Genomic DNA, 53,783 nt, shown 5'->3' with positions numbered 1-53,783 from the left:
AAATAAAATTAGCCTTGTCCTTAACACCTTGGGACACTTGCACTTTGAGACTTCGCAATTAGCTCTTCAAGTGATGTATTATCAAATGCTACCCACTATATTTAAATATACTTTTCTTCATTTAAGTTGCTATCTTCAAACTATTATGTAATAACCATTCCAAATCACACAACTCTCCTGTATAATATATTTCGAGTATCGAAGAAAGGGAGACATATATGGGATCGCAATTAAATACACAAACAATGACAAAACCAGACAAAATATGGACACGTGATTTCGTGCTTGTATGTCTGGCTAATTTTTTTATTTTCCTTGGGTTTCAAATGACATTACCAACCCTTCCTTTGTTCGTAAAGGAGCTCGGTGGAAGTGATCAGATTGTTGGAATCATTGTCGGGATTTTTACCTTTTCAGCTTTAATCATGCGTCCCTATGCCGGACATGCGCTGGAATCAAAGGGAAGACGCTTTGTTTATATGTTTGGGCTGGGAGTTTTTGTATTGTCAGTCGGTGCGTTTTCGGTGGTTACGGGTATTGCGCTGCTGTTAATGATTAGAGTTATACAAGGGGTAGGCTGGGGATTTTCCACGACGGCGACAGGAACGATTGCCACTGATTTAATTCCACCAAAGCGACGTGGTGAGGGGATGGGTTATTTTGGCTTATCAGGTAATATTGCCCTAGCATTTGGCCCATCACTGGGGTTGACATTAGTTGGCGTGATCTCGTTTCCGCAGTTATTTTTAATCTGTGCCTCCTGTGGATTGGTCGCCTTTCTTTTATCAACCAAAATACGCTATAAAAAAGTGGAGGAATCGCTTCATAAAACAGCTACCGTAAAATTTGATATTTTTGAAAAAACTGCGATTCAGCCATCGTTGCTATTATTTTTTATTACGTTTACTTTCGGAGGAATCGCAACGTTTTTGCCATTACATGCAACGAATCAAAATGTTGATGGAATCGAGCTTTACTTCCTTGTCTATGCGATATTTTTGATGATTTCTAGAACATTTGCGGGAAAAATTTATGATAAAAAGGGTCATTTATATGTATTTTTGCCAGGAACTTCCTTTATATTTATTGCGATGATTTTATTATCCTGGCTACCTGATATGACAACAATGTTAATTGCTGCGGGACTATATGGTTTGGGATTTGGCTCTGTTCAACCGGCATTGCAGGCATGGGCGGTTGATCAAGCGCCGGGCAATCGTAAAGGAATGGCAAACGCAACATTCTTTTCCTTTTTTGATCTGGGAGTTGGAATGGGAGCAATTGTTTTTGGGCAGCTTGCCTTTATGTTTGGTTATGGTGTAATTTACGCAACTTCAGCGGGATCCGTAGTACTTTCGATGGTGTTATATGTGTATCTTTTAATTAGAGCTAAGAAAAATACTGCATTATAGGTAGCCTCAAAGCTGTTAAAATGGTAAATAATAAGGGCGGAAGTAAACAGGATTACTCTTTAACTTCCACTTTCCACACCACAACAATACATTAAAACAAAACGAGCTGCTTAATTGATTCCAGATTATTTTTTGTCCACAATGTCATAGGGGTTGCAATAGTCTCGGCAAGCTTAACTGGCACTGCATTTCCTATTTGTTTGTATTGCTTATTTAATCGGTTGTTTTTACTGGATTCGAAGTTTCCACCAGCAGAAAACTGAAACCAATCGGGAAAGGTTTGAATTCGCGCTATTTCTTTTACCGATAATCTGCGATGTAATGACATATCACCAGGTAGCTCCCATTTGTTCTTATCTAATTTAACCATCTCTGGACCACTCGGATGTAAGGGCGCCTGTCTTCCGGAAGCTTGAATGGTAAAGCTTTGATCTAACCATTTTTTCTTTCTATTCCGCGATAAATACATCGGTGAATATCCACCTTCAAACCAATCCCGGGACTTTCCTCAAGGTCACCAATCGCATCTGGGGAAATGGAGGAAAAAAGAAATACATTAAATGTTTTTGTAAATACGCTCGAACTAAAAAGATATAGATAAATGCATTGTTAATAAAGATCCTTCTGCAATCTCTTTCCTATTAATTTTATCTCCGCTTTTATGCTAATTATAAAAAATAGCAAGAGCAAATTCTAGTGAGAATTGCCCTGCTATTTATATTGCTAACCTTTGTGTGATATGCATTGCTTTTTCTTTTTGCAACTCAATAGAGAAGTAGTTAATAAAAATCAATCTAAGCCTTTTTAAGGTAGTGTTTTTGCACTTCAAAAGTAAACCAGCAACATTCCTTTTTTCATTAACCCTCTCTCGGCAAAACAATCCGCTTATACATCTGAACTGTAATCCAATAATAAATTCCATAGATAATAAGGAAAATACTAATCGGCAGCCAAATTTTTGTATATGGCTCAATGATTATGAACGAAAACATTTGCATGCCTACAAGTACATGGACGAGTCCAACTATTGCCGGGAATAGGAATAGTAAATACAGCTCCCGGTAAATTGATTTTACAAGCAGTGATTTTCTTACACCGATTTTCCGTAGCATATTATAGCGGCCTACATCTGCGCCGGCGCTTGATAATAGCTTAAACATTAATACACTAGCCATCATCATTAAAAAGGCAATGCCTAAGAAGAACCCCATAAAAATTGTTCCACTTGCAATTCCTTTAAAACTCAAATAATTGTTGTATTTGCTGCCAATGCTTTCGACAGGCTCACCACGATAGGACGCTGCAAGCTGAAGTTGATCTGTGTTAATTTTATCTAAATGCGGAAGGTATTCTGTGAAATCGTCAACCCTGCCCAAAATCACCTGAAGTTCATCCGAATTTATTTTTTCATATGCAGCATTGTTGTATATAAATATTTCCTTGTAGCCAAACATCTGGAAATTGGCATTTAGTTCTGTTGATAGGGCTGTCCACCAATCATCTGGTAGGCTGTCATTATTGTCACTTTCATATAGTGAATATTTTTCTTTAGGTAAATCTTTAGTGACCCTCGTTTCTTCCGGCAGTTCAAATTCTTCCTTAAACTTCCTAATAAGAGGTGGGTTTTCCAATAAATCCTCTTTTAAAAAGTAAACAGCTTCTTCATCAGCCTTGTAATGATATGTGTTCTTCTCGGTGAAATTCATATCAGCCAATATTTTTTCGTCATCTTCGTCGGGCTGATGTAGTGCAACATCATTTGCGTGGAACATGGATGATTGTATTTCAATATTATGATAAAAGGATATTCCTGCTGTCATAGCACCAAGACCAAGTGCAATCAGCATTGCAACCGTTCCAAGCACCTTCGTTAAATTCAGCATTCTAAATCTCAATTGACCAAGTGTAAACGAATTGATCCCTTTTTCATTTAAGGTCCGGTTTTGCTTCAGTTTTTTTATAAAATAGGGCAAAAAGGAGATAAAGATTAAATACGTTCCCGGAATTATTGTAACTGTAGCCAAAATAACACCAAACTGTTTAAATTCTCCCATGTTCATCATGGCATAATAACCAATTCCGATTAAGATGATGGCAAAAAGCACACCGAAAAATGTTTTGCTTCCACTTGTTTTTACCTGATCTTGTTTCTGCCCTGCATGTAGAAGATTCAAAACTCTTTTTCTGCCAATTTGCCAGGCATTAACAGCCGCAGTGAGAAGAAATAATACAACATAAAATAGTATGGTTGTAATCATGGATGATACATAAAACGCCTCAAAGCCTTCACCGGAAAAATCCAATGTTTTCATGAAAAGTTCAGCAATTCCTGTTGCCAATCCGATTCCGACAATGATCCCAATGACTAATGAGATAATTCCAATAAAAAATGTTTCAAAAAACATGAGCTGGGTAATCTTATGCTTTTTCGCACCGAGCGTCATATACATGCCCATTTCTTTTTGCCGTAATGTGAGCATAAAGGATGTCGCATAAAAAATATAAAAAATGGTGATAAAGCCTAAAATAAATGTTCCTACATGGAAAATAAATACGATTTGACTAATCATCGCATTTGATTCAATAAATGCTTTATTTTGTGCAAGTGTTTGAAACATATAAAAGATAGCAATGGAAATAGTTAGACCAAAGAGCAAAACTAAATAATCCTTGAATCTCTTTTTCATACTGGATAATGATAATTTTAATAACATGGGTAAACCTCCTTTCTAATCAGCGAACTCAGCAAGAACATTGAGGATTTCCTGGTGGAATACGGTTCTTGATTTATCACGATGGATTTCCTTATACAATTTACCATCCTGGATGAACAGGATCCGTTCACAGTAGCTTGCGCTGAACGGATCGTGTGTTACGAGCATGATCGATGTATCGAGATTTTTATTTAAATGGACCAATGTTTCCATTAAGCTTTTCGCATTTTTGGAATCCAGTGCACCTGTTGGCTCATCCGCTAAAATCATCGCAGGCTCATGCACTAAAGCACGGGCTGCTGCAGCACGCTGCTTTTGACCACCTGAAATGGTCACAGGGTATTTTTCTAAAATAGCCTCAATGCCGAGTTTTCCCGCAACATTGTGGACACTTGGTTTAATTTTTCGTGAAGAAACCCCTTGCAGTGATAAAGGGAGTGCGATATTTTCATAGACTGTCAAATTTTCCAGTAAATTAAAATCCTGAAATATAAAGCCAAGCCGCTCGGAACGGAAGTCTGCCAATTGGTCTTGTTTCATTGCAGTAATATCTGTTCCGGCAATTTCGATCATCCCTGATGTGGCATTATCCAATGTTGAAATCACATTTAATAATGTTGTTTTCCCCGCACCGGATGAACCCATTATGCCAATAAACTCCCCTTGCCCCATATCAAATGACACATTATTTAATGCATGGAACTGATTTTCATTTTTATTTCCATATATTTTGTTTAAGTTCTTCACATGTAATACATGCTGCTTCATATTTTTTACCTCCATCTGTTTTAATCAATTGCTAGTTTATATGGATTGACTTGATTGTGGTATGTGTTTTCCTTTCAGCAGCCTTACAGTTTTGTAAGATATGAAACTAAGTATAGATAGCATTCGTAATTAGGGAGAGGGGGGCGTTGATTTATGTTCTACAGGATACTAGGAAATATGAACGCAGTTAAATTTATTCTAATTGCTGTTATTTTAATTGTTTCGATCGGAGCTTTGCTATTTTACTGGGTGATTAATAATGAACTGTCTATAACGGAAGAGAATATTGAGATATCCGGACCGTATGGAGTTGAAATCCCATTTGAAACGCTTGAGGATGCGGAGTTGTTAGATATGTTGCCGGAAATTATTGAAAAAAACGGTGGCTTTGAATTTGGTGGGAGAATGATGGGGGATTTTGATGTGGAAGGATACGGAGAGGGCAAATTGTATATTCATGGCAAGGATGATCCCCCGTACCTGCTGATTCAAACAAAAGAGGACTTTATTATAATAAATGGGTCAGATCCTGACGTTACCCGTGACTGGTATGAGGATATATCAGAAGGTATAAGATAAGATGTAAAGAAGGCTGACACTATAGCGGCAGCCTTTTAACAACCACAGGAGAGCGGTAACATTTTGATAAGAGCAGGAACATAAGGTTAAAAAGGTATAATATATTGCTAGTTTCCCCATCCTAGTAAAAGATTCAATAGTTTTAAAAATGGACTTTCTCGTTTACAATAGAAGTAATGAGATTTTTAGAAGGTAGGTAACTGGTATTTTGAAAAATATTGGTGATGTTAACATTCAAAAACTATTTCCATCCATAATATATAAGCGAGGGTTTGATTATTATCTACGTAATAAAGTTACTGATCTTTTGTATGATATAAACTACCAGCTTTGGACAGCAACAGTTCATGGAACCCAAGATTACTTTGTTGAAATTAATATGAAGGATTTTGATAAAGGATCGATTGACACGTATTGCGATTGTCCAGCATTTGATACATTTGGTTCGTGTAAGCATATTGTTGCAACGCTGGTTACTATTGCTAATAAAGAATCGGACCGAACTATTCCTAAGGCTAAATACGATTATCAATCAACAAATCGTTTTATCAGTGCAATGAGTTCGCTCCCTCTGCAACATAATGCAAGTGAGGTTTTACCTGATAAAGTACTAATGCATGTCGAATATTATTGCAAATGGACCTATGATAAAAATATAGTAATGGAATTAAAAACCGGTGTAAAAAGGTGTTTTGTTGTGAAAGATACTACTGCATTCCTTAGTAATGTGCTGCGGGGAAATGAACATTATTTTACGAAAACATTCACTTATAATCCGGAGATACATTACTTTTCACAGCAGGATCTTGCTATATTTGAAATGCTTTATGCAGTTTTGAAAAATGAGCAAATCTATAATGGTTACATGTACTATCACTACCAAGGGAATGCAAATGATAAGCGTTCCATTATAATCCCTTCCCTCATAATTCAGGAACTTTTTGAGAAAATAACAGAACAAGATTTCACGGTTGAAACAAAGGGGAAAAACTTCAGTCATGTAACGATTGAGAAAGACATACTGCCATTTCATTTTTCCTTAACTAAAAACGAACGCAATGATCTTATGTTAAAAATGGATGAAATTGCTAATGCTACCTATTTTAAAGCCTATGAAATGCTGTTTTATCAGGGAGTATTTTATTTTCCTGCAAAGGAACAAATTCCAGTTCTAGAAGAAATAAGTCAATTTGGGATGAACGACTTGCAGCTTCCCATTACAAAAAATCAAGCAGATACCTTTTTATCCGAAGTACTTCCTTCATTAAAAAAAGTGGGCGATGTGGCGATATCAGAAAAGGTCGAAGCTGAAATAATCCAAGTGCCTTTACGGGCAAAATTATATTTAGAAGTAAAAGCAGACTGGATTGTTGGAACGCTCGAATATCATTATGGAACCCAGAAGATCGATCCATTTAGTGGTCGTGAGGAAAATGATATCATTATCATTCGTGATGTGGAAAAAGAACAGCAGATTATGCGTTTAATTGAGCATGCGAATTTTCATTACAATGGAAAAGAATTATATATTGAAGCGAATGAAGAGCAAATCTATGAATTCCTTTATACCGTATTGCCATTACTTGATGAGCATGTGGAACTGTTTTTAACATCGGATATTCGTGGGATGATTGTGGAAAACGAGCCGATGCCAAGCACGAGCGTAAGATTAGAATCCTCCTCTAATTTACTGGAAATTGGCTTTGATATTGATGGGGTAGAAGATTCGGAAATTAATCAGATTATTAATGCCGTTATTGAAAAAAAACGATACTATCGTCTCCAAAGTGGCGCATTACTTTCATTGGAAGGAGAAGAATTCTCTTCGATGAAACAATTTTTCAATGATTTTGATATTAAGAAAGACGATGTACAGGATGGAAATATTCATATGCCTGTCTATCGTGGTACGCAAATTGATGAACTTATTGATACGAACAAGAATTATGACCCATCCTTTCGCAAGTTATTACATCAATTGAAATCCCCGGAGGAGCAGGTGTATGATTTGCCGAAACTGAATGCATCATTACGAAATTATCAGCATACAGGCTATCAATGGTTTAAATCATTAAGCCATTACCATCTTGGGGGAATTCTTGCAGACGACATGGGACTTGGAAAAACACTGCAGAGCATTGCTTATATTGCCTCAGAGCAAAGTGACAATCCACATTTGATTGTGGCCCCATCGTCTGTCATTTACAATTGGAAAAATGAATGTGAAAAATTTGCACCAGATTTACATGTTGCCATTCTTACAGGCACGCCACTTGAACGACAGCAAAAAATTGCCGAGATGAGAGATAGAGATGTTTGGATTACTTCCTATTCAACGTTACGTCAGGATATCGAGCTTTATCGTGAGTTAAATTTTCAAACACTAATTCTTGATGAAGCACAGTTTATTAAAAATTATGCTACAAAAACGTCACGAGCAATCCGTGAGATAAAAGCAAGTCGCCGTTTCGCATTAAGTGGCACACCAATTGAAAATTCAATTGATGAATTATGGGCAATCTTCCAGGTGGTACTTCCAGGGCTGATGCCAAATCAACGTAATTTTAAGCACCTATCCAATGAAAGAATTGCAATGATAACTAAACCGTTTATATTACGTCGCCTGAAAACAGAAGTACTTAAAGAGCTTCCGGATAAAATTGAATCCGTAAGTGTTTCTGAGCTAACAAAGGATCAAAAGGATTTGTATGTTGGTTACCATCGCCAGCTACAGCAGGAAGCAGCACAATCCATAAAAGAAAGTGGCTTTAATCAAAACCGTATGAAAATACTTGCTGGATTAACAAGATTGCGCCAGATTTGCTGTCATCCATCCTTATTTATTGAAAATTACCAAGGCCATTCCGGCAAGCTTGAACAATTAATGGATACAATTAGAAATGCGATTGATAATGGCAAGCGAATGCTAATTTTTTCCCAATTTACCAGTATGCATGAAATCATCATTGAAAAGTTGAAGCAGGAAGGAATTGATTACTTTTATTTACATGGACAAACCCCATCCCAGGAGCGTGTCAAAATAAGTGAACGGTTTAATAATGGGGAGAACAATGTCTTCTTGATTTCGTTGAAAGCGGGAGGAACCGGATTGAATCTGACCGGAGCTGATACAGTTATTCTATACGATCTATGGTGGAATCCTGCGGTTGAAGATCAGGCAACTGGTCGTGCCCATCGCTTTGGCCAAAAGAATGTTGTTCAGGTAATCAGGCTTATTACGGAAGGAACAATAGAAGAGAAAATTTACGAATTGCAGCAGAAAAAACGTGAACTGATTGATCAGGTCATTCAGCCTGGTGAGACAATGCTTTCTTCCTTGAGTGAAGAAGATGTTAGAGAACTGCTTAGCTTATAAGGAATAATTTGTGGTACAATGTGTTTTTTTGTATTTAAGAAAATATTACTGCTTTTTTAATGTATAAGCGAAACTAAGGAATACGCCTTATCTAAATTGTGTTTCGGATTTTCTAAAAGTTATATCCTGATATAATAGTTAAAAGCAAAATAATTGATTTGGATATGCTACATTGCGGCGTTAAATCGCAATGTAAGCATTTTTTTTAGTAGAATTTTCTCTAAAATTATTTCTAATGATAATAAAGGATAGAATGTACCAGTATTTTTGCCGAAATCAGGCAAAGCTGAGAGATAAGCGTATGAAGTTGAGAGAAGAATACGAGAAGTTGAGAGAGAATCCTATAAAGTTGAGAGATAAATGTAAATTTCCTCGTTTTCTCTCAACTTTTACCCAGTTTATCTCAACTTTGCCGTTTAATTTCTAGACTTTCATCGGCCATTTCTCAAAGCTAATGATATAGTCAGCTAAGCTCATCTGGCATTAGAAATCAATCCTAGTTTCTTTGCGGCTTAAAGGGCGTTTCCGTTACTAAACTGAAGCCATTTCCTCGTATCTATCACCCTTTTTGAGAAAGAGTCCTTTCATCTCTAATTAGGGTGGCTCTTACGCATAAAACGGTGTGAAAAAGTAGTAGAGTCATTATGTCCAATGGGATACTGATAATTAATAAATTTACAGAGGATACCGAAATATCGATAAATGCGTAAGAGCCTTAGGATGGCCATTTGTCCAGCACTTCACCAGTTGTAGCTACCGCTTTCAATCCCGTTGTTAACATATAGAAAATAAAAAACATTGGTTCTGCATAGTATATTCAAATAAAGCGGAGGTTTACATTTTTTAAAAATAGGGAAAATTAGTATAAACTACCCCATAGTGAAGGAGAGGGTTTGATGAAGGTTGTGTTTAGAGGCTTTGCAAAATTTATTGTTGCAAATGTAATGGTGGTTTTTGCTATCATGCTATTACCTGTTTTTCTATTCACTGACGATGTAGTGATATTTAATGAGATTCTAAATTACTTATTCAACAATAAAAGCTAACTGGAGCTGAGCGTAATTTTTATCCGTAAAAAAGAATAAATAGTATAGGAAAGGTGCTGTTTTCAATGACGAAAAACATTCTTGCTTATTTTAAATCAGAAAATGATGCTGAGTCTGCAAAGGCTAACCTGCAGCGACTTCAAGTATCAAATCTATTTGTTGATGAAATACCAGAAACGGATCAAAATGTAACCTTTGTACCACTTATGCAGGTCGGGTCAGCAAATACAGGAACCAGTGCTGCGGGAGTTGTTGGTCTGGATGATGACCTAACGAATAAAGATGATAACCCGGCTACACATCTACTCGAAGGTAAAGTGGATGAAAAAGATTATGAGGAAGCAATGCAAATTTTGGTAGACAGTAAAGGATATGGAAGCAATGATTAGATCGATGAAGCCAGACGGTATACTCGTCTGGCTTCATCAGCCCGAGAAGCGGAACATCAGCCCGAGAAGCGGAACATCAGCCCGAGAAGCGGAACATCAGCCCGAGAAGCGGAACATCAGCCCGAGAAGCGGAACATCAGCCCGAGCGTGAGGTATAACAATCTCGAATTATTGATTCAATGAAAACAGCTTTCTCGGGCGTCCTTTAACATAGGGCTTTTCCTCACCGACTACTTTAATTATTTCGCCAAGTAAAAGTTTATTAACGGTACGTTCTGCACTGCGCTTCGTTACTCTGTAATAGGTCGCTATATCGTTTGATGAAAATGGTTCATTGTTACGAAGTACAATAAAATCAATGAAATTATAGGATAGTTCATTATTAAGGCGTGCTTTATGGATAAGAGCTTGGTATAAACGGGATGTATCAAATTGTTTTCTAATCCCGAGTGGCCCAATAGTATCCTGCCTATCATTTACGATATAACAATTACTATTCTCTGATTGCTCACATGCCTCTAATGCCATTTTTGCATTAACCTCTGCTTGTTTAGCTGTTAGCCCAAGCCCGAAGCCAATATCTACAGGTGTATGTAGTGTTCGTTCCATTTCCTTTAGCAGTGGAAAATCACGATAATGATTTGTAATATGATCAATAACTCCTTTTGTACCAAGTAATACAAATTGATTGTTGTTAACTGGGTATGTGGATGCATATGTTTTATGGCTAAATTTCGCTAGGATTGCTTGGAGCTTTACGAATAGTTCTTGTGCTGCCGACTCACCTTTTTTTACTTTAATAGCCGTTAAATGTTTAATTCGAATATACCCGATAACAATTTGTGCGCTTTTACTTTGATTTAGCCTTGTCATTGTCTTGGCTTCTGTAAAGGCCCGCCTCAGATTAATTTCCGGAACGAGCATGGAACACGAAGGAATGCCTAAAGTCTCCAGGCGTTGCTTTGTTTCCATGGATGATGTGAGAACAAAATCAATTTTTCCTTCATCCCATAACTGTTGGTGAAAGGAGATAATTTTATCTAGATCAACAGTTTCGTTTTCTGGAATGCTATACGTATAAATTTCTTTGTTCAATATATTTAATTCTTTAAGTACTTCATGAATATGATGAGGCTTTAATACGTCAATCGATAAGCGGTTCAATGATTGTTTATGGATAAGTTTAAGCCTATAAAAGGCTGTCATAATCATATATTCATCAACAGCCACTGTTACAGCAGGTAATCGTTTTTTATCCATTTTTTTCTTTACATATAAATAAGGGAGAACTTCAGTGAATAAATAGATATCACACAAAATCGCCTGTTCAATTAAATCAATGGTTTCTATTGCAGTAGAATAGGTAAAGGGGATCATTTCAATCCCATCTTCATCATTCATGTACGATTGTATACGTTCAATCATTTCTTCTCTAACGAATACGGCTATTTTCACTTTCATCCTAGTCCCTCCAAAACTAACTTTTTAAATATGTAAATAAAAGACTTCCAATATCAGCTATATACTTCTTCGCATCCGCATTATTTATCCATCCTTCCGATAAAACAGCGACTTTGATCGTTTTAGCACGATAATTTAAAATTGCTGCATCATGCTCAACACCCGGCAGCTCACCAGATTTATGATAAATATCTATTAAGTCTTCATCTGTTAAATAGGCTGCTATTTTATCCTTGAACTGTTGATTTGACAGGATGGTCAGTATTTGCGAACGGCTTTGATTGGTTAAATAGACATTATTTTCTGATATATCTTCCAGTAAAGCTGCAATATCTTGGGAGCTAGTGTAGTTTTCAAAGCCATCCATCTGTGCCTGTCGATCCATAAATTTACGATTGATGATTGTATGCTCACACCCAAGCTTTTGTGTGAGTTGATTTATATTTTCCCTGCCAACAATCTCCAATAATATATTTGAAGCGGTATTATCAGAGACGATAATCATTAATTCCAATAGATTTTGCAGGCTATGGACATGGGAATTGGTTAAATAATTTAAAACTCCTGAACCACCTACCAATGCTGATTTTTCAATATAGACAGGTTTTTCCAAAGCTAGTTTGTTATTTTCTACTTGTCGAAAAGCTTCCATCAAAATAGGTATCTTTGCGAGACTTGCTGCTTTTCTTTGTTTAGCCGCATTGATGCTGATATTTCCCTCCTGTGTGAGGATGGAAATGGAAAAGTTTTGTTCATATTTTTGAAGCAATTCATGGATGGCATTTTCCAATTGGATAAGGTTCATTAATTTAGCCCCTTTAATCAAGGTAACATCTTCTATGAGCGAATTATTTTATTATTCCTATTATAGTATTGAATTTTCCCAATATTGTCAAGACAGGAAAAGGTGGATTTGGTGGAAGTAATTTTCCCAAAATTTTTATTATATAATATGGTATCCTAATAAACAGATAGTAGATGTGGAGGAGGGGTTGTTTGTGAACTCTTTTTTGGAAAAAGTAAAAGTGAAAATCCCAATTATCCAGGCGGGTATGGCGGGAGGAATTACAACACCTGAGCTGGTTGCAGCAGTTGCAAATACAGGTGCCTTAGGAACAATTGGAGCAGGATATATGAGTGCATCCGCATTAAAAGAGAATATTCAACAGATTAAAGTATTAACAGATAAGGAGTTTGCAGTAAATTTATTTGCAACCAACCTGGAGGTATTTTCAACAGATATTCAAGAAATGCAAGCATTTTTAGATAATTATAGAAATGAATTGGAAATAGATTGTGGTAAGGAATTAGTTAAAGTGAAAGATTATTTACAGGAAAAAATATATGTGATATTGGAGGAAAATATACCAATTGTCAGTACAGCTTTTGGCGTATTATCATCTGTTTTAATTAAACGATTAAAAAAGAAAAATGTAATCTTAATTGGAATGGCAACGAACCTTGATGAAGCTGAGCAACTTGTTGAAGCGGGCTACGATATTATCGTGGCTCAAGGGATTGAAGCTGGAGGTCATCGAGGCACATTTGATGTGAGAAAATATCCAAATGGCAGTGATATTGGACTTATGGTACTTGTTCAGTCTTTTATAGATAGTCTACCAGTACCTGTAATTGCAGCAGGGGGTATACATAACTTCAGGCAAGTTGACGCATTATTAGATATGGGAGCAACTGGAGTCCAACTCGGAACGAGATTTTTACTAGCAAAAGAAGCGGGGACAAATAATGCGTATCGCCGTGCATTAATCAAGGCAGATACTGGGGACACGGTAATTACAAAAGTGTTTTCCGGAAGACCTGCAAGAGCCATAACGAATAGATTTATAAATGAGGTAGAAGCTCATCAGTTGGATGTACTTCCCTTTCCAATACAAAATGAATTGACAAAGGATATTCGTGCAGCAGGCTCAGAGTTTGCTATAGCAGATTTCCAATCCTTATGGGCAGGTCAGGGAGTCGGCTCAATTCACAAGGAAGAAACGGTCGAGGAGATTATGGATTCATTAGTGGGGAACAGTAGAGAAATAAATTAGTTGGTGCAGGCTGGGGTAGAAGACTAGATTTTTAGATTTAGTGCGTTTGCTTATAGAGTGTTCTAACTATTGGACAAGTACGTGCTTGGATTTGAGCAGTTTTGTCCATGAGGGGCACTCTAATGGACAGTTTGTGCTAGGATTTGATTAATTTTGTCCATGAGAGGCGTTCACTTCGCCCGTTCGCCCTAGTTTCAGCTTCGTTTGGTCGTATAGAGGTACTTTCTCGGATTTTTCCCATCCACATTTGATTATTGCACACCGCTCTACCTAAAACCTAAGCTAAAAAAGACTCATTCAAATTTCGAATGAGTCTGTTAAATTCTGAAACAATTAGCTTTGTAGATTATAATGTGCTTTGACATCTTCTCTTAATTGACGCTTCAAAAACTTTCCAACAGATGTTTTTGGAATTTCTTCAAAAAACAACACATCATCTGGCAACCAAAATTTCGCAAATTGCGGGCGCAGAAATTCAAGTAATTTTTCTTTCATGCCGTTATCAGAGTTGCCTTCTTTTAAAACGACACAAGCAACAGGTCTTTCTTGCCACTCAGCATCTGGTATTGCGATAACACTGGCTTCGAAAACAGCTTCATGGGCCATGAGTGCGTTTTCGAGATCAACCGATGAAATCCACTCTCCACCACTTTTGATTAAATCACTTGTTCGATCAACGATTTTAATCGTGCCTTCTTCATCTACTGTGACAACATCCCCTGTATGGAACCATCCGTCAACGAAGGTACTTTCACTGCGCTCATCGTGATAATATTCGTTGGCAATCCAATGGCCGCGCAATAGCAGTTCACCCATTTCTTCATCATTCCATTCAACTTCTCCGTTATTTCCAATAATTTTCATCTCAAGACCTGGTACTAGGATCCCTTGCCTAGAACGTTCCTTCAGTTTTTCATCTTCTGTTAATTCCTGCTGATAGCTCTTTAAACGGGAAACGGTAACTAATGGTGTCGTTTCTGTTGCACCATAAGCATGGTAAAATGGTATGTTCATTTTTTGTTCGAAAGCTTTTATTAAACCGAGTGGTGCTGCAGAACCACCACAAAGTACGGCACGTAAACTGGATGTATCATAATTTCCTTGTTCCAATTCACGTAGTAATCCTAACCAAATGGTAGGTACTCCGGCAGTAATTGTTACTTTAAACTCATCAATAAATTCAGCAAGTCGTTTAGGTGTAAATCTTGGCCCTGGCATTACCTGGGTACTGCCAAACCAAGTACAAGCAAATGGTGTTCCCCAGGCATTGACATGAAATTGTGGCACAACAGGCATTGATACATCTGATTCTGATATTGCAGCAGAATCAGCTAATCCTAATGCATAGCTGTGCAAAACAATACCGCGATGGGAATAAGTTACCCCTTTTGGTTTGCCTGTGGTTGCAGAAGTATAGCACATTCCTGCAGGATCGTTTTCATCTATACCTGTATTAAATTGGTATGTTGGATCTCCAGTGTGTAAGAGTTCTTCATAAGAGTACAGTGGCTGTAATGAAGACTTAGGTTTCTCGTCTTTATCAGTCATAACGACAAATGCTTCAACCGATTTCAAATGACCTTGTATCTTTTCAATGAGAGGTAAAATATCCTCATCAATAAACAAAATTTTATCTTCTGCGTGGTTAATAATATAAATGATGTGCTCAGGTGATAGACGAATGTTAATAGTGTGCAATATTGCTCCAATCCCGGGTGCGGCAAAATAAATTTCGAGATGTCTGTGGTGATTCCAGGCTAATGTACCTATTCGGTCTCCTTTTTTTGCCCCAAGCTCGACCAAAACGCTCATTAATTGACGAGTGCGCTGGCCAATTTCACCATAATTAAGACGATGAAGCTTATCGTGTGTTTGTGAGATGACTTGTTTTTTTGTAAAAAACTTTTCTGCATGCTCAAGCATTGATCCTACTGTTAATGGAACGTGCATCATACGAAAACATCTCCTCTTGTATTAAATTTTATACACTAATATAATATCACATTATTGAAATTATTTTAATAATTAAAATAATATTTAGTTAAAAAGTTATAGTTTGATAAGTAGTTAGGAAAATATGTTTAGAAAAGTGGCTACGAATAGATTGACAACTTTATAATAATAAAGGTAAAATGAATACTACTATAAAAAATATAAGGGGGAGTCTTTGTGAAAAAGAAAAACGTTTTGTTTTCATTTGCAATGCTTCTGGTACTCGTTTTGTTCCTAGCAGCATGTGGTGGAAGTGACGATGAAGGCAATGAAGAAGGTAGTGGTGAAAGTAATGGAGATAGCGGTGCTTCAGATGATGGCGGCGAAGATACACCTAAATTCCTGCAAATGTTAACTGGTGGAACAAGTGGTACATATTATCCACTAGGTGGGGAGATGGCCACAATCATTTCAAACGAAACTGGCATTGAAACAAATGCTGTTTCATCCAATGCTTCAGCAGATAATGTAATCGCTTTACAGGAAGAGGAATCAGAGCTTGCATTTGTTCAAACAGACGTAGTTGCGAATGCAATTGAAGGTGTTAATTCATTTGATGGAAATCCGGTTGATAATGTGCAGGCAATTGGATCCCTATATCCGGAAACAATTCAAATTGTTACAACTGCGGACTCAGGGATTTCCTCCGTTGAAGATTTAGCTGGTAAAACTGTTTCTGTTGGTGCACCTGGGTCAGGTACGTATGTAAATGCGGAACAAATACTTGAGGTGCATGGTCTTACAATGGATGACATTGATGCACAAAACCTTGATTTCGGTGAATCTACGGGTGGAATTCAGGATGGAAATATCGATGCGGCAATCATTACTGCAGGTACACCGACTGGCGCCGTTGAAGGTTTAGGAGCTACGACAGATGTTAGTATTATCCCTGTGTCACAGGATAAAATTGATGAGTTAATTGAACAATATCCTTACTATGCTGCTGATACTATTGAAGCCGGTACTTATAGTGGTATTGAAGAAGATGTAACTACTGTTGCGGTACTAGCGATGTTAGCAGTAACGGATAGTCTTTCAGAAGATGTAGTTTATGACATAACAAAAGCAATTTATGAAAATACAGAGGGTATGGCACACGCAAAAGCTGAATTTATTACAAAAGAGTCAGCTTTAGATGGAATTGGTATTGATTTGCACCCTGGTGCTAAAAAGTACTTTGATGAAATCGGGGTAAGTGCTGAATAAATAGCAAATATAATTCGAGAGGGCCGGCTGTTAATCCTATGATAGGAATTTGCTGCCGGTCATTCTTTTTTAATTAGGGTTATCTCCATTGAAATTTATTAACAAACTAGGTGTGGCATAAAAGGTGACAGTAACATGAACTATCTTGCAAACAAAAAAACACTTTTCATTTTAATCCTTCTGATAATTGTTATCCTGCTATTATTTGTTCCTTTCCGGACAGCTTTACTATTTTATAAAGAAAATACAGATCAAGTCGAAGCCTTCCTGCCAATTCATGAGGAAGAAACCTTTCAGCTTATCTGGAAGCATTCCATTCATTTAACAGATGTTATTGAGAAATATATCGTAATGGATAATCACAAGATAAAACAATACGAAATTGTTTATGAGGAGTTTGGGATAGGAATGCCATCCAATGCTTTGGAAGGGGAGGAGTTTGTTTATGAAGAGGGGAAATATCATGTGAAGGACCTCGACAATGTTTTTTCATCTATTAATCTAAGAAACGGAAAGACAGTTTCTGAAAATCGTCTTGTATGGGGCGAACAAGATGAGCATATAATTTATCTGAATAACTATTTTAAACCAGGAGACTGGTTTACGATTAAAATAGAATATCTATCATTATGGCAATCTTTGAAAGGAGTGAAAATCCATGAGTGATTCAAACGATAAGATGACAACGAAAGAACAAGAGGAGCTGCTGAAGAAGTATGATGCTGAGTCAAACACCCGTAATCTGGGCGGCATAACGGCTAAAATCGTCTTTTTTGGACTAATTGCCTTTTCTTTATTTCAGTTGTATACAGGAGCAGCAGGTGCGTACACAGCATATATTCAACGAACCATTCACTTAGGTTTTGCACTTTCTCTTATCTTTCTATTATTTCCGGCACGGAGAAAAGGGAGTAAAACAAATGTACCGTGGTATGATTACGTATTAGTCTTATTATCAATTGTTGTTTGTGGGTATTGGCCTGTATTTTATGATACTTTAGTACAGCAGATTGGTGGGATTGATCAAACACAAATGATTATTGGTGGATTGGCTGTATTGCTCGTGCTTGAAGCATCAAGAAGAGCAGTCGGGCTACCTATAACAATAATTGCTACTGTATTTCTTGCATATGCGTATTTGGGACCTTATATGCCTGGAGCACTTGCACATCGAGGGCTTACCTTGGATCAATTAATTAAATCCATGTTCTTTACAACAGATGGTATTCTGGGTACACCATTGCAAGTATCATCTACATATATTTTCTTGTTCCTGTTATTTGGAGCATTTCTTGTTCAGACAGGTGTTGGAAACTACTTTAATGATTTGGCAATATCACTTGCAGGTCGTCGTACTGGCGGTCCAGCAAAAGTTGCGATATTTTCTAGTGCATTAAATGGAACGATCTCTGGAAGCTCTGTAGCAAATACAGTAACTACTGGATCTTATACAATTCCAATGATGAAGAAACTGGGTTATCGACCGAATTTTGCTGGTGCTGTAGAAGCAGCCTCATCAACTGGTGGACAGCTAATGCCACCGATTATGGGGGCGGCAGCTTTTCTGATGATTGAATTTGCAGGGGAAAGCTACTGGAATATAGCTAAAGCAGCTACAATTCCAGCGGTTTTATACTTTTCTGGTATCTGGATCATGACTCACTTGGAAGCAAAGAGGATGGGGCTTCATGGGTTACCAAAGGAGCAAATTCCGAACAAGAAGTCAGTTTTGAAAAAGATACACTTATTGCTTCCGATAGTGGCGATAATTTGGTTGCTGTTTAATGGGTTCAGTATTGAAAGGACAGCACTTTATGGTATTGCAATAACGATACTTGTTAGTTTGTTCCGAAAAGATACGAGAATAACACCAAGTAAATTTATAGTAGCATTAACATCGGGTGCACGAACTGCTTTAGGAGTTGCAGCTGCAACAGCTTGTGCTGGTATTATTGTTGGGGTAGTAACAAAAACAGGGCTGGGACTTAAACTTGGAAATAGTCTAGTAGATATAGCTGGAGCAATTGCTAATTCTCCAGAAGCTCAACTATTACTGACACTATTCTTTACGATGATAGCATCGATTATCTTAGGAATGGGATCCCCTACGACAGCTAACTATATTATTACATCAACAATTGCATTGCCGGCGATTCTTGCCTTAAATGATCAACTTGAGGTGGCGATTCCAGTCCTTGCAGGGCATATGTTTGTATTCTACTTTGGTATTGTTGCTGATATTACACCACCAGTGGCCTTGGCTGCGTTTGCTGCAACCGGGATATCTGGCGGGGAGCCAATTCGAACGGGAGTCAATGCATCAAAATTGGCGATTGCGGCATTTATTATTCCATATATGTTCGTTTTGCAACCACAATTACTGATGATTGATACAACCTTCTGGGAGATACTTTGGATTCTGTTTACAGCTATTTCTGGAATGATAGCGATAGGGGCAGGTCTTATTGGATATTGGTACCGAAAGCTTCACTGGACATTAAGAATTATATCGGTTGCAGTTGGTCTACTGCTAATTTATCCAGAAGGAAATACTGACCTTTATGGCCTAGGCGCTTTCATTGCAATGATCGTTCTTCAGTTTGTGTTTAAAGGGGATAAAGATTCCAAAGGAAAACTTCAAGAAACAAGCAAATAACTAGTAGATATATATGAATGACAAGGTGATCAGGAATTTTCCTGGTCACCTTCATCATGTTAGGGATAAAGCGTTCAGGAAGGATAGGATTTAAAATGGGGAAACAGCATGACTTCACGCAGGGTAATATTGTCAAACATTTAATTATTTTTTCAGGCCCGATTATGCTTACAAACCTGCTGCAAACCTCCTATCAATTTGCTGATAGCTTATGGGTAGGGAATTTACTTGGTGGAAATGCATTAGGTGCTGTTGCTGTTTCGAGTACAATTATTTTTACCGTATTATCGTTTGTTATTGGATTAAATAATGCTGCTTTAACGATTTTATCTCAACAAAAAGGAAGAGATAATAAGGACGGTTTAAAAAGTTTCCTAAATGCATTTGTTGTCATTTTATCAATGCTATCCCTGTTTTTAGGTACTATTGGGTTTATGAATGCTGAGCAGCTATTACAGTTATTAGGTACACCTGAGAACATGATGGCTGCAGCAAAGTCCTATTTGCAAATTAATTTTCTCGGAATACTATTTTTATTTGGCTATAATTTTATCAGTACGGTGTTACGTGCATTAGGGGATAGCAAAACGCCGTTAAGATTTGTGATGATTGCCGTTTTACTGAATGTTGTACTTGATCCATTATTGATCGCCGGATTTGGTATGGGCGTGGAGGGAGCTGCAAATGCAACGGTGCTATCACAAGGGATAGCTTTTCTGTATGGGGTTATTTTTGTGCTCTATCGTAAGCTAGCACCGTTTATTATACCCAAGCTCCCTAAGAAAGAAGAAGTTGGGTTAATATTACATCTTGGTATTCCTTCAGGTCTCCAAATGGCTGTTATTTCTGCAGGCGTGGCTGCAATCATGAGTGTGGTAACCGGGTTTGGTGATAATGTTGTTGCTGGATTCAGTGCTGCCCAGCGTTTGGATAGTATATTAATGCTCCCTGCTCATGCGCTTGGAACAGCTGTCAGCAGTATGGCAGGGCAAAACATTGGTGTGCATGATTGGGCAAGAGTAAGAGCCATTGCAAAATATGGCGTTCTGTATAACTTTTCTGTTATGCTGATAATAGGGATTCTCGTAGTGTTTCTAGCGGAATATGGAATAAGAGTTTTTATCCAGGAAGAGGAAGCAGTACGTTTCGGAACAAGGTATTTACAAATTATTGCATTATGCTATCCGTTTTTAGGGATTAACTTTATTTTAAATGGAGTCGTCCGGTCTTCAGGTGCAATGTACCAGGTGCTTGTTTTGAATATTATCTCATTTTGGGTGCTACGTTATCCGTTAACTGCAGTATTTTCAAGCATGTTTGGAGATACAGGTATTGCAATTGGAATGGGTTCAAGCTTTTTAGTAAGTAGTCTGTTTGCATATGCTTATTACCGGTTTGGCAAATGGCGGGAAAAGGAATTGTTTTCAAAAGATCGTTAGGATAAGTTGGGATGAATCTATGAAAATTTTAACGAGATTGATAGCTATTGGTCTGATCTCCGGAATCATCTTAGGCGGATTCTTTAAGCTGGTTGAGTCGATTTCTAATAAGCGTGTCTATATCCTTTTATTGAATGTCGATTATATACCAGTACTGAGAGATTGGCAGATGAACGAGGCAATGGAATTTGCCTTGCATCTAATTATATCTGTCATCCTTGTAATAATCCTTTATTATCTTTTCCGGTTGAAAGATTTCCATACGAAAATATATCCCTATATTATGGTGAATGTATGTATTGGGGGCGTGCTGTTTTTAACAACTGCGTTTTCAGTGCAGACACCGGAGCTTACAGATATTGCAGCATTTGTCTATTGGATAGTAGGTCATTTAATTTATGGTGCTGTTATAGGAAGTATACTATTTTTATTGAGGTTAGATGTGGATGAAGGTAAACAGAAAAACGAAGAAGGCATATAAAAAAACAGCTGTTATTGTACTTGCGATTTGCAGTGTCTTTATGGTGGTATCAATTTTAACCTATGATAAGCCGAACAAACAATTTCAGGTTGCTTATCCGGTGATAAGTGAAGAAGTACAAGATTATCGCCCGTTAGTTGAAAAGTATGCTAAAGCATACAATGTTGTTGATTATGAGAATGTTTTACTTGCGATAATGATGCAGGAGTCTGGAGGCAGGGGAAATGATCCAATGCAATCATCAGAAAGCTATTGTGGTTCAAGGGGATGTATTGATGATCCTGAACTCTCTATTAAACAGGGAGTCTATTATTTTGCAAAAACACTGAGGGATGCAGGCGAAGACCTTGAGCTGGCAATTCAGTCCTATAATTTCGGTAGAGGATTTATAGATTATGTTCAGGGGAAATCGGGAAAATATACACAAGAGATAGCGATTGATTTTTCTAAAGAAATGTATGAAAATGATCCCGATAAGTCGAAATACCGTTGTTTACGTGAGGGCGCAAGGGAATTGGACGCGTGCTATGGCGATATTTATTATGTTCGTTCCGTGATGGAATACAGGGAGGTATTATCTGGGAAATAGGTTGGAAAAAGTGTTATGATAAAACAAATAGTTAATTTAGGAGGAATTTATGATGGTAAAAGCAATATATACAGAACATGCTCCAGCAGCAATTGGGCCGTACTCACAGGCAATTCAGGCAGGTGACTTTATTTATGTTTCCGGACAGATTGGAATTGATCCTAAAACCGGTGACGTGGTGGAAGGAATTGAAAAGCAGACAAATCAGGTGTTAAATAACCTAAAAGCTATTCTAACAGAGGCAGGTACTGACTTTACAAAAGTGGTAAAATTTACCATTTATCTTAGTTCAATGAATGATTTTGCTACAGTTAATGAAATCTATGGAAGTTATCTAACGGAGCCTTACCCAGCTAGAGCGACTGTGGAAGTTAGCAAATTGCCGAAAGATGTTCTGGTTGAAATGGATGTTGTTGTTTATACCGAGTAAAGGGGGAGTAATTTTTGCAAAACTTTACGTACTATAATCCAACTAAATTAATTTTTGGTAGAGGTCAATTGGCTGCTTTGCCTGAAGAGGTTAAACAATATGGCAAAAGGGTTTTAATCGTATATGGGGGCGGAAGTATTAAGCGAAATGGCATTTATGAAAATGTAATGGAAAAGTTGGCAGAGATAAATGCAGAGATTTTTGAGCTTCCTGGTGTCGAGCCGAATCCACGTATTTCTACTGTTCGTAAGGGTGTGGAAATTTGTAAACAAGAAGGCATCGAATTTGTGTTAGCAGTCGGTGGTGGAAGTACGATTGATTGTACAAAAGCAATTGCTGCAGGAGCAAAGACGAATGTTGATATGTGGGATATTGTTACTAAAAAGGAAAAAGCAATCGATGCCTTGCCGTTTGGTACAGTGCTAACGATTGCAGCAACAGGATCTGAAATGAATCGCGGGTCGGTTATTACAAATTGGGAAACGAATGAAAAACATGGCTGGGGATGTGCTCATACATGGCCAAAATTTTCAATTCTAGACCCTGTTCATACGTTCTCGGTCCCTCGTGATCAAACGGTTTATGGGATCGTTGATAGTATGTCACATGTGCTGGAACATTATTTTCATCAAACGAAGAATACACCAGTTCAGGATCGTTTTTGCGAATCCATTTTACGAACAGTAATAGAAACTGCACCAAAATTACTTGATGATCTGGAAAATTATGAACTTCGTGAAACGATGATGCTATCTGGGACACTTGCATTAAATGATATGCTGAATATGGGATATCGTGGTGACTGGGCAACACATAATTTAGAACATGCAGCTTCTGCTGTGCATGATATTCCACATGGAGGAGGACTTGCGATCCTGTTTCCGAATTGGATGAAGCATGTACTGGATGAAGAAAATGCTGTGCGGTTTAAACAACTAGCTATTCGTGTATTTGATGTAGAAGCAGAAAATAAATCAGATTATGCTCTTGCGCTTGAAGGAATCCAGAAGCTTCGTGCCTTTTGGAATAGCATTGGCGCACCAGCCACACTTGCTGCGTATTCCATTGATGAAAGTTCAATTGAAAACATGGCTGATAAAACTGTCATTGCTAATTCGGAGTATGGTAACTTTAAGAAATTAACAAGACAGGATTCAGTGGAAATATTTCAAGCAAGCCTCTAATTTCGACAAATAATTTCCCGGGAAATTATTTGTCGATAGAAAATGTCAGTGTACTAGAAATTGGTTTTAAAAGTATATAAAATAAAGAAGAAGAACTAGCTGTTTATTGATAAATAGCTAGTTCTTCTTTTATAACTGTTCTTATTTTATCCAAACACTCTTCAGGAGTATTAGCGAAAATGCGTTTATTATTAACAAGTGCATATGGTTTAACTCGACATAAACCGCAAAATGATAAACATTCATTTAGTAAGACGGCTACTTCCGGAAATTCAGCTTCGATTATTTCTTCTATATTAATTGTAGTGATTGCATTTCCGTCACATACCTCGACTACGACTATACCCATTGCTATCACTTTCTTTCTAGTTTTAAAAATATAATTGGAACTCTGTTATTTTTAGCATATTATAGAGAACAAATCAATCGTTCTGCACAGTGGGTAGTATGATTATTTTGCAAAAGTAGCTTTGGGGAGTTGCTACATAGGGATATATCGTCCGGAGCACGAGGGATATCGCCTGGAGAGCGGAAATATCGCCGGGAGCACGAGGATATCGCCTGGAGAGCGGAAATATCGCCGGGAGCACGAGAGATATCGCCCGGAGAGTGGAAATATCGTCCGGAGCACGAGGATATCGCCCGGAAAATGGAAATATCGTCCGGAGCACGAGGATATCGCCCGGAAAATGGAAATATCGCCGGGAGCACGAGGGATATCGCCGGGAGAGCGGAAATATCGCCGGGAGCACGAGGGATATCGCCCGGAGAGTGGAAATATCGCCGGGAGCACGAGATATATCGCCCGGAAAATGGAAATATCGTCCGGAGCACGAGGATATCGCCTGGAGCACGAGGATATCGCCCGGAGAGTGGAAATATCGCCGGGAGCACGAGGGATATCGCCCGGAAAATGGAAATATCGCCTGGAGCACGAGGATATCGCCGGGAGAGCGGAAATATCGTCCGGAGCACGAGGATATCGCCCGGAGAGTGGAAATATCGCCGGGAGCACGAGGGATATCGCCGGGAGCACGAGAGATATCGCCCGGAAAATGGAAATATCGTCCGGAGCACGAGGATATCGCCCGGAAAATGGAAATATCGCCTGGAGCACGAGGATATCGCCGGGAGAGCGGAAATATCGCCGGGAGCACGAGGATATCGCCGGGAGAGCGGAAATATCGCCGAGAGCACGAGGGATATCGCCTGGAGAGCGGAAATATCGGTGGGGACACGAGGATATCGTCCGGAGCACGAGAAATATCGCCTGGAGCACGAGAGATATCGCCCGGAGAGTGGAAATATCGCCGGGAGCACGAGAGATATCGCCCGAAATGCCTACCCACAACTCCGGCCAGACCATCTATCCGAATCAAAAATAACTCTGGCGCATGAAAACTGCCAGAGTTATTTCATTTGAGTCATCCTCTATTCATAAATAAAATACGCAGATGTTTCCCTTCATATTCATATTTATACCATGTAACTAACATAATTAGTCCGCTTAGAATAAGGAGTCCACTCGTTACAATAAATACTGAGGAAAAACCAAAGAATCCAGAAAGTATACCACCTAATGCCGGTCCTATTATATTTCCTAGGAAGCGAAGACTTGTATTGTATCCCAGTACTTCACCTTGCATCGATAATGGCGCTTCTTGACGTATATAAGCGATTCTTACAGGGATAATCCCACCGATTGAAACACCGAGTAAAAACCTTAGAATAACAAGTTGCCAAATATTTGTAACAAATGCTCCAGGAAAATAAACAATTCCCGCCATAAACAACAGAATGATTAATATTTTGATATAACCAATTCGGTCGCCTAGTGCTCCCCATCTTCTGGTCATTAACAGGTTTCCTAAGCCAGCGGCAGAGAAGGCCATTCCTGAGAAGAAAGCTATACTCACCGGTCCATGAATCTCTGCTACAAAAAGTGATAGAATTGGTTGTATACTAAAATGCGCAACCTGAACTAACACAGAGATTAGCATTACAACTAACAATACTGGCTTATTTAGAATATGTCTTAAGACTTCTTTACTGGAGTAGGATTTATAATCTTTATCATCGTTAGATAATTTCATTTTAACTTCTTTAATACCAAATAACACAATGACTGCAGAAATAAATATCGTAATCGAAACCCATTTAAATGTATTCGCATAACCGAATGCATCTGCAAGTGCGCCGCCAAGTAGGGGTCCCATCAATGTTCCTGTGATGCTTCCTGTTTGTAGTGTTCCAAGTACTTTTCCTGCGATATTTTTGGGTGTTTGTGTGGCGATAAGTGCTTGTGACATAGGAATAAATCCTGTAACAATCCCCATAAACAGACGCAATAAAAAAAGCTGCCATACCGATGTGGCAAACCCCATTAAAAATACGGATAGACCTAGACCTAAGGCAGAAAAGATTAATATATTTTTCCTACCGTACTTATCGCCAATTCGTCCCCAAATTGGCGAAAAGATAAAAGCAGTCACAAAAGTGATCGCAAAAATCCAACCAGACCAATTTTGTACATAGGAATTGGAGAAGTCTCCAAATGAATCAATGTATAATGAGATAAATGGAAGCACCATTGTAATACTCCCAGCAATAAAAAAGTTAGCAAACCACATAATTGCTAAGTTACGTTTTACAATTGAGTTTTGCACGGAGATTAAATGACCTTCTTTCTAAAAATATTTCGTTACCCTAAATATATACTATTTGAAGAAAAAGCTAAAGGATATTGCTCAAAACCTAAAATGTTGAATTTAAATAATAAAATACTATAAAATATGTTCATATTGGTCAGAAAACGTTATAATAAACTCACAATGCGTTTACTTTGCATAGAATGAGAGAGTGTAAAAGGAGAATTTAAAAATATGGAAAAAAATCTAAAGAGAATTATTTTCCTTATATTGATGGTCGTTTTGGTAACGGGAATGACGTTTCCAGTTCTTGCAGCTGACGGGGCCACTGATACGGATAGTATTAATGAAAAACTGGGCAGTCCGATTGTTGTTTATGGCGAAACATTAACAGATGAACAAAGAGCTGAAGTGCGTGATCTTTTAGAAGTAAAAGATACGAATTTAGTGGTGGAATACGATGTAACGGGGCAGGATGTAGCAAACTATATTGACGGCGATTCGACCGCGAGATTGTTTTCTTCAGCAAAAATTATGCGGCAGGAAGAAGGAAATGGATTAACCATTAACATTGTAACACCTGAAAATATCACAGCTGTAACAAACGAAATGTATGCCAATGCACTATTAACAGCGGGTGTTGAAGATGCTACTGTAGATGTTGTTTCGCCTGTTAAAGTAAGTGGTCACTCCGCATTAACTGGTATTTATAAAGCCTATGATGCTGAAGGGGTGCAGCTTGATAAGGAACGAATGGAATTAGCGAATGAAGAACTTGATGTTGCAACAGACCTGGCTGAAAAAGAAGGAATGAGTCAGGAAAAAGTAAGTGAGTTACTAACAGAAATTAAAAAGACCATTGCAGATCAGAATCCAGCAACGAAAGAAGATGTGGAGCGAATTGTCAAAGAGCAACTGGATAAACTTGAACTATCCTTAAGTGATGCAGACCGCCAAATGCTTGTTGACTTATTTGAAAAAATGCGTGATTTGAACATTGATTTTGGTAAAGTAAAAAGTCAGCTGGAGGATCTTGCTACAACGATTAAAGATAAAGCAGAAGAACTTGGCCTTGATGCAGGATTCTGGGAAAAAGTAGCTAATTTCTTTAGTGAGTTTTTCAATCAATTAGGTAATTTCTTTAAAGGGTTATTTAATTAATTGTTTAGCAAACAATAGTTATAATTAAATTAAGTAAAGGGGCTCTTTAGACTTGAGTTCTTTTACTTTTGCACAAGAAGATTGATATTGTTTTCTATCCTTTACGTATTATGAAAATTAAATCAGTTGTTTTAGGAAAGTTAGGGAGATCCAATAGAGGGCAGTAAGACAGTATTCTTATCTATATTAGTAGAGTTTTTTCTAGGATTTATTTGGATCATAAGGAAAATACTAGAATTTATATTTAACTGAATCCAGTTAACTCTTTTTTTATCTTCATGAAATTTTTGATAATTACTAACTTTATAAACCTAGTTAAAGTATTGGTATTACAGCGTTTATCATGAGTAAATTATTAATTGTGAGGAAAGGCAAGTAAATAAAATGTAAACTTTTTTTAAAAATATAGTGAAATTTTTGTAAATCAATAGTATAATATTCGACACAGGTAATTATGAATTATCTGTTAAATAAAAAGGAATACTATGGGGAGGTCAAACAATGAAATTGAAGAAGTGGTCCATACTTTTAGGGTTGGTATTGGCTATGAGTATTTTCCTAGCTGCTTGTGGAGGAGATGACTCTGAAAGTAGTGAAGGAAATGACTCAGGAGATACGAAGGAAACCGAAGATTCAGGGTCAGATAGCTCAGAGGGGTCAGATGGTGAGAGTGAATTAGCTGCTGACCAAACATTTGATATAAATATTAAGACAGAGCCCCCTTCTTTACATCCTGGACTTGCAACTGATACTACTTCAGGAGCAGTTCTTGATCAGGTCTTCGAAGGGTTAATGAGAATTAATCAAGAAGGTGAAGTAGAAGAAGCAATGGCAGAATCGTATGAAATGTCGGAAGATCAAACAACATATACCTTTAAAATTCGTGAAGATGCTACATGGTCGAATGGTGATCCTGTAACAGCACAAGACTTCGAATATGCTTGGGAATGGGTTTTAGATCCGGATAATGCTGATACGGATTATGCCTACCAATTATATGTAATTAAAGGTGCTCAGGCTGCCAAAGAAGAAGGCGGTTCCATCGATGATGTGGGAATTACCGCTGAAGATGATAAAACATTAGTCGTTGAACTTGCACAGCCAACACCATATTTCCTTGATTTAACAGCATTCTATACTTACTATCCAGTAAACCATAATGTGGTTGATGGTAATGATGAATGGGCACAAGAGGTAACAGAAAATTATGTTACAAATGGACCATTCACTCTGGAATCATGGGAACATAAAAACCAGATTGTTCTTAAGAAAAATCCTGACTACTGGGATGCAGAAACTGTAAAACTTGAAACAATTAATATGTATATGATTGATGATGAAAATACATCACTCGAAATGTACAAGAGTGGCGAGCTGGATTGGGCAGGGGATCCAACAGATTCTCTTCCGTTAGCGTCTATACCTTCACTTATGGAAGATGGTTCATTGAATCTTTCTCCTTTAGCAGGTGTATACTATTATTCCTTTAATACCGAAGAATCGCCATTTGATAATGTGAATATCCGGAAAGCATTTGCTTCTGCTATTAACCGTGAAGGAATCGTACAAAGTATTACAAAACGTGAAGAGCAGCCAGCTATGGCGCTTGTTCCACCTTCTATATGGGAAGAAAGTGAAGAAGGATATTTCAAGGATAATGATTCTGAAGGTGCAAAAGAGTATTTGGAAAAAGGTTTAGAAGAACTTGGATTGGATGAACTTCCTCCAGTTAAACTGTCCTATAATACAAGTGAAGCACATGCAGCGATTGCACAAGCAGTTCAGGCCATGTGGAACGAAAATCTTGGAGTGGAAGTTGAACTTAATAATGAAGAGTGGAACGTATACCTTGACAGTATGGGTGCTGGAAACTACCAAATTGGACGCATGGGTTGGTTAGCTGACTTTAATGATGCGATCAACTTCCTGGAAATCTTCCAATCTGTTGGTGGAAATAACTATACTAATTGGGAAAGTGAAGAATACTCTGACCTGATTGAACAATCAAGAACAGAAACGGATGATGCAGCACGTAAAGAAATCTTGCGTCAGGCTGAACAAATCTTTATGGATGATATGCCTATTGCACCAGTGTATTTCTACACTAATGCTTGGCTTAGCAAAGACTATGTCCATGACATTGAAGTTTCTCCACTTGGTGGCGTTCAATTTAAATGGGGATATTTAACTGAACAATAAAAATTAAAAATTATAAGGTATATAGCAAAATCTATATACCTTATAATTGATTGTTTATAAAAAGTGATACAGCATGAGAATATAACTCCTTTGATGAATATATAAAAGTAGTTTTGACTTTTTAGACAGCATTGTATATGAAATCGTTTTCTATCTCTATCAAACTGTTGAAATTAGTTTAATAGAGATAGTGAACTGTTTAAAGGGGTGATTAATTTCACCCTTATTTTATTGTTAAAAAAAAGATAATTCCAAAAATAATAATAGGAAAAAAACGCAAAATTTTGAGGACACGGAGGTGTAAAGCTCTTGACTAAATATCTATTAAAAAGACTCTTATATATCATTGTTTCGTTATTTTTCATCATTACGATCACATTTTTTCTCATGCAGGCAGCACCAGGTAGTCCGTTCGCATCAGAGAGGGCCCTGACACCGGCACTTGAGGAACAGATGAACGAGGCTTATGGATTAAATGAACCCATGCATATCCAGTATTTCAATTATCTTTTCAATGCATTTCAATTCGATTTTGGTCCATCCATTAAATATGTAGGACAGGATGTTACCGAAATTATCGCAAGAGGCTTCCCCTTTTCCCTAATTCTAGGTGCAGAGGCTATTTTGATTGCCCTCTCAATAGGGGTATTACTAGGGGTTGTTGCAGCGGTGAAACATAATAAATTTGGCGATTATACAGCGATGGTCATCGCTGTACTAGGAATATCGGTACCAAGTTTTATCATGGCTACAATTCTGCAATATATTTTTGCAATCAAACTACAGGCGTTGCCTATTGCAAGATTCGAATCTTTTGCCCATACAATTTTACCGGCGCTGGCGCTGGCCACTACACCACTCGCCTTTATCGCAAGGCTGATGCGCTCCAGTATGCTCGATGTTCTACATTCGGACTATATTAAAACAGCGAAATCCAAAGGCTTAAGTGAACGGGTGGTAACCTATAAACATGCTCTGAGAAACGCTATCTTACCGGTTGTCTCCTATTTGGGACCACTGGTTGTATCGATTTTGACCGGAAGCTTTATCATTGAAAAAATATTTGGTATTCCCGGTCTCGGTAATGAATTTGTGGTAAGTGTTACCAATCGTGACTATACCGTGATTATGGGAACAACGGTATTCTTTAGTGTACTTCTGCTCGTTTCAATTCTGTTGGTAGATTTAATATATGGGCTGGTCGATCCTAGAATTAAAGTGACAGATAAGGGGGCTTCGAAATAATGGCACAATCAGAATTAAAAAAAGCAGACTTTGAACCGTTACAGGTGGACTATGCAGAATCGGAAAAGATTGCTGGAAAAAGTACTTCCTACTGGAAGGATGCATGGCGCCGTTTTCGGAAAAATAAATTAGCCTTGGCAGGAGTTGTCATCATTGTTCTGCTTGGAATTATGTCGTTTATTGGTGGCCCCATTTCTGGTCATAACTATCACCATAATGATTTACTGAATGTCAATCAGTCCCCATCTGCAGAACATTGGTTTGGTACAGATAACTTAGGAAGAGATGTATTTGCTAGAACCTGGTATGGGGCAAAGATTTCCTTGTTTATTGGATTAATGGCAGCCCTGATTGACCTGGTTATTGGAATTATCTGGGGATCAGTCGCTGGTTTCTTTGGTGGAAAAATAGATGAATACATGATGCGTGTTGCAGATGTACTGTACGGTGTACCGTATCTTTTAGTTGTAATATTATTAATGGTTATATTGCCTCAGGGTCTTTGGACCTTGATTATTGCGATGACGATAACGGGGTGGATTAATATGGCAAGGATTGTTCGGGGACAGGTGATGCAGCTACGTTCGGAGGAATATGTCATGGCGTCACGCTCCTTGGGTGCAAGTAATTCCAGGCTAATGTTTAAACACTTGGTACCAAATACACTTGGTCCCATACTTGTTACGTTAACTTTAACTATCCCAACGGCGATCTTTACCGAAGCATTCCTGAGCTTCCTTGGTCTCGGGGTACCGGCACCACTGGCAAGCTGGGGCACGATGTCGTCTGATGGTCTGTCGGCACTACAGTATTATCCATCACAGTTGTTTTTCCCGGCATTCTTTATCTGTTTAACGATGCTGGCATTTAATGTGATAGGAGACGGAATGAGAGATGCACTCGATCCGAAGGAACGCTAGAGATGGGAGGATATGAAAATGAGTAAATTATTGGAAGTGAAGGACCTGGCGATTTATTTTGATACCTATGAAGCAGAAGTACAAGCTGTTCGTGGTGTCAGTTTTGAGCTGGATGAGAAGGAAACGTTGGCCATAGTAGGAGAATCGGGCTCAGGAAAAAGCGTAACCGCCCAATCACTGATGCGGTTGACTCCGATGCCTCCCGGGAAATTTGCGGGTGGTTCCATCTTGTTTAATGGAGAATATTTAACCGATAAGTCGGAAAGCCAAATGGAAAACATCCGTGGAAAAGATATCAGTATGATTTTTCAAGATCCGATGACATCATTAAACCCAACGATGACGATTGGAAAGCAAATTGCCGAAGGGTTGATCAAGCATCAGAATATGTCGAAAAAAGAAGCGCATAATCGGGGAGTAGAGCTTTTAAAGCTGGTTGGAATTCCCAATCCAGAAAAGCGTATTAACCAATATCCGCATGAATATTCGGGAGGAATGCGGCAGCGTGCAATGATAGCGATTGCGCTGTCTTGTAATCCAAAAGTCCTCATTGCGGATGAGCCGACGACCGCACTTGATGTAACCATTCAGGCACAAATCCTTGATTTGATGCGTGACTTGCAACAGAAAACCGGAACGGCGATTATTTTAATCACTCATGATTTAGGAGTGGTAGCTAATGCGGCGAGTCGAGTAGCGGTAATGTATGGTGGGAAAATTGTCGAAACAGGTAATGTTGATGAGATTTTCTACAATCCAAAGCATCCGTACACATGGGGCTTATTGAGTTCAATGCCAAAGGTTAACAATGGGGAAGAAGAATTACAGGCTATCCCCGGTTCCCCACCAGATATGGCAGATCCACCGAAGGGCTGTCCATTTGTGGCGCGCTGCCCGTATGCCATGAAGTTGTGTGAGAATTATATGCCGGAATATACGAATGTATCAGATACACAGAAAACGGCCTGCTGGTTATTGGATGAACGTGCACCGAGAGTAGATCCCCCTGAATCTGCTATTGTAGGAGGTTCAAAAGTACATGGCTAAACAGGAAAAATTACTGGAAATTAAGAATTTAAAAAAATATTTTAAGATGGATCGAAAAAGTACGTTAAAAGCAGTCGATGGGATCACTTTTGATATTTATAAAGGGGAAACCTTTGGCCTGGTAGGTGAATCCGGCTGTGGGAAATCCACAGCTGGACGGACGATTATGCGGTTATATGAGGCAACTACAGGGGAAGTTTACTTTAACGGAGAAAACGTCCATGCCAAAAAATCAAAAAAGGAACTAAAGAAATTCAACCGTGATATGCAGATGATCTTTCAGGATCCATATGCTTCCCTGAATCCCCGAATGACGGTGAAAGATATTATTGCTGAGGGTATTGATATTCACGGTCTAGCAAAAAGTAAGCAAGAACGCTTAGAACGTGTGAATGAATTATTAAGAACAGTCGGTTTAAATGAGGAACATGGTAACCGCTATCCCCATGAATTTAGTGGTGGACAACGGCAACGAATTGGAATTGCCCGTGCATTGGCTGTGAACCCGGAGTTTATCGTTGCAGATGAGCCGATTTCTGCACTGGATGTATCAATTCAGGCACAGGTGGTTAATCTATTACAAAGATTGCAGAAGGAACATGGATTAACTTATCTGTTCATTGCTCATGATTTATCCATGGTAAAACATATCAGTGATCGTGTTGGAGTCATGTATCTTGGAAATATGGCTGAAATAGCTACAAGTGATGATTTATATGCAGAACCATTACACCCATATACGCAGGCATTGTTAAGTGCGATACCAATTTCAGATCCTAAAGTAGAAAGATCAAGAGAGCGAATTATAGTAGAAGGTGATGTGCCAAGTCCGGTAAATCCGCCTAGTGGCTGTCGCTTCAGAACGAGATGTCCATTTGCAACAGATATATGCGCAGAGGTTGTACCGGAATTTCAAGAGTACAAAAAGGGTCATTGGGTTGCATGTCATCTTTATAATGATAAGTACAATCATGAATTTGAAGGTAAAAAGGCATTAGTAACTAAATAGTATTCAAAAAGCACATCCAATTCAATGTTTGGGTGTGTTTTTATTTATGATTTTTTCGTATAGATTAGAACTGCACACAACTCGTCCCATCGAAGTGCTTTTGGGCTGTGATTACAGCGCCCCATCAAAAGGCTTGTTGTTATTAATCTCATGCTAGATATAAAAGATGATATTGTAAAAATTTATCGGCGTGAAGTGCTCACTTATGTGAATACTAGTTGAATGCTTAAATTCGCTCCGGCAAAATCCTTCGCAGACCTTAGCACATGACCTCAATCTCCTGAAAAAAAAACCACACTTTGGACACATGCTGTTACCGTTAGAGACTTCGTATACTACCAAAGCTGTTAGGGAATATCATACTAATTATATAGAAACTTCGGAGGTTAAAAAGCAACATTATTTTTTGGGGCGAATGAAGTACTATTCCAAAGTTTACGAAAAGACCTTTTATTCATTACAAAGTCTATCACTCTAAAACTTTAGTAATAATTATGTAATTTATAATCGACTTTTGTATCATAAGGGTTACATTTGTAATATTATTTGCTGTTTAGGCGAATCTTGTAACAGACTCTTAACCCTACTGTAACTGCACTACCTATTTTCATATGGTACTATAGGCAATGTTAGAAATTTAAGGAGGGACTACCTAATGAAAAAATTAGTAGCCGCAATTGCTACTGGTATTATTATCGCCGGAGCAGCTGTAACCAATGTCTCAGCAGAAGAATATGAAGTTCAAAAAGGAGATAGCCTTTGGGACATTGCAGAAAACTATAATACTACCGTTGAGGAATTAGTTGATATAAATGAATTGAAATCTACTGTGATTCATCCAAAACAATCACTATTTATTAATGAAAAGTATCTAGTGCAAAAAGGGGATACACTTGTTGGTATTGGTAATATGTATGATGTAACGGTAGATGAACTAAAAGAATGGAATAACCTTACATCTTCTATTATTACTATTGGTCAAGAATTGAAAATTAAAGATGTAAATGTTCCAGAGAAAGATCAGCCAGCTGCAAAAATCACTGAAGAATCTAAGGAAAGTACTAAAGAAAGCGGACAAAATACACAGAATACAGTAAATGCAGAAAAACCGAGTGAAAAAACAGAACAAAAAGCTGAAGGGAAAACAATTTCAGTAAAAGCAACTGCTTATACAGCAGGGTGTGCCGGATGTTCCGGTGTTACTTCAACTGGAATCAATCTAAATGAAAATCCAAATGCAAAAGTCATTGCTGTCGATCCTAATGTTATTCCACTTGGTACAGAAGTATACGTGGAAGGGTATGGCTATGCTGTTGCAGGTGATACCGGCGGTGCGATTAAAGGTAATAAAATTGACGTCCATGTTCCAACTAAAGATGAAGCATACAACTGGGGCGTTCGTACAGTTGATGTAACTGTTGTCGAATAATATAAACAATAAATGAATTAATTAATCAAACGGTATAAAGGGAAAAGGAAAGCGTCTTTAGTATAATGCTTTCCTTTTCCTTTTTCATGTTAAACTAGTGTAAGTCTAGCTTGAAGTTGCGACGTTTGTAAAAATGATGCGATGTTTAATCAAAGTCAAGATAAATATAAAAAAAGAGGTGAAGTTTCCCCCACCTTAGATGCAAATTGTCTAAAGGGAGTTTTATGGTAATAGTAATAAAACGTTACACCGCAAAAACTGCGCTTATCAAACAAGTGCGTCCTTCTACATATATGAAATAATTTATGTAATACTATATGAAAAAATAACAAATAAGGAAAAGGGGATTGAAATGGATGTAAGATTTCCAATTGGAAAATTAGAAGTTCCTAACAAGGTAACATTAGAAAATGTTCAAGAATGGTTAAAGGAAATCGAAACTTACACGATTCGCTTGAGAAAAACTGTTGAGGCATTAGATGATGAGGAATTAAGCAGAACATATCGTGAGGGTAGCTGGACCGTTCGCGAGCTTGTTCATCATATTGCTGATTCCCAGTTGAACATGTATCAACGTTTGAAGCTGACTTTAACAGATGAGAATCCAATAATTCCAGCTTTTGATCAAGATAAGTGGGCGATTCAACCGGATACAAAGCTTCCTGTAGAAAGTTCTATTAAAATGCTAGAAGGTATAAATGAACGCATCGTATCTTTAGGATATAATTTAACTGAAGAGCAATTGACCCGAGCTTTTACTCTCCAAGGAAGTGATCAGATAACAGTCGCAACAAAAGTTGCAAAATTAGCCTGGCATGAGGAACACCACTTAGCCCATATAAAAATCGCATTATCAGAATAAAACAGTTATTCAACGAAGGGAACTGTTTCGGAATAAGTACCAGCATCCGATCTTCTGAAGGTGTATCTGATTGGTATGTGGTTTACGCTAATAGTTGGCATAGGACTAATTTGGGGCATCTAAACTGCCAAGTAGAAGCCGTACGCACTTTTACTTACACCGTTTTAGATTACACTTTCAAAATTTATATTTTTTTCATAAAAAAAGAATCCGCTTTGACCACTTTTTTTTCAAAACGGATTCTTTTATTTGCCTTAAATATTACTTTGATCAAACATTATTATAATGCTACAACAAGTTATGTGAAGAACCCATTCGAGATTATGATTTAATCGTCATGGAATGGTTACTTTCTTCATCTACAATTTCATTGGGTCCATCATTCATATGGGAATACCCAACAACTCCAATGCTAATAATTATTACCGCAAAAAGTGCGATTAATACTCTCTTCATCATTACTTCCTCCAAAATTAAAATCGATTAGCGCATGTTCAAAAAGGAGGATAAAAAGGATCGGGAAGTTCGAGGCGGCGTATCTCGTACCAGAACGTATGCATTTAATACGTGAGGAAATGTTCTGGCGTGCGGGAAAAGTGCTTTTCTTTTACAAGGAATAGAAAAGCTAGCTAACGGGCTTCTTGTGTAATGTGTTGTTTTCGACGTGTGACACCTGACAAGCAGAGAGCTTCAGTGCGTAAACATAACACGTTAAAAATATGCTTTTTATTTGAAGAACAGAACTTGTCGGTACTTAGTCGAAGATCCCCTATCCCGAAGAATCTTTTTATCGGACCTTTTGAATAACCTCTATTAAAAGTATAATAAAAATAGTTATAAATCACCATGGTTTTTTATGACATTTTCATATAAAATGCTTACAAAAATGAAAGGTTTGATGAACGTATATCTGATGGTAAATTTCCAATAGACCAAATAGTTTTACTACGAACAGAAGTCCTCATCACATTAAACATTTAGATCTGTTTATGTTAAACTATACGTAAATGAAGCGTATACTGTTACAGGAGGTAATCTGAAGCGCTTGCAAAACAAGGAGGAAAATTAAAAACATGACTAGTAAAGCATTGGATAATTTTTTAGATGAAAATATTGCTGATTTAAAAGAGCGTGGTCTATATAATGAAATCGATCCTGTGCAGGGAGCTAACGGGGCGAAGATCACAATTAATGGGAAAGAACTGATTAATCTTTCATCAAATAATTATTTAGGACTTGCTACAGATGAACGCCTAAAAGAGGTAGCTAAACAAGCTGTAGATTCTCATGGAGTTGGTGCTGGGGCTGTTCGCACAATTAATGGGACATTGGATCTTCACGTAGAACTTGAGAAAAAGCTTGCTGAATTTAAAGGAACAGAAGCAGTTATTTCTTACCAATCTGGATTTAATTGTAATATGGCTGCGATTTCTGCTGTAATGGATAAAAATGATGCCATTCTTTCAGATGAATTGAATCATGCGTCGATTATTGATGGTTGTCGTTTGTCAAAAGCTAAAATTATTCGTGTTAATCACTCAGATATGGATGACCTTCGTCAAAAAGCCAAAGAAGCTGTTGAATCAGGACAGTATAATAAAATAATGATTATTACTGATGGGGTATTTTCAATGGATGGAGATATTGCCAAACTCCCTGAAATTGTAAAAATCGCTGAAGAATTCGATTTAATTACTTATGTTGATGATGCACATGGTTCTGGTGTGCTTGGTAAAGGTGCAGGAACAGTGAAACATTTTGGACTTCAGGATAAGATCGATTTCCAAATGGGAACATTATCTAAAGCAATTGGTGTAATTGGTGGATATGTTGCCGGAAAAACAAACCTTATCGACTGGCTTAAAGTACGTTCACGTCCATTTTTGTTTTCAACAGCTGTGTCACCAGCAGATGCAATTGCAAGTACAAAAGCGATCGAGCTTTTAATGGAAAGTACGGAGTTGAATGAAAGACTTTGGGAAAATGGTGCTTACTTAAAAGAAGGTTTGAAAAAAATAGGCTTTGATATTGGAAATAGTGAAACACCAATCACCCCATGTATTATTGGTGAAGAGAAAAAAGCGCAGGAATTTAGTAAGCGACTATATGAAGAAGGCGTTTATGCTAAATCAATTGTTTTCCCAACCGTACCAAGAGGAACTGGACGAGTGCGCAATATGCCAACTGCTGCACATACAAAGGAAATGCTTGATGATGCAATCACTGTGTACGAAAAAGTTGGAAAAGAAATGGGATTGATTTAAGCAGTTTACTCTGATGTTAGAAAGGATATAGGAAATGAAGAAAATTTTAGTTACTGGAGCTCTTGGACAAATTGGTTCAGAGCTTGTGGAGAAATTACGTAATATATATGGAACATCAAATGTAATCGGAACAGATATCCGAGAAAAAGCCGAGGGTTTAAATGATGGTCCATTTGAAATAGTCGATGTTACAGATGCCAAAAGTTTATATTCCGTTGCGAAAAAGCATAATGTGGACACGATAATGCATTTAGCTGCACTGTTATCGGCAAAGGCAGAATCCTTTCCTAGAGTTGCCTGGGATTTGAATATGGGTGGCTTAATCAATGCTTTAGAAGTTGCAAAAGAGCTAAACCTGCAATTTTTCACACCGAGTTCAATTGGTGCATTTGGTCCATCAACACCAAAGGACAACACACCACAGGATACACTGCAGCGTCCAACTACGATGTATGGTATAAACAAGGTGGCAGGGGAACTACTGGCTGATTATTATTATAGTCGTTTTAATGTGGACACGAGAGGTGTTCGCTATCCTGGTTTAATTTCTTATGTTGCTCCTCCGGGTGGTGGTACAACCGATTACGCAGTTGAAATTTATTATGAAGCAATTAAAAACCAAGCATACACATCTTATGTACGTGAAGGTACGTATATGGATATGATGTATATGCCAGATGCATTGAATGCAATTATTCAGCTAATGGAGGCTGACCCAAGTAAGCTTGTGCACCGTAATGCTTTTAACATATCAGCGATTTCTGCTGATCCAAAAGACTTTGCCAAAGCAATTCAAAAACAGATCCCGGAATTCAAGCTATCCTATAAAATAGATCCTGTTAGACAGAAAATTGCTGATAGCTGGCCGAATAGTATCGATTCTTCTGCAGCATTGCAAGAATGGGGTTTTAAAGCGGAATATGATCTAGACAGAATGACGAAGGATATGCTTACAAAAATAGTTGAGAAAGAAAACAAATAATATAAAATCAGCTCTCCCGTTTTTTCTAGGGAGAGCTTTCTGTATGTTCTGGAATAGTGTGTATACATGGAAAAATAGTTCTCTGTCGTTTTTCCATTAAATAAAGTTAATGCGTCCTCCCACAACGAAGAACGCCGCAAAACTTATTAGCTGATATACATTTCAGCAATCTGTTTTTGTAATTTCTGGTCCTGTACATATTCATCATAGCTCATTTCCTTATCGATAATGCCACTTGGGGTAATTTCGATAAGTCGGTTTGCAATACTGTTAATAAACTGATGGTCATGTGATGTGAACAGGATCGATCCTTTAAATTTCATTAAGCCATTATTTAAAGATGTAATAGATTCTAAATCCAGATGGTTTGTTGGCTCATCCAATAGTAACACATTGGCATTGCTGAGCATCATTTTTGATAGCATACAGCGAACCTTTTCCCCACCAGAAAGTACATTTGCTTTCTTTAAAGCCTCCTCACCAGAGAATAACATTCTTCCTAAGAAGCCACGCAGGAATGTATCAGTTTCATCTTCAGGAGAATATTGACGTAGCCAATCTACCAAAGGCAGCTCATTATTTTCGAAATAGGCAGCATTATCTTTAGGGAAATAAGACTGGGAAGTTGTGACGCCCCAAGTGAAGGTTCCGCTATCGGCTTCCATTTCGCCCGTTAATATTTTAAATAGGGTTGTTTTCGCAATGTCGTCTCTTCCAACTAGGGCAATTTTGTCATCCTTGTTCATTATAAAGCTGACATTATCCAACACCTTTTTATCGCCAATAGTTTTTGTTAATCCTTCCACACGCAATAGATCATTACCAATTTCACGTTCTGGTGTGAAAGCAATGTATGGATATTTCCGTGAAGATGGTTTAATGTCATCAAGTGTAATGCTATCCAGCAGCTTCTTACGTGAAGTGGCCTGCTTTGACTTCGAAGCATTTGCACTAAAGCGGGCAATAAATGCCTGCAGATCCTTAATTTTTTCTTCCTTCTTTTTATTCGCATCTTGTGCCATTTGGGAAGCAAGCTGACTTGATTCATACCAGAAATCATAGTTTCCGATGTAAATTTGGATTTTTCCATAGTCAACATCTGCAATATGTGTGCATACTTTATTTAAAAAGTGGCGGTCATGGGAAACAACAATTACTGTGTTTTCAAAGTTAATCAGGAATTCCTCTAGCCACTGGATTGCTTGAATATCCAACCCGTTTGTTGGCTCATCCAGCAGTAAAATATCCGGGTTACCAAATAAGGCTTGTGCTAAGAGTACCTTTACTTTGTCGTCTCCCGTAAGATCAGCCATATTCCTCAGATGAAGAGATTCATCAATCCCTAGCCCTTTAAGTAGAACTGCTGCATCTGATTCGGCCTCCCAGCCATTCATTTCAGCAAATTCACCTTCAAGCTCTGCGGCACGCATACCGTCTTCTTCTGAAAAATCGGCTTTCATATAAATAGCATCTTTTTCCTGCTTCACTTCATATAATTTCTCATGGCCCATTAAAACGGTGTCGAGCACTTGTTGATCCTCAAAGGCAAAGTGATCCTGTTTTAAAACAGCAAGACGTTCACCTGGAGATAAAGAAACATTTCCGGACTGTGGCTCTATTTCACCTGATAATACTTTTAAAAAAGTGGATTTACCGGCACCATTAGCACCGATTAATCCATAGCAGTTACCAGGAGTAAATTTTAAATTAACTTCCTCAAACAACTTTTTATCGCCATAGCGTAAACTAACGTTTGTAACATTTATCATTTTACTTGACTTTCCTCCAATAAAAAATAAATAGCAATCAACGTAAGCTTACGGTATTTAGTTGGTTTCGTCAATGTAAAACGATCATATATATATATAAGAAGGGAAATATTTTAAAAAATAGCTTGTATAATTTGCGGATTTTTGTAATAGTAGAAAAAAGACTATTTTTTTTAGGATTTCCCTCGTTAAGTTAGACAGAAGATTATATTGGTTGATAAATAGAGATTGGGGGGAGGAAGTCATATGAGAGAAAGAACGATTTACTTTCTCTTCACAGATACAGGAACTTATTTATCCAAAGCAATCAATTATTGTACCAAGCAACCACTAAATCATGTTTCGATTGGCTTTGATCATGAATTGAGTGAAGTATATAGCTTTGGAAGAAAACGCCCGAATAATCCATTTATTGGCGGATTTGTAAAAGAAGATATTCATAGTGAATTTATGCGCAATTCAAATTGTGCAATCTACAGCTATAAGGTTTCTGAAGCGGAGTGTGAAGCAATTCTTGATAAGATTAAAGAAATTGAAGCAAAGAAGGAATTATATAAATATAACTTTATTGGTTTAATTGGTGTACTGCTTCAGATAAAAATAGATCGCAAGGATGCATTTTTCTGTTCTCAATTTGTAGCAACAGTTTTAAAGGATTTGGAGAACTTCAAGCTAAATAAGCCGCCATGCTTTATTACTCCAGCAGATATTCGAATGCATGAAGGAATGCACTTGGTTTATAAAGGAAGACTTGAAGCGTACTGCCATCAAAAAACGATGGTGAAGAGAAAATTAGTAACTGGTGAACAAACATTACCTAAGCAATCATTTATATTTTTATTATCTTCTAAAGTAAAACGATTTGTTATCAGATAAGAACCATACACAATTCGGTATATGGTTCTTTTTTTAGATGGAAAGGAGTCGAGCTTATGGAACGTGGAAGTAATTATCGAATGTTGAAGATTAAGGAAATATTATTTGAACAAACAGATGACCAACATGAATTAGATATTAATGAAATTAATAAGAAATTGCTGCAAATCATACCGGGAACGACATTTGATAATAGAACAATCAAACGGGATATAGAAATCCTTGATGAGATGGATTTCGAAATCATGCAAAATAAGGGGAAATTCGGAAAGTTATTATACAGTCATCAATCTCGGTTGTTTGAAACATATCAGTTACGCTTAATTATTGATGCGATTCTTTCTGCTCGATTTATTACAACGAATGAAAAGAAAAAACTAATTAATAAAGTGAAAAAATTAACGAGTAGAAATATAGCTAAAACATTGCCTGAGCCTGTTTTATTCAGTCAATCAGCAAATACGGATTATGAGCTGGTTAAATTGAATATTGATTTTGTACACCGGGCAATTTCTATGCAGAAGGTTCTTACATATCAATATGGGAAATTCAATGTGGAAAAGCAATTTGAGTATGGTCGAAATGGAGAACGGTACTATGTGGAGCCATATGCATTAATTTGGCAAAATGATTATTACTACTTAATTGGGCTGTTTCAAAAAACAAATGAAATGAGACATTACCGTTTGGATCGAATACGTAACATAAAAATTGAAGAAAACCAGTTCACCAAAAAAGATTTTGACCTAAAAAGCTATGTAAATCAAAGCTTTCATATGTTTGCAGGGGAGGAAATTAGAATAAAAATCCGTTTCCACAAGGATCTGATAAATGTTGTTCTGGATCGGTTTGGACTTGAAGCCGCTATAAAAAATACAGACGACGATCATTTTGTGTTAACAACGAAGGCTAAATTATCGGACGGGTTAACCAATTGGATCTTAACATGGGGAAGTAAAGCGAAAGTGTTAGAGCCAAATCATCTGGTGAGTCAGGTAAAAGGGAAAATCGAACAGATGATGCGAGTTTATCAATGAAGGATTTGGTAATTTATTTGTTCCATTGTTTTTGTAAATTGGAGTTGTCTGTTTGATCCTAATAATAAAAAAAGTATAGAATTAACTAGTATTTTTGTCGAAATCAGACAAAGTTGAGAGAGAAGCTTATGAAGTTGAGAGAAGTATACAATAAGTTGAGAGAGAAGCCTATAAAGTGGAGAGATAATTGCAAATTCCCATGTTTTCTCTCAACTTTGCCGTTTTAGCTCTCAACTTTCATCTCTAATTAGAATGGCCGTTTCTCCAGCACTTCATCATTTGTAGCTCCCGCTCTTGATCTCGTTCTTAAGATTTATTAAAGTGTATGAATTAATATTTTTTCATCTACATTAAAAATGACCTATTGAAGTGAATGGTCAACGTGTATTTGCTTGAATGATTAATGTAAGTTTTCTATGAAATACCAATAGAAAAGCCTCCACGCCCAAACACACCAGATAATCTCTAAAAATCCCTCAAATCACTAAAGCCGGATCAAACTATCCAATTCAATCCGCCCATAGTAATCGCTATTCTCTTAAATTTATGCCAAGTGACTCATAAGGTACCTTAATCTTGAATGCCAGATTATTTGCTTCTAAATCGATGTGCTCCACACTGACCTCGAAATTACTTCGGATTTCCATATCGGTTACAGCAACATATATTTCTTCATCTTTTGGATTAACGGTTACCCACTCCGGCATTGGTAAGTATTTTGCCATATATTCCATGATTTTCTGATTTGGTAATTGTAATAATCCTACTGAAATGGATCTTTGTTTTAAAATAATATCGCCATTATCCTGGACAAATGGTTCCAAGTGAACAGATAGTGGTACAGTGCTGGAGAACACTGGCAATTCACCTGTTAAATGAACATCCTCATCAAGTGTGATACTGTATTGATGTCTTGTCGTACTTAAAAGCTGGTCAATATAAGCGTTTATCAATTCATTTAAATTCTGCTTTGTTGTCCGAACGATAAATTCGGAGCTTTCTTGTTCTTCACGATCTTGATTTTGCCCTATATTTGTCTCAGAAACTGGCCAAAATATGAAGGTAACAATCAGCAGGAAAAAAACAATATTTAATATGAACAGACCAAAAAAGAGTTGTTTCCATCTATTTTTATTCTTACGGTGTTCTTTTCTAAGAGACATAGCATTCATCCTTATTCATCAGTTAAATATTCGAGTACTCTTCGTGCCATCCGCTGATAGCCAAGATCATTGGGATGGAAGTTATCCTCTGCAAATAAATCTGCGTCTGGATCATCAAATAGATCCACGGTTGGGATAAATGTTACATTATCATGTTCTTCAGCAATTGTCATTCCAGTACTATTCCATTCTTCAACAATGATCGTAAGTTCTTTAATATCATGAAAGAATTTTTTAAATGGGTTGTAAAAACCTAATAAATATATCTCTGCAGTAGAATTTATTGCTCGAATTTTAGTAAATATTTGATTTAACCTATCCTCATAAAGCTCTCTTTCCTGCATGAAATCTTCCAGCTCTAAGTTGGCGAAGTTTCTTTTAACGACTTCCATGATGTCATTTGCGCCAATTGTTATCAGCACAATATCCGAGTTAGTGATAGCTTCCGTAATTTCTGGCTCATCTAGGTAATTCAGAAGCTGTCCGGAACGATAACCACGTATACCATAATTTTCAAATTGAACAAGATCGTCTTCTTCATTAATGGATCGATCTAGTATTCCTACATATCCACCCTGCTGTTTACTATCACCAACCCCCTTTGTTAGGGAATCACCTAAAGCAACGACCCGCGTCTCACGATTGGAAAAGAAATCAATTGTACGTTGGACTATTTCTAAAAGGATCTTAGAAACCTGCTGGCTATTCATTGTTTCTTGACTTTCGGCGGTTTCTTCACCGGCTTCCTGACTCTCATCATGCGCTTCCTCTTTTTCCTCTTCTTCTGTTTCGATGACCTTGTCTTCTGGAATATTCACATGGTCGAAAGTAGATGTAGATTGATTATTTAAAACGATCAGAACGATTCCGATGATTGTAATTAAACTGGCAATAATTAAGACATTTTTCTTCATACTAACCACACCTAAGTTATTATATAATATTATATGGAAATAATATTAATTGTCTCATGAATTTACGGAAATCAAAAGTATATTACTGTGTCTACCCGAAATTTATATTTCGTAAAATGAGATGGTTAACTTAAATGTGGGGATAAAAAATTCGCCTCTCGCTTCGTCTTTTCTGTTGTCAGAAGCAAAAGCGTAATTGTAGTAAATTAATAAAACAGCTTTCTCTTAGTAACCTTTCTACCTATTAAAATGAATTTAAAAAAGATCGCCTCAAATCAAGGCGATCTTGAACAGTGGTTATCTATAATTTTTCCAAAAACATAGCAAAGTAAACCTTATTTCTAACTTTTATGGTAAGTTTGGGAGTGGTAGGTCTATACTTCCACTGTTTCTTTATCCGAGCGATTTCCCCTTAGTCCAATTGCCTCCTCATAAAGGTTTCTATTTGAAATAACAGTAATTCCTGTCGCCTTTGCATTTTCTATTAGAGGTTCGTTTGCTTCAGGATCTTCAATCCATAAGATTTTTCCTTGCTTGTTAATAAATGATTCAATGATTGATTGGCCCACTGGTTGATTTTTTACCCAAACAGCATCCACATCGCCTTCAATATCCTTTAGTTCGGATGTTTCATTGAGATGGATAATGCTAAACCCTAATTGTTTCAACTGCTGGATAGAATCATTAGACTCCACTACAGCAATCACTTTTTTGCGTACAGCCCCATTACTTCGGTCAAATGGAGAGGATAATAGCCATTTGATCGCATCTTCATCAGTTTCTTCATATAATCTGGGCTCATTAACCGCTTTGGCAATGGCCTGATCCAAATCAATTAAAATATCCTTTGGGGATTCGAGACCAATAGATAGGCGGACTAATTCCTCAGATACACCACTTTTTATCAGAGCATCTTCACTTAATTGCTGATGTGTAGTTGATGCTGGATGAATGATAAGTGATTTTGCATCACCGACATTCGCAACATGTGACCATAGGGTGATGCTATCAATTAGTTTTCTACCTGCATCACGGCCGCCTTTAATGCCAAATGTAATAATAGATCCGAATCCGTCTTTCAGGTATTTTTTGGCCAATTGATGTGAAGGATGTTCTGCAAGACCTGGATAATTTACCCATTCCACAGCAGGGTGCTTTTGTAAATATGCAGCCACTTCCTCAGCGTTTTTATTATGACGCTCAATCCGTAAATGTAAGGTTTCTAGCCCTTGCAATAATAAAAATGCATTATGTGGACTTAAACATGCCCCGATATCACGTAGTAATTGAACACGGAGTTTCGTTGCAAAAGCTGCAGGGCCAACATCGATAAACTTAAGTCCATTATAGCTTTCATCAGGCTCAGTAAATCCTGGGAATTTTCCATTATCCCAGTTGAAACGTCCTCCATCTACAACAATACCGCCGATTGCGGTTCCATGACCACCTATCCATTTTGTCGCAGAGTGAACAACAATATCAGCACCCCAGGTTAAAGGCTTCGTGAGGTATGGAGCAAACGTATTGTCAATGATTAATGGAATACCATTCGTATGAGCGATAGACGAAACTGCCTCCACATCGAATATGTTTAAGCTTGGATTTGTAATGATTTCACCAAATATTGCTTTTGTTTTATCTGTAATGGCTGCTTCAATTGCATCAATGTCTGTACCATCGACGAATTTCACATTGATTCCATAGCGAGGTAATGTATGTGCGAAAAGATTATAGGTCCCGCCATATAAGTTACTATCTGTGATGATTTCATCCCCGGCACTGGCTACATTTAAAATAGCATATGTTATTGCAGCCATTCCTGAAGCGGTTGCTACAGCTGCAACACCATCCTCCAGCTGGGAAACACGCTGTTCAAAAGCATCCACTGTTGGATTCATGATTCGTGTATATATATTTCCAGGCTCTGCTAAACCGAAAAGATTTTGCGCATGCTCCGTGTCACGAAAAACGTAGGATGTAGTTTGATAGATTGGTACAGCTCTTGATCCTGTTGTAGGATCTGGCTCCTGACCTGCATGAAGTAATACTGTTTCCGGATTTTGAAAATGAAATGTTGACATGATAAATTCCTCCTTGAATAAATTAATTTTTCTTCTGAGCATGCAATGAATCTGGGGAGAGAGGGAAATCAATGAAAAAGCCCTCTTCCTAAGAAGAGGGCGTATATTCTAACCGATCCTCCTCTTATCTTCCAGATCATTATCGATCTGTAGGATTTAGCACCATTTAAAGCAGCTATCATGCTTTAAGGTTGCCGGGTTTCACAGGGCCTATTCCCTCCGCCACTCTTGATAAGAGATTAAATTTTTTTGAATTACTGAATATTATAGTATTTAGTCTGTGCAATTGTCAACTGTATTTTCAAAAAAATTAAATTTCCTGTTTTTTCCGATGACGTATTGGGCGTTTGTATGCGGAACCCATATAAATAATTAATGCAGTCCAAATGAATGCGAATGCGATAAAATGTGCCATCGTGAACGTTTCATTATATAAAAATACCCCGAGGATTAACATGAGTGTTGGAGCAATGTACTGCAAAAATCCAACCATTGCCAGCGGGATTTGTTTAGCACCACTTGCAAATAACAATAATGGGACTGCCGTAACGACACCAGATCCGATCAATAAAAAATTTGTTGATGCCATTGCAGTGTTAAAAGTGAAGACACTTTCGGGTAATGTGAACAAATAAAAAGCAGCAATTGGTGCCACGATCATTGTTTCAATCGTCAACCCAAACATGGCACTAATATCAACCATCTTTTTCAACAAACCATAAAATCCAAAACTAAGTGCCAATAGGATAGAAACCCATGGGAATACGCCAAAGCTGAATGTTAAGTAGAATACTCCTATAGCTGCAAGTAGGAATGAAACAATCTGTCTTCTTGTCAATTTTTCTTTTAACACAATGATGCCTAATAAAATACTGACTAATGGATTAATATAATATCCCAAACTAGCCTGGATTACATGGTTACTATTTACTGCCCAAATAAACGTAAGCCAATTTATGCTTATAAAAATGGAAGCCGCGGATATACCGATAAGCTTGCCTTTACTCTTGAGAATTATTTTGCATTCCTGAATGAATGGGGACCACTTACGTAAAATGGAAACAATCAGGAGCATAAAGATAAACGACCAGACAATTCTGTGTGCGAGTATTTCTCCTGCTGAAACCCTGTCCACCAATTTCCAGTAAATCGGTAGGAATCCCCATAAAATATAGGCGCTAGCTGTATATAATATTCCAAGCTTTTCTTGATTGTTTTCCATGGGAACTTCCCCCTGTCTGCTAAATTACACTAATAGTAGATTAAAATTTTCAACAAGGCAATTATTTGGTTTGCTTATTATTGAACACGGATTTAGAGAATACGCTTTCAAATATGAGTGTAATAGCTTATGATAATAGTAGGTATGTTTATTTTGCAAGCACTTAAGGGGGTTAATCATATGGATAAAAAACATAAACATATTGAGACGTCTGTCATTCATGAGGGCTATGATTCAAAAGAGATGCTGGGAAGTTTGACACCACCATTATTTCAAACATCGACATATACTTTTGATACAGCTGAACAAGGGGAACGAAGGTTTGCTGGTGAAGAGGATGGCTATATTTATTCAAGGCTGGGTAATCCTACCGTATCTGTATTGGAAGAAAGAATTGCGACACTGGAGAGCGGGGAACGGGGACTTGCGTTTGCTTCAGGGATGGCAGCAGTTTCTGCGGTTTTAATTGCCTTAACAAAAGCGAATGATCATGTACTGTGCTCGTCTGGACTGTATGGTTGTACGTTTGGTTTATTAACAATGATGGAGGAAAAATATAATATTTCCCATGATTTCTCTGTAATGGGATCAAAAGAAGACATCCGCTCGTTCATAAAACCGGAAACGGCATGTATCTATGTGGAAACGCCAATTAATCCAACTATGAAACTAATTGACCTTAAAATGGTTGCTGAGGTTGCCCATGAGTATGGAATTCCGGTAGTTGTTGATAATACCTTTTCATCTCCTTATTTGCAGCGACCGCTGGAGTTAGGCTGTGATGTTGTTCTTCATAGTGCGACAAAATATATTGGCGGCCATGGAGATGTTATTGCAGGTCTGGTCGTTGGGAAAAAAGAATTTCTGGATTCAGTTGCGATGACAACACAGAAGGATATTGGTGGAATTATTTCCCCATTTGATGCCTGGCTTTTGATAAGGGGGCTAAAGACCTTGCCTGTTCGTCTTGATCGCCATTCAGATAATGCAGAAAAAATATTTGATAAACTAAGAAACCATCCAAAAGTGAAAAATATTTATTATCCAAATGATGAGAGACATCCTGATTACCCGATTCGCCAAAAACAAATGAAGCGGGGCGGTGGAGTCATTTCATTTGAAATTAAAGGATCAAAACAGGATGCACAGAAGCTGTTGAACAACTTATCTTTTTTAAAGATTGCTGTCAGTCTTGGTGATGCAGAAACCTTAATTGAACACCCTGCCACCATGACACATGCTGTTGTACCAGAGGATTCTCGTCAGGAAATGGGAATTACTGATCAACTTATTCGTTTATCAGTAGGCCTTGAGGCATGGGAGGATATTTGGGCAGACCTGGAGCAGGCGCTGGATAAATGATAGATTATAAGTACTTTTGTAGAATAATACGTTTGCATTGGCGATCAACCAATGCAAACGTATTTTTTTAAGAAATTATATGATCGTGAATATGGAATAATCATGAAGGAATACTAGAACTCTTAGGTAGCAGGTGTTGCTTGAGAAGAATTTCCTTTTCAGGGAGTAAGAAAGCATAAACGAAATCGGCATTTTCGCTGATTTCTTCAAATCTGAGCTCTGGAAAGACGCTTTAGTGTTTTTCTCAGTGTTGTTTACCCTTAAAATTATTGTATGCTATATTAATATTATGGAGATTTATAATAGCTGTGTTTCGGAAGGGAGATTTTTATAATGGGAATACTAACTTACCTACTTGGTTTTATTTTAATTTTTAATATTACTTTAGGTATTTCTATTATATTTTTGGAGCGGAAAGACGCCGGTGCTACTTGGGCATGGTTGATGGTATTGCTTTTTATTCCGGTGGCAGGCTTTTTTCTTTACTTGGTTTTCGGCAAACCTATCAGTAAACGACGGATTTTCACATGGGATACGAAAGCAAGACTTGGTGTGAAAACTGCCGTACAGTCCCAACTGCGTGCACTGGAAGAGGAAAGCTTTGATTTCAAGCATAAAGAAATAGCGAAATACGAGGATCTCATTTATTTGCATTTGCGAAATGATGATGCCATCTTTACACAACATAATAAAGTTGAAACTTATACAGATGGAGAAGAAAAATTTCACGCCTTAATCCGAGATCTGGAAAAGGCTACAGACCATATTCACCTACTTTACTATATCATCCGCAGTGATCAGCTTGGTAAGCGTATTGCAGAGGTATTAATAAAGAAAGCAAATGAAGGTGTAGAAGTTCGAATGCTGTATGATGATATGGGATCACGGAGATTAAGCCGCAAATACATAAGGAGACTGCGTAATGCCGGAGCCTATGTTGAATCATTTTTTCCACCGAAAATTCCAAAAGTCAATTTTAAAATCAATTATAGAAATCATCGTAAATTAGCTATTATAGATGGAAAATTAGGCTATATCGGTGGATTTAACATCGGGGACGAATACCTTGGTGAAAATAAAAAATTCGGTTATTGGCGTGATACACATTTACGTGTTTACGGGGATGCTGTACGGGATATGCAAACAAGATTTATACTGGATTGGAACCAAGCTTCTCGTAATGATATTTTGTATGAAGAACGTTACTATGCAGCTGACCCAGTAGGAGATGTTGGCGTACAAATTGTTTCAAGTGGCCCAGATTCGGATTGGGAGCAGATAAAAAATGGTTATATAAAAATGATTATGTCTGCCAAGGAGTATATTTATATTCAAACACCTTACTACATTCCAGATGAAAGCTTAAGAGATGCACTCAGAATTGCTGCACTGTCTGGTGTAGATGTGAAAATAATGATCCCGAATAAACCGGATCACCCCTTTGTATACTGGGCAACTTTGTCCAATGTAGGTGACTTGCTTGAAGCAGGAGCAGAGGCTTATATATACCAGAATGGCTTCCTGCATGCAAAGACAATTGTGGTGGATGGGGAAATTGCATCTGTTGGTACTGCAAATATTGATGTACGCAGTTTCCGCTTGAATTTTGAAGTAAATGCTTTTTTATATGATGAAGGTCTTGCGGAAAGGTTAGTTGTTGCATTTAATGAAGATATTAAATTGTCGACGCAAATGACGAAAAAACTATACGATAAGCGTTCGCTTGGAATACGTTTTAAAGAATCGATTTCCCGCTTGATTTCACCTGTGTTGTAAATACAGTTATTTGTGGAAAAATAGCAGAAAAAGATGGAGGTAAATAAGATGAAAGAAAAACCTTGTTCATACTCACTAGCAGTAAAAACATCCCATGTTCTCCCACCGGATACGAATAATCATGGCACATTATTTGGGGGAAAATTAATGGCCCATATTGATGATGTAGCTGCAATTGCCGCAGTAAGGCATGCCAGAAAGCCGGTTGTAACAGCCTCAACCGATTCCGTCGATTTTCTTGCACCAGTAAAAGAAGGGGATTCGGTTTGTGTGGAGGCATTTGTCACATGGACGCATAATACGTCAATGGAAGTGTTTGTAAAGGCAGTTACCGAAGACTTGCTGACAGGAGATCGAAAAGTATGTACGACAGCATTTTTAACGTTTGTGGCAGTAAATGAAGAGGGAAGACCAATACCTGTTCCGGGTGTATATCCAGAGTCAGAACATGAGAAAATTCTTCATGAACATGCAGCAATTCGAGCGAAACAGCGGAAAGAACGAAGAAAACAATCGAAGGAATTTGCACAATTGTTTGGGACAGATTTTCCTTGGGATAGAGGGGTGTAGGGATTCTTTAAGGTATAAGAAAGTATAGACGAAATCGGCTTTTCGCTGGTTTCTTCAAATCAGGCTTCGGATCTCTGACCTTTGGAAAGACGTGTTAGCGTTTTTTTCAATAGCATGTAAAAAAAATAGTCATGTGTATCTAATGGGTTAAGAGTGGGAATTTATATTTATATTCAGGGATGCAAATCGTAGCTGATTTGTATCCCTGTTTTATTGATATAACTAACATTCAGTGGGGAGGAAGGTAAAACCCCACTGAATGAAGTTTCACTTTATATAATGTTGCTAAGTGGTGACTGGATTTTTTGTTAATTTGGATGGTGTTTATATTGATATATGCCCTATCAGCGGACATCGGTTGTCTATCAGTGCGAGAGATGCTTTGATCAGCAAAACCGAGAATTCAACAGCGGTCTTAGTAAATGCAAGATACTTTTAGAATACAGCCTTTTACAAAAAATGATATAATTATTACTTGTGGTTAGGATAAAGGTATAACGGGTAAAAAAAGATAGAAGCGAAATCAGGCTGACTTTAAGGAGGAGAACATCAGGAATGGATATTATGGAAAGTATTGTTGGCGAAATAAACGAGGTCTTATGGAGTTATGTACTTATCATCGTGTTAATCGGTTTAGGGCTATTTTTTACAATCAAAACAGGGTTTGTACAATTTAGGAATTTGCCGGAAATGTTTCGTGTGCTATTTGATAAACGTACAATGAGTGCATCAGGTAAAAAGGGTACATCATCCTTTCAGGCATTTGCAATTAGTGCAGCATCGAGGGTGGGAACAGGAAACCTTGCTGGTGTGGCGTCTGCAGTATCTCTTGGTGGACCCGGCGCTATTTTTTGGATGTGGTTGATCGCACTGCTTGGAGCAGCTTCAGGTTTTGTCGAAAGTACGCTCGCACAGGTGTATAAAGTGCCAGAGAAAACACAATATCGTGGCGGACCTGCGTATTATATGGAAAAAGGCTTGAAAAAGCGCTGGTTAGCGGTAGTTTTTGCGATTACAATTACATTTACTTATGGACTTGTATTTAATTCCGTACAATCAAATACAATCAGTCTTGCTTTCTCCGGACAATTTGATATCGATTCAAGCGTAATCGCTATCATTTTAGTTGTTCTAACAGCAATTGTAATATTTGGAGGACTGAAAAGTATTGCCAATGTAACGCAAATTATTGTTCCGGTTATGGCAGTTATTTACATATTTATAGCGATATTTGTATTAATTGTTAATATAACCGCAGTACCGGATATGATCGCACTTATTTTTGCCAATGCATTTGGTTTTCGTGAGGTTGCAGGTGGAGGATTTGGTGCAGCGATTATGATGGGAATCAAGCGTGGTTTATTTTCCAATGAGGCTGGTATGGGGAGTGCCCCGAACGCTGCGGCAACCGCTGAAGTATCACACCCGGTAAAGCAGGGATTGATTCAGGCATTAGGTGTATTCTTTG

The 53,783-nt window shown here is 37.7% G+C and carries 45 protein-coding genes and 1 riboswitch (1 of these 46 only partly in view); of the genes, 31 read left to right on the top strand and 14 right to left on the bottom strand.

Annotation, left to right across the window (positions count from 1 at the left end; all coding sequences use genetic code 11):
- Nucleotides 1-218: 218 nt before the first annotated feature.
- Nucleotides 219-1,412: an MFS transporter gene (locus AC6HVZ_RS10550; protein ID WP_497558116.1), complete on the top strand. Its 1,194-nt coding sequence runs from the start codon at nt 219-221 to the stop codon at nt 1,410-1,412.
- Nucleotides 1,413-1,503: 91 nt separating this feature from the next.
- Here the strand turns inward: AC6HVZ_RS10550 and AC6HVZ_RS10545 are convergent, their stop codons facing one another.
- The 3 genes from AC6HVZ_RS10545 to AC6HVZ_RS10535 form a co-directional block, all read right to left on the bottom strand.
- The gene (locus AC6HVZ_RS10545; protein WP_497558115.1) at nt 1,504-1,881 is read right to left on the bottom strand and encodes a DNA cytosine methyltransferase; all 378 of its coding nucleotides are present in this window, start codon (nt 1,879-1,881) and stop codon (nt 1,504-1,506) included.
- A gap of 388 nt (nt 1,882-2,269) precedes the next feature.
- The gene (locus AC6HVZ_RS10540) at nt 2,270-4,126 is read right to left on the bottom strand and encodes an ABC transporter permease (protein WP_497558114.1); all 1,857 of its coding nucleotides are present in this window, start codon (nt 4,124-4,126) and stop codon (nt 2,270-2,272) included.
- Between the two features lie 15 nt (nt 4,127-4,141).
- Nucleotides 4,142-4,894: an ABC transporter ATP-binding protein gene (locus tag AC6HVZ_RS10535; RefSeq protein ID WP_497558113.1), complete on the bottom strand. Its 753-nt coding sequence runs from the start codon at nt 4,892-4,894 to the stop codon at nt 4,142-4,144.
- 153 nt (nt 4,895-5,047) lie between these two features.
- Between AC6HVZ_RS10535 and AC6HVZ_RS10530 the strand changes: the two genes are divergently transcribed.
- From AC6HVZ_RS10530 to AC6HVZ_RS10515, 4 genes are all read left to right on the top strand, one after another.
- Nucleotides 5,048-5,473 (top strand): hypothetical protein, encoded by a 426-nt coding sequence (locus AC6HVZ_RS10530; RefSeq protein ID WP_497558112.1) that lies wholly within the window; start codon nt 5,048-5,050, stop codon nt 5,471-5,473.
- A 208-nt stretch (nt 5,474-5,681) separates the two neighbouring features.
- Nucleotides 5,682-8,849 (top strand): DEAD/DEAH box helicase, encoded by a 3,168-nt coding sequence (locus AC6HVZ_RS10525; protein WP_497558111.1) that lies wholly within the window; start codon nt 5,682-5,684, stop codon nt 8,847-8,849.
- Nucleotides 8,850-9,745: 896 nt separating this feature from the next.
- Nucleotides 9,746-9,895 (top strand): hypothetical protein, encoded by a 150-nt coding sequence (locus AC6HVZ_RS10520; protein WP_497558110.1) that lies wholly within the window; start codon nt 9,746-9,748, stop codon nt 9,893-9,895.
- A gap of 65 nt (nt 9,896-9,960) precedes the next feature.
- Nucleotides 9,961-10,284 (top strand): hypothetical protein, encoded by a 324-nt coding sequence (locus AC6HVZ_RS10515; protein ID WP_497558109.1) that lies wholly within the window; start codon nt 9,961-9,963, stop codon nt 10,282-10,284.
- Nucleotides 10,285-10,452: 168 nt separating this feature from the next.
- On the opposite strand, the gene AC6HVZ_RS10510 is transcribed toward AC6HVZ_RS10515, so the two are convergent.
- Together AC6HVZ_RS10510 and AC6HVZ_RS10505 are read right to left on the bottom strand one after the other, a co-directional pair.
- A complete protein-coding gene (locus tag AC6HVZ_RS10510; RefSeq protein ID WP_497558108.1) occupies nt 10,453-11,745 on the bottom strand; it encodes a hypothetical protein in 1,293 nt (430 codons plus the stop codon).
- 16 nt (nt 11,746-11,761) lie between these two features.
- Nucleotides 11,762-12,550, bottom strand: a complete 789-nt coding sequence (locus AC6HVZ_RS10505) for a serine hydrolase (RefSeq protein ID WP_497558107.1) — start codon at nt 12,548-12,550, stop codon at nt 11,762-11,764.
- A gap of 142 nt (nt 12,551-12,692) precedes the next feature.
- Here AC6HVZ_RS10505 and AC6HVZ_RS10500 point away from each other — a divergent pair, with 142 nt between their 5' ends.
- Nucleotides 12,693-13,799, top strand: coding sequence for an NAD(P)H-dependent flavin oxidoreductase (locus AC6HVZ_RS10500; protein ID WP_497558121.1), 1,107 nt, complete (start codon nt 12,693-12,695; stop codon nt 13,797-13,799).
- Between the two features lie 333 nt (nt 13,800-14,132).
- On the opposite strand, the gene AC6HVZ_RS10495 is transcribed toward AC6HVZ_RS10500, so the two are convergent.
- Complete coding sequence (locus AC6HVZ_RS10495) at nt 14,133-15,752, bottom strand: long-chain fatty acid--CoA ligase (protein WP_497558106.1); 1,620 nt, start codon at nt 15,750-15,752, stop codon at nt 14,133-14,135.
- A 216-nt stretch (nt 15,753-15,968) separates the two neighbouring features.
- On the opposite strand from AC6HVZ_RS10495, the gene AC6HVZ_RS10490 reads away from it, so the two are divergent.
- From AC6HVZ_RS10490 to AC6HVZ_RS10455, 8 genes are all read left to right on the top strand, one after another.
- Nucleotides 15,969-17,000 carry a TAXI family TRAP transporter solute-binding subunit gene (locus tag AC6HVZ_RS10490; protein ID WP_497558105.1) on the top strand — a complete coding sequence of 344 codons (1,032 nt, stop codon included), beginning with the start codon at nt 15,969-15,971 and terminating at the stop codon, nt 16,998-17,000.
- 135 nt (nt 17,001-17,135) lie between these two features.
- A complete protein-coding gene (locus tag AC6HVZ_RS10485; protein ID WP_497558104.1) occupies nt 17,136-17,666 on the top strand; it encodes a DUF1850 domain-containing protein in 531 nt (176 codons plus the stop codon).
- Nucleotides 17,659-19,656, top strand: a complete 1,998-nt coding sequence (locus tag AC6HVZ_RS10480; RefSeq protein ID WP_497558103.1) for a TRAP transporter permease — start codon at nt 17,659-17,661, stop codon at nt 19,654-19,656. The genes AC6HVZ_RS10485 and AC6HVZ_RS10480 overlap by 8 nt, the downstream gene beginning before the upstream one ends.
- Nucleotides 19,657-19,751: 95 nt before the next feature.
- Complete coding sequence (locus AC6HVZ_RS10475; RefSeq protein ID WP_497558102.1) at nt 19,752-21,095, top strand: MATE family efflux transporter; 1,344 nt, start codon at nt 19,752-19,754, stop codon at nt 21,093-21,095.
- Between the two features lie 19 nt (nt 21,096-21,114).
- Nucleotides 21,115-21,576, top strand: coding sequence for a hypothetical protein (locus AC6HVZ_RS10470; protein ID WP_497558101.1), 462 nt, complete (start codon nt 21,115-21,117; stop codon nt 21,574-21,576).
- Nucleotides 21,542-22,165, top strand: coding sequence for a lysozyme family protein (locus AC6HVZ_RS10465; RefSeq protein WP_497558100.1), 624 nt, complete (start codon nt 21,542-21,544; stop codon nt 22,163-22,165). The genes AC6HVZ_RS10470 and AC6HVZ_RS10465 overlap by 35 nt, the downstream gene beginning before the upstream one ends.
- A gap of 52 nt (nt 22,166-22,217) precedes the next feature.
- Entirely contained in the window at nt 22,218-22,595 is a 378-nt protein-coding gene (locus tag AC6HVZ_RS10460; RefSeq protein WP_497558099.1) for a RidA family protein, read from the top strand.
- Between the two features lie 14 nt (nt 22,596-22,609).
- Nucleotides 22,610-23,779: an iron-containing alcohol dehydrogenase gene (locus AC6HVZ_RS10455; RefSeq protein WP_497558098.1), complete on the top strand. Its 1,170-nt coding sequence runs from the start codon at nt 22,610-22,612 to the stop codon at nt 23,777-23,779.
- A gap of 103 nt (nt 23,780-23,882) precedes the next feature.
- Here AC6HVZ_RS10455 and AC6HVZ_RS10450 read toward each other — a convergent pair whose 3' ends face one another.
- Nucleotides 23,883-24,128, bottom strand: a complete 246-nt coding sequence (locus AC6HVZ_RS10450; RefSeq protein WP_497558097.1) for a YuzB family protein — start codon at nt 24,126-24,128, stop codon at nt 23,883-23,885.
- 129 nt (nt 24,129-24,257) lie between these two features.
- On the opposite strand from AC6HVZ_RS10450, the gene AC6HVZ_RS10445 reads away from it, so the two are divergent.
- Nucleotides 24,258-25,202: a hypothetical protein gene (locus tag AC6HVZ_RS10445; RefSeq protein ID WP_497558096.1), complete on the top strand. Its 945-nt coding sequence runs from the start codon at nt 24,258-24,260 to the stop codon at nt 25,200-25,202.
- A 1-nt stretch (nt 25,203) separates the two neighbouring features.
- On the opposite strand, the gene AC6HVZ_RS10440 is transcribed toward AC6HVZ_RS10445, so the two are convergent.
- The gene (locus AC6HVZ_RS10440; protein ID WP_497558120.1) at nt 25,204-26,409 is read right to left on the bottom strand and encodes an MFS transporter; all 1,206 of its coding nucleotides are present in this window, start codon (nt 26,407-26,409) and stop codon (nt 25,204-25,206) included.
- Nucleotides 26,410-26,661: 252 nt separating this feature from the next.
- Between AC6HVZ_RS10440 and AC6HVZ_RS10435 the strand changes: the two genes are divergently transcribed.
- From AC6HVZ_RS10435 to AC6HVZ_RS10400, 8 genes are all read left to right on the top strand, one after another.
- Nucleotides 26,662-27,588 carry a DUF1002 domain-containing protein gene (locus tag AC6HVZ_RS10435; RefSeq protein WP_497558095.1) on the top strand — a complete coding sequence of 309 codons (927 nt, stop codon included), beginning with the start codon at nt 26,662-26,664 and terminating at the stop codon, nt 27,586-27,588.
- Between the two features lie 501 nt (nt 27,589-28,089).
- Nucleotides 28,090-29,787, top strand: coding sequence for a peptide ABC transporter substrate-binding protein (locus AC6HVZ_RS10430; protein ID WP_497558094.1), 1,698 nt, complete (start codon nt 28,090-28,092; stop codon nt 29,785-29,787).
- Nucleotides 29,788-30,096: 309 nt separating this feature from the next.
- Entirely contained in the window at nt 30,097-31,032 is a 936-nt protein-coding gene (locus tag AC6HVZ_RS10425; protein WP_497558093.1) for an ABC transporter permease, read from the top strand.
- Nucleotides 31,032-31,952 carry an ABC transporter permease gene (locus AC6HVZ_RS10420; protein ID WP_497558092.1) on the top strand — a complete coding sequence of 307 codons (921 nt, stop codon included), beginning with the start codon at nt 31,032-31,034 and terminating at the stop codon, nt 31,950-31,952. The genes AC6HVZ_RS10425 and AC6HVZ_RS10420 overlap by 1 nt, the downstream gene beginning before the upstream one ends.
- A gap of 18 nt (nt 31,953-31,970) precedes the next feature.
- On the top strand, nt 31,971-32,999 hold the full coding sequence (locus AC6HVZ_RS10415; protein ID WP_497558091.1) for an ABC transporter ATP-binding protein: 1,029 nt from the start codon (nt 31,971-31,973) through the stop codon (nt 32,997-32,999).
- Entirely contained in the window at nt 32,992-34,008 is a 1,017-nt protein-coding gene (locus tag AC6HVZ_RS10410; RefSeq protein ID WP_497558090.1) for an ABC transporter ATP-binding protein, read from the top strand. Before AC6HVZ_RS10415 ends, AC6HVZ_RS10410 begins: the two co-directional genes overlap by 8 nt.
- Nucleotides 34,009-34,663: 655 nt before the next feature.
- Complete coding sequence (locus AC6HVZ_RS10405) at nt 34,664-35,437, top strand: 3D domain-containing protein (protein WP_497558089.1); 774 nt, start codon at nt 34,664-34,666, stop codon at nt 35,435-35,437.
- A gap of 352 nt (nt 35,438-35,789) precedes the next feature.
- Nucleotides 35,790-36,299, top strand: coding sequence for a YfiT family bacillithiol transferase (locus AC6HVZ_RS10400; RefSeq protein WP_497558088.1), 510 nt, complete (start codon nt 35,790-35,792; stop codon nt 36,297-36,299).
- Between the two features lie 321 nt (nt 36,300-36,620).
- Here AC6HVZ_RS10400 and AC6HVZ_RS10395 read toward each other — a convergent pair whose 3' ends face one another.
- Nucleotides 36,621-36,755, bottom strand: a complete 135-nt coding sequence (locus AC6HVZ_RS10395) for a hypothetical protein (RefSeq protein WP_497558087.1) — start codon at nt 36,753-36,755, stop codon at nt 36,621-36,623.
- Between the two features lie 617 nt (nt 36,756-37,372).
- Between AC6HVZ_RS10395 and AC6HVZ_RS10390 the strand changes: the two genes are divergently transcribed.
- Both AC6HVZ_RS10390 and AC6HVZ_RS10385 read left to right on the top strand, forming a co-directional pair.
- Nucleotides 37,373-38,563, top strand: coding sequence for a glycine C-acetyltransferase (locus tag AC6HVZ_RS10390; RefSeq protein ID WP_497558086.1), 1,191 nt, complete (start codon nt 37,373-37,375; stop codon nt 38,561-38,563).
- 34 nt (nt 38,564-38,597) lie between these two features.
- Complete coding sequence (locus AC6HVZ_RS10385) at nt 38,598-39,545, top strand: L-threonine 3-dehydrogenase (RefSeq protein WP_497558085.1); 948 nt, start codon at nt 38,598-38,600, stop codon at nt 39,543-39,545.
- A gap of 146 nt (nt 39,546-39,691) precedes the next feature.
- On the opposite strand, the gene AC6HVZ_RS10380 is transcribed toward AC6HVZ_RS10385, so the two are convergent.
- The gene (locus AC6HVZ_RS10380; RefSeq protein WP_497558084.1) at nt 39,692-41,314 is read right to left on the bottom strand and encodes an ABC-F family ATP-binding cassette domain-containing protein; all 1,623 of its coding nucleotides are present in this window, start codon (nt 41,312-41,314) and stop codon (nt 39,692-39,694) included.
- 246 nt (nt 41,315-41,560) lie between these two features.
- Here AC6HVZ_RS10380 and AC6HVZ_RS10375 point away from each other — a divergent pair, with 246 nt between their 5' ends.
- Nucleotides 41,561-42,190, top strand: coding sequence for a hypothetical protein (locus AC6HVZ_RS10375; RefSeq protein WP_497558083.1), 630 nt, complete (start codon nt 41,561-41,563; stop codon nt 42,188-42,190).
- A 56-nt stretch (nt 42,191-42,246) separates the two neighbouring features.
- On the top strand, nt 42,247-43,227 hold the full coding sequence (locus tag AC6HVZ_RS10370; RefSeq protein WP_497558082.1) for a helix-turn-helix transcriptional regulator: 981 nt from the start codon (nt 42,247-42,249) through the stop codon (nt 43,225-43,227).
- A gap of 530 nt (nt 43,228-43,757) precedes the next feature.
- Here AC6HVZ_RS10370 and AC6HVZ_RS10365 read toward each other — a convergent pair.
- From AC6HVZ_RS10365 to rarD, 4 genes are all read right to left on the bottom strand, one after another.
- Nucleotides 43,758-44,390 (bottom strand): YpmS family protein, encoded by a 633-nt coding sequence (locus AC6HVZ_RS10365; RefSeq protein ID WP_497558081.1) that lies wholly within the window; start codon nt 44,388-44,390, stop codon nt 43,758-43,760.
- A gap of 11 nt (nt 44,391-44,401) precedes the next feature.
- Nucleotides 44,402-45,304: an SGNH/GDSL hydrolase family protein gene (locus AC6HVZ_RS10360; RefSeq protein WP_497558080.1), complete on the bottom strand. Its 903-nt coding sequence runs from the start codon at nt 45,302-45,304 to the stop codon at nt 44,402-44,404.
- Nucleotides 45,305-45,678: 374 nt separating this feature from the next.
- A complete protein-coding gene (locus AC6HVZ_RS10355; protein WP_497558079.1) occupies nt 45,679-47,385 on the bottom strand; it encodes a PLP-dependent aspartate aminotransferase family protein in 1,707 nt (568 codons plus the stop codon).
- Between the two features lie 121 nt (nt 47,386-47,506).
- Nucleotides 47,507-47,623: riboswitch (SAM riboswitch) on the bottom strand.
- Nucleotides 47,624-47,695: 72 nt separating this feature from the next.
- Nucleotides 47,696-48,607, bottom strand: coding sequence for an EamA family transporter RarD (gene rarD / locus AC6HVZ_RS10350; RefSeq protein WP_497558078.1), 912 nt, complete (start codon nt 48,605-48,607; stop codon nt 47,696-47,698).
- 180 nt (nt 48,608-48,787) lie between these two features.
- Here rarD and megL point away from each other — a divergent pair, with 180 nt between their 5' ends.
- From megL to AC6HVZ_RS10330, 4 genes are all read left to right on the top strand, one after another.
- Nucleotides 48,788-49,969, top strand: coding sequence for a methionine gamma-lyase (gene megL, locus AC6HVZ_RS10345; protein ID WP_497558077.1), 1,182 nt, complete (start codon nt 48,788-48,790; stop codon nt 49,967-49,969).
- A gap of 333 nt (nt 49,970-50,302) precedes the next feature.
- Nucleotides 50,303-51,745, top strand: a complete 1,443-nt coding sequence (gene cls, locus AC6HVZ_RS10340; protein ID WP_497558076.1) for a cardiolipin synthase — start codon at nt 50,303-50,305, stop codon at nt 51,743-51,745.
- Nucleotides 51,746-51,793: 48 nt separating this feature from the next.
- Nucleotides 51,794-52,315 (top strand): acyl-CoA thioesterase, encoded by a 522-nt coding sequence (locus AC6HVZ_RS10335; protein ID WP_497558075.1) that lies wholly within the window; start codon nt 51,794-51,796, stop codon nt 52,313-52,315.
- 555 nt (nt 52,316-52,870) lie between these two features.
- Nucleotides 52,871-53,783: the 5' portion of an alanine/glycine:cation symporter family protein gene (locus tag AC6HVZ_RS10330; protein ID WP_497558074.1), read on the top strand. 512 nt of this gene lie beyond the right edge of the window; 913 of the gene's 1,425 nt are visible here — the first part of the coding sequence; its start codon is at nt 52,871-52,873; the stop codon falls past the right edge of the window.

The organism is Oceanobacillus sp. NCCP-135 (genome assembly GCF_059698015.1).
This window is presented reverse-complemented; position numbering and strand designations above follow the sequence as displayed.

What these genes read in the sequence shown, in the direction of transcription:
- AC6HVZ_RS10370 (WP_497558082.1), top strand. Translation starts at nt 42,247, where the DNA reads ATGGAACGTGGAAGTAATTATCGAATGTTGAAGATTAAGGAAATATTA.
- AC6HVZ_RS10365 (WP_497558081.1), bottom strand. Translation starts at nt 44,390, where the DNA reads ATGTCTCTTAGAAAAGAACACCGTAAGAATAAAAATAGATGGAAACAA.
- rarD (WP_497558078.1), bottom strand. Translation starts at nt 48,607, where the DNA reads ATGGAAAACAATCAAGAAAAGCTTGGAATATTATATACAGCTAGCGCC.
- AC6HVZ_RS10465 (WP_497558100.1), top strand. Translation starts at nt 21,542, where the DNA reads ATGAAGGTAAACAGAAAAACGAAGAAGGCATATAAAAAAACAGCTGTT.
- AC6HVZ_RS10550 (WP_497558116.1), top strand. Translation starts at nt 219, where the DNA reads ATGGGATCGCAATTAAATACACAAACAATGACAAAACCAGACAAAATA.
- AC6HVZ_RS10435 (WP_497558095.1), top strand. Translation starts at nt 26,662, where the DNA reads ATGGAAAAAAATCTAAAGAGAATTATTTTCCTTATATTGATGGTCGTT.
- AC6HVZ_RS10355 (WP_497558079.1), bottom strand. Translation starts at nt 47,385, where the DNA reads ATGTCAACATTTCATTTTCAAAATCCGGAAACAGTATTACTTCATGCA.
- AC6HVZ_RS10505 (WP_497558107.1), bottom strand. Translation starts at nt 12,550, where the DNA reads ATGAACCTTATCCAATTGGAAAATGCCATCCATGAATTGCTTCAAAAA.
- AC6HVZ_RS10410 (WP_497558090.1), top strand. Translation starts at nt 32,992, where the DNA reads ATGGCTAAACAGGAAAAATTACTGGAAATTAAGAATTTAAAAAAATAT.
- AC6HVZ_RS10400 (WP_497558088.1), top strand. Translation starts at nt 35,790, where the DNA reads ATGGATGTAAGATTTCCAATTGGAAAATTAGAAGTTCCTAACAAGGTA.
- AC6HVZ_RS10510 (WP_497558108.1), bottom strand. Translation starts at nt 11,745, where the DNA reads ATGAAAGTGAAAATAGCCGTATTCGTTAGAGAAGAAATGATTGAACGT.
- AC6HVZ_RS10460 (WP_497558099.1), top strand. Translation starts at nt 22,218, where the DNA reads ATGGTAAAAGCAATATATACAGAACATGCTCCAGCAGCAATTGGGCCG.
- AC6HVZ_RS10515 (WP_497558109.1), top strand. Translation starts at nt 9,961, where the DNA reads ATGACGAAAAACATTCTTGCTTATTTTAAATCAGAAAATGATGCTGAG.
- AC6HVZ_RS10405 (WP_497558089.1), top strand. Translation starts at nt 34,664, where the DNA reads ATGAAAAAATTAGTAGCCGCAATTGCTACTGGTATTATTATCGCCGGA.
- AC6HVZ_RS10430 (WP_497558094.1), top strand. Translation starts at nt 28,090, where the DNA reads ATGAAATTGAAGAAGTGGTCCATACTTTTAGGGTTGGTATTGGCTATG.
- AC6HVZ_RS10495 (WP_497558106.1), bottom strand. Translation starts at nt 15,752, where the DNA reads ATGATGCACGTTCCATTAACAGTAGGATCAATGCTTGAGCATGCAGAA.
- AC6HVZ_RS10390 (WP_497558086.1), top strand. Translation starts at nt 37,373, where the DNA reads ATGACTAGTAAAGCATTGGATAATTTTTTAGATGAAAATATTGCTGAT.
- AC6HVZ_RS10360 (WP_497558080.1), bottom strand. Translation starts at nt 45,304, where the DNA reads ATGAAGAAAAATGTCTTAATTATTGCCAGTTTAATTACAATCATCGGA.
- AC6HVZ_RS10485 (WP_497558104.1), top strand. Translation starts at nt 17,136, where the DNA reads ATGAACTATCTTGCAAACAAAAAAACACTTTTCATTTTAATCCTTCTG.
- AC6HVZ_RS10420 (WP_497558092.1), top strand. Translation starts at nt 31,032, where the DNA reads ATGGCACAATCAGAATTAAAAAAAGCAGACTTTGAACCGTTACAGGTG.
- AC6HVZ_RS10480 (WP_497558103.1), top strand. Translation starts at nt 17,659, where the DNA reads ATGAGTGATTCAAACGATAAGATGACAACGAAAGAACAAGAGGAGCTG.
- megL (WP_497558077.1), top strand. Translation starts at nt 48,788, where the DNA reads ATGGATAAAAAACATAAACATATTGAGACGTCTGTCATTCATGAGGGC.
- AC6HVZ_RS10385 (WP_497558085.1), top strand. Translation starts at nt 38,598, where the DNA reads ATGAAGAAAATTTTAGTTACTGGAGCTCTTGGACAAATTGGTTCAGAG.
- AC6HVZ_RS10530 (WP_497558112.1), top strand. Translation starts at nt 5,048, where the DNA reads ATGTTCTACAGGATACTAGGAAATATGAACGCAGTTAAATTTATTCTA.
- AC6HVZ_RS10395 (WP_497558087.1), bottom strand. Translation starts at nt 36,755, where the DNA reads ATGAAGAGAGTATTAATCGCACTTTTTGCGGTAATAATTATTAGCATT.
- AC6HVZ_RS10335 (WP_497558075.1), top strand. Translation starts at nt 51,794, where the DNA reads ATGAAAGAAAAACCTTGTTCATACTCACTAGCAGTAAAAACATCCCAT.
- AC6HVZ_RS10520 (WP_497558110.1), top strand. Translation starts at nt 9,746, where the DNA reads ATGAAGGTTGTGTTTAGAGGCTTTGCAAAATTTATTGTTGCAAATGTA.
- AC6HVZ_RS10450 (WP_497558097.1), bottom strand. Translation starts at nt 24,128, where the DNA reads ATGGGTATAGTCGTAGTCGAGGTATGTGACGGAAATGCAATCACTACA.
- AC6HVZ_RS10375 (WP_497558083.1), top strand. Translation starts at nt 41,561, where the DNA reads ATGAGAGAAAGAACGATTTACTTTCTCTTCACAGATACAGGAACTTAT.
- AC6HVZ_RS10470 (WP_497558101.1), top strand. Translation starts at nt 21,115, where the DNA reads ATGAAAATTTTAACGAGATTGATAGCTATTGGTCTGATCTCCGGAATC.
- AC6HVZ_RS10545 (WP_497558115.1), bottom strand. Translation starts at nt 1,881, where the DNA reads ATGTATTTATCGCGGAATAGAAAGAAAAAATGGTTAGATCAAAGCTTT.
- AC6HVZ_RS10540 (WP_497558114.1), bottom strand. Translation starts at nt 4,126, where the DNA reads ATGTTATTAAAATTATCATTATCCAGTATGAAAAAGAGATTCAAGGAT.
- AC6HVZ_RS10440 (WP_497558120.1), bottom strand. Translation starts at nt 26,409, where the DNA reads ATGTGGTTTGCTAACTTTTTTATTGCTGGGAGTATTACAATGGTGCTT.
- AC6HVZ_RS10475 (WP_497558102.1), top strand. Translation starts at nt 19,752, where the DNA reads ATGGGGAAACAGCATGACTTCACGCAGGGTAATATTGTCAAACATTTA.
- cls (WP_497558076.1), top strand. Translation starts at nt 50,303, where the DNA reads ATGGGAATACTAACTTACCTACTTGGTTTTATTTTAATTTTTAATATT.
- AC6HVZ_RS10380 (WP_497558084.1), bottom strand. Translation starts at nt 41,314, where the DNA reads ATGATAAATGTTACAAACGTTAGTTTACGCTATGGCGATAAAAAGTTG.
- AC6HVZ_RS10535 (WP_497558113.1), bottom strand. Translation starts at nt 4,894, where the DNA reads ATGAAGCAGCATGTATTACATGTGAAGAACTTAAACAAAATATATGGA.
- AC6HVZ_RS10415 (WP_497558091.1), top strand. Translation starts at nt 31,971, where the DNA reads ATGAGTAAATTATTGGAAGTGAAGGACCTGGCGATTTATTTTGATACC.